Source organism: Mycobacterium sp. pV006 (genome assembly GCF_041287115.1).
Classification (GTDB): Bacteria; Actinomycetota; Actinomycetes; order Mycobacteriales; family Mycobacteriaceae; genus Mycobacterium.
This window is the reverse complement of the sequence record NZ_JBGGKT010000016.1, coordinates 55,983-108,626: the sequence shown is the minus strand read 5'-3', so window position 1 is coordinate 108,626 and position 52,644 is coordinate 55,983. Positions and strand designations below refer to the sequence as shown.

The window sequence follows — 52,644 nt, the reverse complement described above, 5'->3', positions numbered from 1 at the left end:
CCGCCTTCAAACGGTGACGAGCGCACCGGAACGGAGGTCGCCTGAAACACCCCAATCCACAGGTCTTGACAATTTCTCCACCGGTTCCCAGGGCCAGCTCCTGACCGCGGACAACGACGATGCCGTCTCGGCTGGCGGTGCGCTCGAGTTCGACGGGCGTCGTTCCTCTGCTGGAGCGGGTACCGGGTGGCGCGGGCTCGGCGGGGTCGGGTCGCCCGGCTCGAACTCCGCGCAGTGACAGGCGTTTGAGGTCGGCGGTGGTCACTCGTGAGGAGACGGTCTTGATCACCTCGTCGGCGAGCAGGATGTGGATGCTGGTCAGGTGAATCCACAGCGTCACCGTCAGCCCTGCGTAGTTCTTGCCGACCCAGAGCTGCTGCAGACCCGCGATCACCACAACGCCCGACGGCGGCACACGGGCCTCCATTTCGATCGGCAGCGGCCCACTGCGGACGTTCGGCGGTGTTATCAGCGGAATGGGGCTGGCCGGCTCGTCGGGGCGGCTGACGTCAGCGGCCGGGTGCAGTTCCGGATCGGTCACTCGGCTGCGGAACAAGCTCGCTGGCGTAGCCATGTCCAGCGATTGGTGGGGCCGCACAGTGTTGTAGGCGTGAACCCATTCGTCGATGGCTGCCTGCGCGGCCTCGATCGAATCGAATGCGCCTGTCTCGTCGAGGAGTTCGCGTCGCAACGTCTTGTGAAAGCGTTCGACCTTGCCGGTGGTCGTTGGTGAGCGTCGTTTGGTCAATCGGGCGGTGATGCCGTTGTCGCGGCAGATCCGTTCGAAGAGGACCTCGGCCGGTAATGGCCTGGTGAACTTGCCGGTGAACTGTTTGCCGTTGTCGGTGAGCACTTCGAATGGTGCACCCCAGCGGGCGATTGCGGCCAGGAACGCATCACACACAGCAGGACCGGACGGCACAGGTAGGACGGTTGCGGCGACGACGAACCGAGAATGGTCGTCGATGGCGGTGAGCATCTTGTGCTCGCGGCCGTTGACCAGGAACACCCCGCCGACGATGTCGAGTTGCCACAGATGCATCGGCGCTTCGCGTGCCCACCGCTTGTAGACTCGTTTGTGTTGCTGCTCCTGGCTATTCACCAGACCATTGCGCACCAGAACGCGGTGGGTCGTCGATCGCGACGGGGCTTGTCTGCCGATTTCGAGCTTCAGTTCGTACGCGATGCGTCGGGCACCCCAGCGTCGATGGTGGCGGCGCATTTCGCAGATCAACGCTTCGACATCGGGAGAGATCCGGCCCGGGCTGGAATGTGGGCGACGCGACTGATCGGCCAAAGCCTCCAGACCACCGGCCTCGTAGCGCTTGCGCCACGCCGTGACCGTCTGCCGCGTGACGCCGTACCGTTCGGCTACCTCACCAACGGGTGCGCCGTCGTTGACTTCAGTGACGGCACGCAGACGGATCTCAACGGTGACACGTGCCGCAACATCGGAATCAGATTCGGGAACCTCTGGATTGACCACCACCAGACCGTGGCAGGCACGGGTTGCCTGTAAACGATGTCCCGATGACAAACGGTCAAAGATGTCCTGAACCCATACAGATCAAAGGATCCGGCTGTCGGTCATCTCGAATGCGAGGACGACATCGCGCGACTTCACCCCGAGCGGCCACCTGCGGCGAGCTCCGAGAGCATCCGAAGATGCAACAGCGGAGGCACTGTCCGCATGGGCCCCCGACACGAAGCCATTAGTTCCGCAGCTTCGGGTTCTACCGGATGCCCTGCGGCTGTCCCTACAGAATGTGGTCCCGCAAGCGGCAAAGCATGCCCTCGACATCGGTGCGTCGGTAATGCAAATGGTCACCGTCGACCACGGCCGAGAGTGGCGCTACGACGTGGCGCTTGCCCCCGGTGAGACAGACGCCCGAAGGGTCGACCAAAGCACACGCCAACTCTTGGACTCGGGCTTCATCGACCGCGAGGGTCATTTCGGCGCTACATACGCCGAATGCAGGTACTGCCACAAAGTGTTGCGCTCTCTGCGTTGGCGGGATGGTTGCCTGCGACTGCTGCGGGGCCTCGATCTGCAAACGATGCGTCCGCGAACCGTCCATCGGCACATTGCTCTGTCACGCCTGCACCTCAATGCGGCCGCCCACGCGCCAAGAGGCACGACAGCACGGACGTCTGTTGTTCACACGCGGCATGCTCATTGGTGTCGACGCCATGCACACCGTCGTAGTCGAGCATTCGAAGTCCCGCTGGGAGCTTCATGGTGCAGATGACGAGAGTTGAGTCCCGCATAGTGGTGTAGCGCGGTTGCTGGGTTCGTCATCGTGTTGGTGATGGACGTAAAGCGGCCACCGCGTGATCTGTGAGTGTGTGCTGTAGCGATTCGGCTGTTGAGTCGCTGTCAGGATCGGTGTCGATGCCAGGGACTGACTCACGCGTGATTTGGCCACCGCTTTGGTGTGCCATGCGAAGGACCCGTCGTTGCTGGCGTCGGCACCGGCCCGCTCCACCTGCTGGCCTGATCAGAAGCCTGTCCGTGCTGTCGTGGCACGTGACCCGTCACAGATATGCCGCCGAGTGGTTGCTCCAGGCCGGTGCCGTCCTGACCCGTACGCAGAGAGGAGCACAAGGGCCGTGGCAATGGTGGCAGAAACGGTGGACGCTGTCATCGGTGGCGACACCCACCGAGACACTCATGCATTGGAAATGACCGCGCCCAACGGCACGACTATCGCAACCCTGACCATCGACAACAACGCTTCGGGATTCGCCGAAGCCTTGGTCTGGATCACCGATCATGCGCCAGGTCCTCGCCTCGTCGCCGGACTTGAGGGAACACGCAGCTACGGAGTCGGGCTTGCTCGTGTTCTCGCCAACGCCGGACTGGTCGTAGTCGAGGTCGAGTGCCCCCGTCGGCGTCATCGCCGCCGCGGCAAGTCCGATCCGATCGATGCCCGGCTTGCCGCGCTGGAGGTGTTGCGGATGGACGATGCCCGAAAGCCGCTGCCGCGCAGCGACGGTGACCGCGAAGCCATCCGCATTCTTCTTGGTGCACGCTGTGACCTGACTGTCTCGCGTACCGCACAGATCAATCGGCTCCGGGCGCTGCTGCTCACCGGCGACGATAACGATCGGCTGCTCGCCCGTCTGACGATGTCTGAACACAACCTCGGCGTCATCGTGCGCCGGCGCGGCCACCGCGGCGAGTCGACCGAGGCGCGGGTCCGTCGACAGGAAGCGCGACGTTTGGCTTCGGCGATCCGTGACAGTGCCCGCGCTCTGGCAGACAACAAGCGCCAGCTCACTGAGTTGGTCGAGGTGTTCGCTCCAGGATTGCAGGACAGACTCGGCGTCGGCCCGGTCAGCGGCGGCCAGTTGATCGTGTCCTGGTCGCATCAGCGCCGCTGCCGCAATGAAGCCGCGTTCGCGGCCCTAGCAGGAGTCAGTCCGGTCCCAGCCAGCAGCGGCCGCACCCACCGGCACCGACTCAACCGTGGCGGCGACCGGCAGCTCAATCGCGCGCTGCACGACATTGTGTTGACACGGTGGCGAATGTGCCCCCGCACTCACGCCTACATTGCTGCCAGCCGAGCACGCGGCAAGTCCGACAACGAGATCCGCCGCGCACTCAAGCGTTACACCGCCCGCGAACTCTATCGCGCGCTCAACGCCTCAACCACCCATTGACAAACATAGAAGCGTCCTTCGAGTCAACCTTCCACAGAATCCTCGAGGAGCATCACGATGACCGCACCCCACATTGTCGACCCTGCAGGCCTTCTTGGCGAGGCCCTGTCCGAAGCTTCTCCCGATCTGATGCGCTCACTGCTGCAGACGGTCATCAACGCCTTGCTCTCCGCGGACGCTGATGCCGTCGTCGGCGCCGAATGGGGCCAACCCACACCGGGGCGCCGCGCCCAGCGCAACGGGTACCGTCACCGCGGCCTGGACACCCGGGTGGGCACCATCGACGTCGCGGTTCCCAAGCTGCGCAAGGGAACCTACTTTCCCGAATGGCTCCTCGAACGCCGTAAGCGGGCCGAATCGGCGTTAATCACCGTGGTCGCCGATTGCTACCTGGCCGGCGTGTCCACGCGGCGGATGGACAAGCTGGTCAAGACCCTGGGCATCGATTCGCTCAGCAAATCGCAGGTCAGCCGCATGGCCACCGACCTCGACGAGCACGTCGAACAGTTCCGCCACCGCCCGCTCGATGCGGCTGGTCCGTTCACCTTCGTCGCCGCGGATGCGTTGACGATGAAGGTCCGCGAAGGCGGCCGGGTGGTCAACGGGGTGGTGCTGTTGGCCACCGGCCTCAACGGCGACGGACACCGCGAGGTCCTGGGCATGCGGGTGGTCACCAGCGAGACCGGCCCGGCCTGGAACGAGTTCTTCGCCGACCTGGTCGCCCGCGGGCTGGCCGGGGTCCGGCTGGTCACCAGCGACGCCCACGCAGGCCTGCGCGAGGCGATCGCGGCGAACCTGCCCGGAGCGGCCTGGCAGCGTTGTCGCACCCATTACGCGGCCAACCTGATGAGTATCTGCCCCAAGAGCATGTGGCCGGCGGTCAAAGCCATGCTGCACAGCGTCTATGACCAACCCGACGCCCCAGCGGTGGCCGCGCAGTTCGACCGGCTCATCGACTACGTCACCGACAAACTGCCCGCGGTGGCCGAACACCTCAGTGCTGCACGCGAAGACATTCTGGCCTTCACCGCATTCCCCAAAGACGTCTGGACCCAGATCTGGTCTAACAACCCCGCCGAACGACTCAACAAAGAGATCCGCCGCCGCACCGACGCCGTCGGCATCTTTCCCAACCGCGACGCCATCGTCCGTCTCGTCGGCGCCGTGCTGGCCGAACAGAACGACGAATGGGCCGAAGGCCGCCGCTACCTCGGCCTCGACATCCTCGCCCGCTGCCGCCTGACCACCATTACCAACGACAACCCCGAAATAGGAGCCGACGACATGCCCGCCCTGACCGCCTAACCCACCGGATCACGCAGCACTACACCACTTCCGGGGACTTGACCATGACGAGAAGCACACCATCGCCAATCCATCAGTGATGCGACACCTCGAACAGCGTCTCCAAGACGGTGAATCTTGATGCGTTGTTGCCTATTGGCTCACGAGCTCGAGGACCGTCGGTTGGGTTGAGATGACCGCGACGTCGCGGAACTGCGACAGCAAGGCACACACAAAGGCTGACCGCTTCACGTTGAGGTCATCGAGCAATTCCTTCTGACTCAGCCGGCCATGGCGACGGAGATGCATCCACGCTTCGTTGATCATCCATGCCGGTACGAGCTGTGGTCCCGAATCACGGCCTTCTGATCGCAGTGTCTCAACGCCGATTCCTGAGCGATCGATCGAAACGATGCGATTGGGACGCTTCGACGTCAGCGTGTAGATCTCGTCTCCTGGAGCGACGACCGCAAGGATTCGTTCGAACAGAACGTCATCCAAAGCGCGAAACCGATCACCTGAACTCACTGCCGCCCCCAGTCGACAGAGGGATGTACTGAAATCGGCGGGACCGCGAACCTCTTCTCATGCCGCCACCTCCACCACCTCAGCCCCCGCCAACGTCGGCAACTCCAGCGACATCCCCTCCACCTGGATCGCCCCCCACGAGTAGAAGTTCACGAACTGGAACGCCGAGGTCACCAGCTGCAGCGTCAGCGACTCCCCCGGCCGCAGCGTGTGCGCGATCTGTTCCATCGAGAACGTCACAGTGCGTGACTCACCGTCCAGCACAACGGGAATCGGCGTCACCTGGTTGCCCAGCACCAGCTTGGTCCGGTTGTCGACCAGCTGCGCATAGACGTGCTTGGCGTTGCCGGTGCCCGAGTAGGTCAGCGTCAGCTCCGGGGCGCCGATCAGGTGGGTGAACTCGGTGGCCTTCGGCACCCGCAGATTCACCGCGTTGAGCGCCGGCGCCGCCGACGGCAGCCCCATGATCGCCGGCACCAGACCCCGGGTGATCACCCACGGATTGGGTCCCGACGCACCGATCAGCGGGAGGTAACCGATGCGCTTGCTGCGCCCCAGGACGGCGGTGACCGGCTCACCCGTCGTCACCGGATACGTATCGGAGGAGTACCAGTCACCGCGCTGGTCGACCCACTCGAATTGCGGTCCGGTGTCGATGGTTTCGTCTCCCTTGACGTAGCGGTTCAGCCACTCCATCGTCTCGCGCCACACCACCTGGCCGTCGTTGCGGCTACTCAGACACGCACCATGGCCACCGCAGAACCACACCACCTTCGTCGTGGTACCCGCCTTGATCAGCGCCCGCGCGTTGAGGTCCGCCTGCGCCAGGGGAACCAGGGTGTCCACCGTGCCCTGCATGAACAACGTCGGTGCGGTGATCTCACCCAGCCGGTCGGCGTGATTGCGGCTGTTGAACAAGTCGATGTCGGACTGCTTGGCCTTGCCGGTGAGTACCGCCCCGATGACCGCCGGCAGCACCCGTTCGTTGGGCCGCGCCCCGGTGATCGTCAGCAGCGCGCTCAGGAATGTCCCCCACACACTGCTGACCGCCTGCCGCGGAAAGATCGCGTCCACCAGGCTGTTCCACGCGACAGTGGGCACGATCGCATCGATACGACGGTCGACGATCGCGGCCGAGAACTGCACCCCACCGCCGTAGGAGACCCCGACCATCCCGATCCTCGGATCACCGTCGACCTTCGCCACCGAGTCGAGCGTCGACAGCCAACTGATGATGTGCGAGATGTCGCGGCCCTCGAAATCTGGCGACTGCAACTCCATCCGCCCCCCGGAGTTCCACTCCCCCCGCGGATCCCAGCTGACCACGTTGTAGCCCTCGCTGCGCAACTTCCCGACCCCGACCACGTCGTAAGGCAGGAAACTGTCGAGCCGATTGTTCAACGTGGTCGCACCCGGCAGCCCGACGCCGGGACCGTTGAGCACCGTCGGCGCCGACTTCCCGGCCGCCAACCCCTTGGCCGGCATGAAGTGCACATAGATTTCGGTGCCGTCGAACGACGTCACCTTCACGCTGCGCGCCCGTGGCGTGCTGGGCGCCGCCGTGTGGTCGATGGGGAAGCCGATCAGCGGATGCACGATCTCGGAGACGAACGGGATCGCGTGCAGCAGATGCACGATCGGCGTCACCACGAACCGCCCGACTACCGGGACCTCCTGCAGCCATTCCAGCGGTGCCCTCACCTCACGAACCGAGACGTCGGTCGGAAGCTCGTACTCGTCGGCGGCCACACTGGTTGTCGCCTGCGCGGCGACCTCCGCCGGGACATCCTCGTCTGCTCTGCTTCGCGCCTTGGCCAACGTTGTGAGCGCGAGAGCCGACTGCGCCGGTTCGGAGGGCTCCTCGCCGTCCCCGACATCCGCGGGCACGACCGAGGAGATCTCTGTGGTGACGACATCGGACTCCGGTGCCGAGGCGGCGACGGTCTCGGCGTCCACCGACTCGCTGAGCTGCGCCTCGATCGAGTCACCGTCGTCCAACTCATCGGTATCCACCGAGCGGCTCGTCCCGCGCTCGCCCGACGACGCCTGGTCGGCAGCAGCGCCCGCAATAGCTGACCTATTCTTCGCGCGCGGCTCGGACGATGCTTGCCGCGCGGAGGTCGTGTCAGACGACCGCGGCCCGGCATCCGAGGTCTGCGACGTTCCGCTCGACGTGTCCGACGCACCGCCGCCGTCGTCGGCGAGCGCGGCGCCCGTCCCCGCCAGGACCGCCGCCCCGATACCCAGAGCCACCGCCAACCCACCGACCCGACCCACGAACATTCCCGCAGCCACGGCTTCCTGCTTACCGCGCGCAGCGGGGCGTCGCGGGCGGTTCGCTCATCTCGGCGGCCATGTAAGGACCGCTCAGCACGGGATGATGTAGCTCGGCGGGGTGGTGTAATCGAGCCATTTCCCATAAGCGCCGCCACCCGCCGCGCGCACACCTCGACAAACTTCCGCCGCCGAGAATCCGGCCGTGCGATAGACGGCGTAGATCGGATCCCCTTCGTCATCTGCTTGACGCAGGGACGGACAGGATTGGTCTGTGCGCAGGTACGACGCCCCTGGGTATCTATTCAGAAGATCCTGGATGCCCTGCGCGTACTGACCAGGGGTCGTGACGTTACCCAGCACCACGATCCCTTGGCCGTTGCACAGCGGTCGGCTCATGGGGGTACGCAACCCCAGATCACCTGCCGGGGCGGAAGGTGCTGCGGTCCGTGACGGGGGTGGCAGGGGCCGCGGAGGCGGTGCCGCCGGCGGTGGGTTTACGGTCGCGGTCTCCGTCACCGTCTCCGTACGAGGCGGCGGTATCACTGACGGCTCCCGCTCATCCCAGGCGGGGCCTGGCGATTCCGTCGGACCGGCTGATTGTTGGGGTGAGGTCTGCTGAGCCAGTTTAGCGCCGACGAACGCGATGACGCCGACGGCCAGGAGCGCGGTAACGGCAAGCACGACTACGGCGGCGCTGTTCATCGATCTGCTGGACGTCGTCGACGAGGCAACGGGAAGCTGTGGCTCGGTACCACGGGGTGCAGGCGGGTAAGTGCTGAGCGCCATCTGCGTGCCCGCGGTGGAGACGGCCCATGCCGCATCCCCGTGGCCCAGCGCCAACGCGAACTCCCGGCAAGTATCGAAACGGTCCAAAGGACTCTTGGCCAGCCCCCTATTCATCGCTCCGTCCATGGAGGCCAGGTCTGAGCGGACGCTGCTCAATGACGGCGGAGTGGCAGAAATATGGCTGCCGATCACCGCGGCAGGATTCGAGTTGACAAAGGGCTGGCGTCCAGTAAGGAGGTGGAATGCGGTACAGGCCAACGCATACTGGTCTGCACGGCCGTCGATGCGGTCGCCCCGCAACTGCTCCGGCGCCGCGTAGGCCACAGAGCCAACGGTCATGTTGGTGGCGGTCAACCCGTGGTTCTCATTGACTGCCTTGGCAATTCCGAAATCTGCCAGCAGGATTCTTCTGTCACCCGCCCGACCTTGGGCGATGAGAATGTTCGCGGGCTTGACGTCCCGGTGCATCAAATAACGCTCGTGGGCATAATCGAGTGCGTCGCCAATCGCCGAAACGATTTCGAGCGCGTCCTTCGCCGGCATTCCGTAGGGGTAGCGGTCGCGAATCAATCGCGCTGCATCCGCTCCCTCCACGTAGTCCATCGCTATCCACAGTTGGCCGTCGCACTCACCGCGGTCGTGGACAGCGACGATGTGGGGGTGCCACAGGGCAGCAGCCATGTCCGCCTCGCGTGCAAACCGCTCGCGAAACTCCGCGTTTGCGCTCACCGATTGCGGGAGGATCTTCAACGCTTCCAGTCGGGGCAGCCGAGGGTGTTGCGCTAGATAGACCTCGCCCATCCCCCCGCTGCCCAGGAGGCGGATGATGCTGTAACCAGCAAATTCCGCACCTTCTCTCAAGGGCATGCCCAATCGTACAAAACTAATTTCTGATCAACACAGGCAAAGGGCCCACGGCTTGATCGGAACTACTGCATCCACCGCCGAAATGTGCGTATGGTTGCCGCTATGGAAGCGCCACCGCCGGTACCTGACGACGGTGGTATCAGTTTCGACCGGCGTCGCCTACTCCGGCTGGCGGGAACCGTTGGCCTGACGGTAGCCACACTGGGCGCCTGTGCGCGTTCCACTACGGCCGCCCAGCCGACTTCGCCCACCAGCTCGCCTCAGCCACCGCCACCGTCGGCAGCACCGATGCCAGCGCCACCACCACCTGACGTTCCGGCCAGCACACCAATGGTGGAGCCAATGTCTCGCCTCATCCTCTGCCGCGACGCCTGGGGCGCGCGGCCGGCGCGACCCGGCGGGATCCCGCACACGCCGAACCGGTTGACCATCCACCACACAGCCGTAACCCTCGGCGCCAACAGCAACGCACCTAGCCGCCTCCGTCAGCACCAGCAGTACCACCAGGACACGCACGGCTGGATCGACATCGCGTACCACTACAGCGTGGACCGGAACGGAAATATCTACGAGTTGCGGAACCCCGAATTGGTCGGGGACACCGCCACGAATTATGACCCGACCGGACACTTCCTCGTGTTGTGCGAAGGAAACTTCGACGAGGAACAAGTCACCGAGGAACAACTCAACGGTGCGGCGCTCGTTTGCGCGTGGGCGGCTCAGCGGTACAGCATCTCCACCAGCACGCTCGCGGGTCATCGGGATGCGACCGCCGACACCGCATGCCCCGGTTCAACTCTGTACTCCCACGTGACATCAGGCGATCTACAAAGCAGAGTGGACGGGCTGCTGGCCGCCGGGCCTGTCGAACTTTTCACAGCCTGTGGCGCCGAGGCTTTGCAGGCTGTCGCCGATATCGAGGCTGGACTCCTCTAGTCAACCGCGCATAACGTCGATCAAGCCTGGACGAACCTGCTCCCAGACAGACACCGGGTCCGAGCCTTTGAGGACTTCGATGGTCAATATCGGTATCCCCCGGTCTCGTCCGAAGTAGGAACCGAGGGATCCCGGAGTCGGAGCGAACGCGTTCGATTCTTCTATTTGCATTCCGCTTGCCGCTGCGAAGCGCTCGGCCATCTCGCGTGCCGGTCCGTCAAAGTTGATGAACTGCCGCCCGGACCAAGAGTGCGCGACGATGACGAGCTCGGGGGCGATCGCGTTGATCGTCTCTGCCACGACGCGTGCTTCTGGCTCACTAAGCGGCTCTGGGCCGTTGGAGGGGTCTGCACCGTTGAAGTTGGACGCCGGGAAGTTGCGGTTCACGTCCACCCCACGCGCATTTTCCCGCGTACCTGCTGCGCGGCCGTCGGGGTTCGCGTCCTCGATGATCGTCAGCGTGACGGAATCGGACAGTCCCGATGCCTGAAATTCGGCGGGCAACTCCGCAGTTGTGACCGTCCCTTCGCTCTCGTCACCGTGGATGCCTCCGATGAACAGCACTTTGCGCGGCCCTTGTCCGAGTGTCATCGCCCGGATCGGCCTGCCTTCGACAGACTGACCCAGAACCTGCCACCCGGCCGGCACGGCAGTCGGCACTGGCTCACCCTTTGCCGGTGAGCTCACGGTGCTGCTGGGTGTCGGCGTGGAGGATGCCACCGCAGTCTCCGGGGATGACATCCCGCATCCTGCGGCACCGCCCAGAACGAGGGGCATGACTGAAAGGATGGCCCCGCACCTCAGCCTCGTGCTCAACACTCCGGCATTCCGATCGGTCTCTTTAGTGTGGTGTACACGAGATTCACTTAGGCACCGTTGAGGAGTCGATACCAGATGCTGCTCGAACCATGCCCGCTGCTGGCGCGGGAATCTCCCAGGGTGTAGCAGCCTACCTGTACGCTCATGCCGTCTTGTAAGTCGTTGCGATACAGTCGGTCTGCCTCCACATAAGGCGCAGCTCGTTGCTTGACGCCACACGAGCCGCCCTCATCGCAGGTGCCGACGATCGTCGCTTCCCAGTAGAGGACTCTTGTGGGAGAGGTAGGGACTGGCGGTGCTGGCGTCACAAGTGTGGGCCGTGGCGTCTGAGTCATGGTCGGAGAGGTTGTTGTCGGCGACGTCGGTGGTGGCATCGATGGTTCAACATATGACGGCGCGGGTGTCGCGTTCGGTGTCGGTTCACTCGATCGCTCTCGAACAACCAGGTAGATGGCCAAGCTCACGGCGACCAGCGCGAGCACCAACACGGAAGCTGTCAGGACAGGCAATGCCATCGTCCGGCCTGTGCTACGTGAAGCTACGTCCTCGTCTTCTGCCCCAGCAGTTTTCGGGATACTTGCGGAATGCCATTCGCGGCCGTTCCAATACAGGGAACGCGTGGCTTCATTCGGATCTGGATACCACCCCGGAGCCAGCATTCGTGTACCTGTCGCGGGATGTCCCGGACCGATCGGCGCGATCCCCGTTGCAGCTGATGCCGCTGATAGTTCGGATTCGTCGGTGGCTCGATCCCGCAACGCCAAAGCGAAATCGGTACAAGTCGGGTAGCGATGGTCGGGGTCTTTCGCGAGTCCCGCCGCAATGATGTCCTCAAGAGGGGCCAGCTCGGATCGGGTGGCCGAGAGTGCAGGCGGCGACGCTTTGATGTGCCGTCCGATCACAACCGCTGGATTTGAGTCGCGAAACGGCGGCGACCCCGTCAGGAGGTGGTACGCCGTCGCGGCCAATGAGTACTGATCAGCTCTGCCATCCAGTTCTTGCCCCATCAGTTGTTCGGGAGACGCGTAATCGACAGTCCCAACCGTCATGTTGGTGTCTGTGAGGCCGCTGTTGTCGTCCACTGACCGCGCAATACCGAAGTCGGTCAAGAGAACCCGCTGAGGTCCGTTATCCTCCCGGCGGGCAAGCAGGATGTTGGAGGGCTTCACATCGCGGTGCAGCAGACCCTTGGTGTGGGCATAGTCCAGGGCCGATGCGACAGCCTCCACTATCGTCACCACTTCCTCAACCGGCATGCCGACTGGGTACTTGCGGGCAATCAAGCTCCCCGCATCCTCGCCGTCGACGAAGTCCATCGAGATCCACAACTGGCCGTCACACTCGCCGCGATCGTGCACACCAACGATGTGCGGATGCCACAACGTCGATGCCAGGTCGGCTTCGCGCAAGAAGCGCTCCCGGAAACTCGGGTTTTCGGCAACGTCTGCTGTCAGGAGCTTCAACGCGTCGCGCCTGGGCAGTCGAGGATGCTCGACCTGGTACACCTCGCCCATTCCGCCGCTGCCGAGCCGGCGCACGACGGTGTAGCCGGCAAACACCTGCCCCTCCCCCAGCGACATGACGCGATGTTACCCGCCGGCCGAACCGCCTGCGCAACCGATGACTCACGGAGCGGGGTCATCGGATCGCACGCTGCGGTGTAATTGCCGGCCTCAATCATCCCGCCCGATCCACCCCGCCGACACCCGTCATCGCTTTAGGCTGGCGTCATGCGCGACAGCCGTCGCACACCGGGGGTGGTGGTCGCCCAGCTGGCAGGGTGTTGCCTGTTGGCCGGGCTGCTCGTCGCGGCGCTGATGTTCCCGCTCGTCGGCGGTGCGGGGACGGCGATCATGCGCGTATCCGCCTCTGCCAGTGAGGAATCCACACAGCTGATCGAGGGTGAGGTGCCCGCGGTGTCCACCATGGTGGACGTCGAGGGCACCCCGATCGCGTGGCTCTACGAGCAGCGCCGCTGGGAGGTGCCCAGCGACCGGATCGCGAACACGATGAAGCTGGCTATCGTCGCGATCGAGGACAAACGTTTCGCCGAACACAACGGCGTCGACTGGCAGGGCACCCTGACCGGGCTGGCCGGCTACCTGCGGGGCGACCTGTCCACCCGGGGCGGGTCCACGCTCGAGCAGCAGTACGTCAAGAACTTCAACCTGCTGGTGACGGCGAAGACCAACGCCGAGCGTCGCGCCGCCGTCGAGATCACTCCGGCACGCAAGTTGCGCGAGATCCGCGCGGCCCTGGCGATGAATGTGGCGATGCCCAAGTCGGAGATCCTCGCGCGCTATCTGAACCTGGTGTCGTTCGGCAACGGCGCGTTCGGGGTGCAGGACGCCGCGAAGACCTACTTCGGCATCAACGCCGCCGACCTGAACTGGCAGCAGGCAGCGCTGCTGGCCGGCATGGTGCGCTCGACCAGTTCCCTGGACCCGTACACCAACCCCGACGCCGCGCTGCAGCGGCGCAACCTGGTGCTCGACACCATGATCGAGAACCTGCCCGCCCAGGCCGACGAGCTGCGCGCCGCCAAAGCGCAGCCGTTGGGGGTGCTGCGGCAGCCCAGCCGGCTGCCGCAGGGCTGCATCGCCGCCGGGGACCGCGCGTTCTTCTGCGAGTACGCAATGGCCTTCCTGGCCCGGGCCGGGCTGAGCAAGGAGGACGTGGCACGCAACGGCTACCTGATCCGCACCACCCTGGACCCGACGGTGCAGCGCAGCGTCAAGACCGCCGTCGATGACGTCGCCGCCCCCACTACCGCCGGTGTGGCCAGCGTGATGAGCGTGATCCGGCCCGGCAAGGACAGCCACGACGTCGTCGCGATGGCCGACAACCGGACCTACGGCCTGAACCTCAACGAGGGTGAGACGGTCCAGCCGCAGCCGTTTTCCCTCGTCGGGGACGGCGCCGGCTCGATCTTCAAGATCTTCACCACGGCCGCGGCGCTGGACATGGGGCTGGGCATCAGCGCCACACTGGACGTACCGCAGGCGTTCCGCGGCACCGGGCTGGGCGACAGCAGCGACCCGGGCTGCCCGCCCAAGACGTGGTGTGTGCGCAACGTCGCCGGGTTCGCCGGCCAGATGAACGTCACCGATGCGCTCGCGAAGTCACCGAACACCGCGTTCGCGAAGCTGATCGCTCAGATCGGCGTCCCCCGCGCGGTGGACATGGCGGTAAGACTCGGCTTGCGGTCCTACGCCGAACCGGGCACCGCGCGCGCCTACGACCCCGACACCCACGAATCCCTCGCCGATTTCGTCAAGCGGCAGAACCTCGGATCGTTCACCCTCGGCCCGCTGGAACTCAATGCGCTCGAGCTGTCCAACGTGGGAGCGACGCTGGCCTCCGGCGGCATGTGGTGCCCACCGAACCCGATCGACGCGGTCTTCGACCGGCACGGCCGCGAGGTGGAACTGGCGACCGCTCCCTGCGAGCAGGCGGTGCCCGAGGGGCTGGCCAACACGTTGACCAACGCGCTGGGCAAGGACCACATCAGCGGCACCGCCACCGGCGCGGCCGGATCCGTCGGCTGGGATCTGCCGATGGCCGGCAAGACCGGCACCACCGAGTCACACCGGTCCTCGGCCTTCCTCGGCTTCACCAACCGCTACGCCGCCGCGAACTACATCTTCGACGACTCCCCCACCCCGTCCGGTCTGTGCTCCTACCCGCTGCGGAAGTGCGGCAGCGGAGACCTCTACGGCGGAACCGAACCGGCCCGCACCTGGTATGAGGCGATGCAGCCGATCGCGGAGCACTACGGCCCGATAGCCATGCCGCCCACCGATCCGCGCTACGTCGACGGCGGCCCGGGTAGTGAGGTGCCCAGCGTGAGCGGCCTGAAACTGGATGCCGCACGGAAGAAGTTGTCCGACGCCGGTTTTCAGGTGGCGCCCGAGCCGACCGCGGTGAACAGCAGCGCTGCTCGGGGCTCCGTCGTCGGGACGACGCCGCGTGGCAAGACGATCCCCGGCTCGATCGTCACGATCAACACCAGCACCGGCTTCGTCCCGGCGCCGGTCTACCGGCCGCCGCCTCCGAGCGCGGCGCCGCCTCCACCTCCGCCCGGTGCGCCGCCGCCTCCGCCGGCGAACGTCATCGAGATCCCCGGTCTGCCGCCGATCGTTCTGCCGTGGGCGCCACCGCCTCCGCCGCCTCCGCCTCCGCCGGCGCCACTACCGCCTCCGCCGCCGCCCCCGCCTCCGCCGCCTCCGCTGGCGTAAGCGGTCCACGGAATGTCATAGGGCGGATCTACCGTCGGAATCGCTATGACAAGTCTGCAAGTCCGGGTCGCGGAGATCGCCGCGGCGACGCTGGCCGACCAGCACTTCGTCGCGCCCGTCGACGTGCTGGTGGGTTTGGGGTGGCTTCTGCCGTCGCGGCTCAATGCTTGGATGCGAGGCGTGGTGACCTCGCTGGACCGCTGCCTGCGTGTCGACGACCACGATGTCGCTGACGCGTTGGATGCCCTGCGGATATGGGCTCAGGCACAGAATCTCCTGGAGTGGGAGACCAACTATGGCGGTCTGGCCTTTACCGCTGATCGCAGCCCGGAGGCTGAGCGTATCTTCGGAATCCGCTGGGCCCGCGCGGAAGAGCCGGCACCGCGGTTGCCGATCCGGTCGGCGGAGCCGGGGATCCTGGCAGTTGACCACGCGTGGGAATGCGGTCGCTGCGGAGAGTCGGGTGACCTGTTGCTCAGGGATAAGAACGGTGGCATCTGCACCGCGTGCGCCGGACTCGGCCACCTGGCGTTTCTACCGCCCGGTGACGCCGCCCTGACCCGCCGCACCAAGAAGGCCAGCCGACTCACCGCCCAGGTGTTCCGCTGGAACGCGCGGCGCTTTCGCCATGAACACCAAGGAATTCTGACCGAACCCGTCGCGATCGAAACGGCCGCTCGCGAATGCCTGGCCGACCCTCACCGACTACGTCGTAAGGCGATCGTCGACGAACGCCTACGCATCGAGATCGCCGACATCATCCGTGCAGAGTTTCCGGGCTGCCCGTCCGTCCGTGTCGAGGCGATCGCCTACTACATCGCGGTCCGCAGCCGTGGGCGTCTTGCCCGTTGCGATTCAACCGATCTCGACTCAGTGCGGCTGGCCCTCACCGACTTCGTCCGCCATACCGACACCTGCTACGACGACATGCTGCTGCGCGGCTTCGACCGCAACGAGTCGCGGCAGAAGGTGCAGCCACGCCTCAATCGCATCCTCGACGCGTGGCGCGACGGGGTTACCGTCCTCGACGCGTGAGCCGTCGAATGGTCATTCGTCCTGTCGTCGATGCCGCGGGTGGGCGCGATACTCCATGGACTGCTCGCGCCGGACGGGCCATCGCTTCGCGGCCTGGAAGGCGATCAAGTACAGGAACGCAAATAATCCGGCCGTCATTACGGTGACAATCGCGAACTGTAGATACTGCCCACGCGCGATCTTGTAATCCCAACTGGCATCACCGAGTCCGCCGATGACAGACAGAAAGATCAAGAAAGCCAACCCTATTGCTGCGACCCACCATTCACCGTCGCTGAAGACAAACGCGAAGATGTTGCCCGCAGAGATCGCCATCGTGAAGACGACGAGCCACCACATCTTAGGTGCGGTGAGGTAGCCACCATAGGAGTCGGGCGCCTGGTCGTAATCGGGATCAATGGCGCTGCCCTCATCGGTACCGGCAGGCCGCGGTCGGTTGTCTTCCAGACCAAACGTCCGAACCTTGCCCCCGATCTTCACAAACCTGGTTCGGGTGTACGCGTGCAGCACCATCACGGCCAGTAGTGAGAATGCCACCACGAGACCACCGCGCCAGTCGTCCTCGGCCAGCAGGAAACCGGCTCCTACGAGGATTGCGGTGCAGGTCCAGAAGATTCGACGCTGCCGAGATTCGTCACCAACGACAAATGACTGGCCGAAGGCTATGACAACGCAAACACCCATGATGATGAGCAGCAATTTGCCGTCGTTAGACACCTCTTTTTACCTGCCCATCATCCATTCGACGACTTCCTCGCCGCCAATACCGCCCGCTAGGGCACCCAAAAATCCGACGGCCAGGGTCCCTTGTGGTCCTACGAACGAACCCCAAAGTGCCCCGGCGGTCCAGCCTCCTACCCAAGCACCGGCCGTGCGGCCACCAAACCTGGCGAATTCTTCGTCTGGCGGTGCGCCGTTGTAGACGTCGTAACCTGTGGCAAAAGCGTCTACGACGGTTCCGGCCAGCCCCAGCCTTGACCCGAACGCCTTCAGCGCCTCCGCATCTGCGTGCGACCAGACGGGCGCTGTCCCCCAGTGACTGCCGGTCGGTAGACCGCGCGCGTCGGCTTTCGTCCCCTCCCCCATCGCGCTGGCGTACGTCGCCAATGTTCCTGCGGCGTCGCGCAACACCTGCGCGGGTGACTTCCCGTTCTGAATCTCCCGGACCGCGCGTTCGGCACCGTCCTGGGAGACGCCGGCCTGGGTGAGCTGGGTGGCCAGTTTGTCGAGGACCATCGCGCGGCCGTCGACCTCCCACGCATTGAGCATCCGCGTCGCCTGGTCCGGTGTGAGCGTGCGTCCCGGAATAGCGTTGGGAGACTCAAGGACCTGCTGCATCTGCAGCCTCGCTTGGGCACGGGTGCGGGCGTCGCCACCAAGCACGGTGTCGGCGGGCAGCGGACCGGCGAACTGAGCCATCCGATGATCGTTGAGTCGCTCGCCGGCCAGGTGCACCTCGTCGACTCCGGCTGCCGGATCGTCGATTGTCGCGTGGTCGCGCAGCCGCCCCGCAGCGGATTGCTTCTCCGGTGTCCAGGGACCGGGTGAGTTCACCAGCGCCTCGTCTGCGCCGCGTTGGCTCCGTTCGTAGTGGCGGGCCTCGGCGTGCGCGTGCGGATTCGTCGCAACGTCGCCGACACCGTCCACCGCCGATGCACCGTCGGGTCGGTATCCCTCGGCGGCCATTTCGACCTGTGCGGCGTCGAGTCGCTCGGCGTACGCGTCGCGCACGGCATGCATCTCGCGGAGGCCCTGCTCGGTCGCGTCGATCGCGGCCTGCAACAGGTCAGACCACTTCGGGGTGCGGCCCTCCACCATGGCGATCGCGATTTCCCGGTCGATCTGGTCATCGATCATGCGCAACCTCACCTCGAGGTTGCTGATCGCGATGTCGGCGCTGCGCTGCGCCTCGGCCAACGACGCCGACACCTCTTGCAGGTCGACAGCGATCCGGCTGAGCTGTTCGCGACTCAGCTGTAGGGACTCGGTAGCCCGACGCACCTCAGCGGAATCGTTGATCGGGTGGTCACCGCCGTCCTGGCGATCCCAGGCCTCGGCGAAGCGCTGCCTGGCGGCCCAGAACTCGTCGCTGGTCTCCTGACTGCACAGACCCGCATCATAGAAGGCCGACGCCAGTCCGCTGATCTCCCCGGGTGAACCGCACTGCAGGGTCTTGTTCACCTGCCACGGATCGCCGCCGGCGGCACCGGTGAGCTCACCGACGTCGAGGTGTCTCAGCAGCAGCGTCATCAGGCCGAACGGAGACCCGCTGACCGCACACCCGCACCGTTGACCTCGTCCTGCCGCACGAAGACGGCCGCGGCCGAGGTGGCCTTGTCCGCAAGGACCGCGAGCCCGGCGCCCTGGTCCTGCATCACCGCGACGTGCGTCTGGCGTGCCCGTCGCAGGGTGCGGTCCAGTCCGTGCGCCGCGTCGAAGTCGCCGAAGATGCCCGACGTCAACTCGACCGCGGCGAATCGCTCCGCCCCTCGTTGAGCGATCTCGCCGGCACTTCCGGAGAACTGGGCCCCGCAGCGCAGCAGATCGGTGTCGACAAACATCAGAACCCCCTCCTCACCGCTGATCAGGAACCTTACCGAGGGTCGACCGGGGGTCGACGCATCAATTTCCAGTTAAAGCATCGACGGATGCGCCCGGCGCGTCCTACATTCACCGGGTGCCTTCCATGAAACTCCCCACCGCATCGAGGTCACCGCTCCGTCGACGACTGCTCCCGGTCGTCGCTGCCGCCGCGCTGACCGCCGGGTGTGGACTGACCGGAACGGCCTCGACGGAAGCGTCGGCCGAGAGCGGTCGGATGACCGTCGACGGGCACACCCAGATGACACGCACGGTCAAGTGCACGCAGAGCGAATGGCTGCTACAGATCGACGCGACCGGAAACCAGGGCGCCCGTGCACGGGCGCTGGTGGAGCTGGGCGGCCCGAAGCCGTTGGTGACGAGCGTCAACATTGAAGGCGTCGACGACCACCACGGGGTGGCCGGAGCGGACCTCGGCGAGGCGAAGGCCTCCGTCGTCGACGGCGACGTCTACACGATCTCGGGAACCCTGGTCGGCAGCGACGGCACCCCGGGCCAGTCCCGCGATCTGCCGTTCGAGTTCAAAGCGCCCTGCTGAGCTACATCCGCGAGTAACGAGGCAGCGCGACGGACCCTTCAGCTCGTCGTGAGGCAGCTTGGGTAACGGGGTGGCGAAATCCGCAGCCAAAATCGCCAAGCGGTTACGCAACTTCTCGCGCATACGGCCGAGGCGAACCAGCTACATCCGCGAGTAGCGGGTCAGCGCAAAGCTGTACAGGCCGTAGGCCGCGAAACCGACGGCTGCGGCAACCAACATCACCTGTCCGAACTGCACGTCGCCGATGGCCTCGACCGCGGCGTCCAGCCCGGTGGCCCGCGTGGGGTCGTGCAGAAACGTCGCGCCGATCACCGAGGTTCCAGCGGCGAACAACACCAATCCTTCGGCCACGTGTCCGGCCATCCCCAGCACGATGATCAGCCGCCCACCCGGAACCGTCAGATCATCGAGGAACTTCTTCGACGCCCCCTTGTAGACGAAGTAGCCGCCGAACCCGGCGATCGCCAGACCCACGGCCACCAGGACAACCTGTCCGCCGTCGGTCTGCATCAGCCGCGCACTCAGGCCCTCGGCCCGCTCGGTACCCTGCCGTCCCACCCCCAGCGCGAACTGCACCGCCGCGAACGCCAGCGCGATGTAGAGCAGCGCCAGCCCGAACGCCTTGAGGCGGTTGACAAGTGGGGATTCACGCATGTGGGCGAAGCTGTGCTCCCCGGGGTGTAAGCCCAGCACCGTCTCGGCCAACCGCCACAACGCCAGCGCCAGAAGGCCGAACGCGACGATCCACAGGGAGGCCTCTCCGCCGGGCTGCTCGGCCAGCGTGGCCAGTGCCCCGGTCTGGTCGGCGTCACCGGAGGACCCGAACGCGATCTGCACGATGATGTAGGCGATGAGGACGTGCAGGAGTCCGTTGACGGGATAGCCGGCGCGGGCGATCCACTCCACGGTGCGGCTGTCGGTGGCCCGATTCACCGCGCCCTTGAAGCTCATGAACCGCCCTGCCCTGACACCGGAGTCAGTTACCCGGCGCTCCGGCGGACGAAACTGGACCGCTACTCCAGGTCGAACCGGCCCTCGCGCAGCCGCTGCGCGACACGGCCGTCGGCCAACTCGGCGCGGTCCTCGGGATGTCGCCAGTAGTGACGGACGAGCCAGTACAGCGCAGCTCCGCCCGGGAGATACACGTCGGCCATGGAGATGATCTCTTCGCGGCCGTCACGCAGTCGAAGGACCACCGCGCGATGAGCTTTTCGTGTCGTCGCGTGGTCCGCAACATCGTCGATGTCGTCCCACTCGAACAACCTCGTCGAGAGGATGTCAGTATTCTCCACCATGGCCGGGGTCAGTTTGACGTGACCCGCCTCTCCACGGCGCCCCGCGACGATCAACCCAGCGATGCCGATGAAGGTAACCATTCCAAAAGCGATCGATCCGAAGATTCGCATCCCCGCGTTGAGCGGCAAGTCGATCCAGCCCAGCGGGACGAGAAACGTGAACAACACCCCGCTTGGGATGAACGCGACGATGCCGATGAATACCGTGATGGTGAATCGCCGGTCCGGCGCCACCCAGAAGCCCGTCGCATCCGCGGTTGTCCGAGGAGGCATGCGACCCGCCCGTACCATCGCCACCGCCACCCCCATCGACACGATGAAGACGACCGGCCCGATCGCCACCGCGGCTGTCAGATAGCCCCCGCGGATTGCGGCCGTCACGGCCCAGTACAGGTACGCCGCCGCGGCGCCGAGTCCGACAATCGCGGCAAGTGTGAAGAACCCACGCGACCGGTTCCAGCCGGGCGGCTCCGGCAGATCTACTAGGGACACTCCACATCTCCGACGACCAACACTCGTGCGATTCTGCCGCACGTCCGACCGACCCCAGAGCGCTGATTTCGGCCCCCTCAGCGCTGCGTGTCGAAGTTGATGACCTTGCCACGGTTGATCGAGACCCAGTCCCTGGCCTCCAGATACGGCCGGAGCGTCTCGGTGATCGCCTGCTGGTCGGCGGGCGTCTTCGGCCGCTGCAGCTCGTAGAGATGCGGGAATTCCGTCCACGCGACGACGGCGTCCCACAGCCGCACCGCCGCCTCGTCCAGCGGCGGATCGATCAGCACCGGGCCGAACAAGCACTGCCCGTCGGGGAAGAACAGCGTCGGCACCCCGTAGCCGCCGGCGTCGACGACGCGCTGATGGTCGGCCATCACCTCGTCGCTGGTCGTCGGATCGGCGATGGCCTGGTCGACCAGTCCGGGATCAAGGCCGATCTCATCCAGAAGGACTCGGGCGACGGCCTTTTCGTGCGGCTTGTGTCCTTCGACGTGCAGGGCTCGGGCCGCGCGCTCGTACCATGCGTCGACATCGGCCATCGAGTGTCGGCGCAGCAGCGCCCCGATGCGCATCATCGACCAGCCGTAGGACCACTCCCGTTCCCACGGGTGCTTCTTGCCCTCCTGACGGTTGATCTCCTCGAGGCTGAAGAACCGCCAGTTCACTTCGAGACCGGTGCGATCACGCACGGCGCGGATCCACCGCGACGTCTGATACGCGAACGGGCACATGACGTCGAAGTGGAAGTCGACGGAGACAGGTCGCGCAGTCACATCGTGAACCTCAGGTTGCGGGCGGCGCGGTCACCAAGAGCGTCGTCGCCCTCCCACCGGACTGCTCCGGAGTCGATCTGAGCCTGCGGATCAATTCGGCCGCAGGCGAGCTGGATGAACGTCGTGGAGTCGGTCGTCACGGTCACGTCGGGGTGGTCCAGGTGGTCGACGCGTGCGGCTCGGCCGTCGACAGCGACGTGCAGCTGGCGGACGATCGGTCCGGTGAGGTTGTACGTGAGGCTTTTGCCCTCGGGCAGACCGACCTTCTTGCCGACGATGTAGCCGATCGAGTTCTCCACCTGGGCCAGCGCGATCTCCGCCGCGACGCCGGTGTCGTCGGTGGCCCGGCCAAGCGGGGTGGTGATGTCGCGTTCATGCACCCAGATGTCGAAGACGCGGATCTGGAGAAAGCGACCGTAGGTGCCCGGTCCGACGGGGGTCCAGGAGGGGCGGTCGAGGTCGGCGCTGGTCAGTGCGGCCAGATCGCGCCGGCGCAGGTCGAAGACCGCGCGCATCTTCTCCAGGTACGGGGTGGTGTCGGCGAGGAACTCCGTGGCCCGGTCGAACGGCGGCAGCGACGTGTCGTCCTGCGGCAACCAGCCGGCCAGAACCGCCTCGATGCTGACGACGTGGTCGAAGACGCCGCGGACCGTCCAGTCCGGGCACAGTGACTGCGTCTGCCACTCGTCGTCGTCGAGGTCGGCGCACAATGCTTCCAGCGCGGCGTAACAGTGCTCGAGGGCGCCGCGGATCTCATCCAGGCTTCGGGTGCTCGGGGTCGTCACGTCTCCTCTCTAGCGCTGAGACGGCCTTACCGCGGCAAAACGCCCGAAATGACAGCCGACTGTGCGCTAGCGTCGTGGACAACGGCCGACGCAGGGGCACACATGGCTGATTCCTGGGAACTGATCCTCCACCACACCTACCAGGGCACGCCCGGGGTGATCTTCGATCACTCGCCGCGGCGCGGAAGCCACGGCACCGCAGTCAACCTCGTCGACGCCGACTTCCACACCGATGGGGCAACGCTCGGATCCGGCGCAGTCTTCTTCCACAGCGGGGCGAAGATCGTCGTGCCCCCGACGGCGGGCTGGAACCCGCTGACCGGTGTCCGCGGGGAGGTCGTCTGCCGGTTCGACACCGCCGCGGGCATCGACGTCCTCATCGATGCCCGCTCGTTCTACTTCTACCGGCGCAGCGGCGCCCTCGGCTGCTGGTTCGACGAATCCCCGCACCAATACACGGACATCACAACGGATCTCAACGGCATCGGCCCACCGGTTTCCCTGCCGGTCGGCCAGTGGGTGCGTCTCGGCTTCTTCCACGACGGGGTCTCGACGGTCGAACTGTCTGTCGACGGCACCCCGGTCGCACGCATCGTGCGGCCGCTGTGGCCCGTGAAACCAGCCGACGTCGTCGCCATCGGCGACTTCGTCACCACCCCCTCGCCGTCTGCGTCCGGCATGTCGGGGCGCATCGACGAGGTGCGGGTCTGGCGGCTCGACCCGGACCGCGTCGGCCGTGCCTTCATCGACCGGCCGATGGACCCGGTCACTGCCGATTGCTGGGCCACGTGGTTCGAACAGCTCGCCGCCGCGTTCGATGCGCTGGGACAGAACAACAGCGACTGCCCGGGCCGGATCGCCGCCCTGATCGCCGCCGCGGTCCACCACGGCGGGGCCGACGCATTGACCCGCTCCCCGCAGAGCCGCGCGACCTGGCTGCAGGCCGCCGCGGACTATCAACAACACTGGGCGGCAGGTGATCTCGCGGCCATCGCACCGATCATCATGTCGCTGACCGCATCACTGCAGTCCGAGGGCGTGGACCCAACCCAGGAACCGGCGATACAGGAACTGCTCGGCGACCCCTGTTGGAAGCAGCTGCTCTCGTTGGTGCCGCCGCTGACATGCGACCCCGCGTTCACAGATCTACTCAGTGACGGAGCCGGCGCATGGTGACCCGCAACGCCCTCACCTCCGGCAGCAGCGTGACGAACGCGCTGTCCTACAACAGCGACATCGTCACACCCGCCGGCCAGGCGCTGGTGCTGGCTTTCGTCGTGAGTTTCCGTCCCGCCCTCGGTGGTACGCCGTCACTGCCGACGCTGTCCGGTAACGGTCTGCCGTGGCGGCAGGTGCAGACCGTGCTCGGCGGCGCACAGGTCAACCGGCGACTGAGCTGTTTCCGCGCCATGGGACCGGCCCCGACCACAGGTCCGGTCACCATCGACTTCGGCGACCAGACCCAGGATCTCTGTGCCTGGTCGATCGTGGAGTTCACCGGGGTTGACACCGACGGGGCGGCGGGCGCGGGCGCGATTACGCAGAGCCAGATCGGGACAACGTCCGGTTCACCGGTGACGTTGACGTTGACGACATCCGCGGACCCGCTGCGCAACGCGACGGTCGGCGCCGTCGTGGTCGAGCTCGTCAACAACGTGGCCCGTCCGGTCACCCCGGACCCGGGCTTCACCGAGATCCACGAAGTCATGCCGCGCCAGAACCTGGGGCAGGGCGCGACGCTGCAAACCCAGGCAGCCGATGTCGGCGCCTCCACCTGCGAATGGTCCTGGGCCGGAACAGAAGACGCCGCAGCGATCGTCATGGAAATCAAGGCGGCACCGGTCGTCACACCGCCGCCACCCCAGGGCGATCCCAGAGAAATTCTCGCCCGCCGCTTCGAACCGGTGCTGTTCTTCCATCCCGACGAGGTGTTCTTCCCGTCCGATACCAAAAGGTTCGTCGAGGCCGCCCAATTGTGGAGCGCCACTGCACCGTTCGACAGCCCGGGCCGGTGGGGCGGGCCACCGGGCACACCGTTCCCGCGCCAACCCGAGGTCCCGGCCGGCCAACTCCGAGGACTCCCCACCGAAGGTGGGACCTACCTGGGTGGACCCGGGCTACTCACCGCCGGACCCAACGACGAGCGTTTCCTCGACGTGGGCGGCTGGAAGGACAAGGACCAGGTTCACCACACCGGCGTGTTCCCCGGCAAGGTCAATGTCTACGCCGACCGTGGCGAGATCGCCGACCGGTACGCCACGGACCTCGAACCCAGCCGCTTCTGGTATCACGCCGAGGTGTTCGACACCGACCGCCTCAGCAGACTGGCCGCGACAGTCACCACCCCCAACCTCAGCAGAATTGTTGCACGCCTGGATAATCCGGCCCTGCTCTGCTACTACCTGTTCTTCCCTGCGCACGTGGAAACTGTCGGTGCCGGCGCCTGCCCGAACGTCGAGGCACAGGAAGTCGGGTGTCACGCCGGTGACTGGCAGTGCATGGCGCTGCTCCTCGAAGGCGACGAAACGGGTTCGCCGCAGAGCTTCACGCCCAGGTTCTTCGGGCACACGGGGTTGCGGCCGGCACCCATCGGTGCACAAGGCTTTCGGCCGCATGCGTTCGACGACGATCGCCGCACGGTAATCAGCGTCGAGGCGTGGCGGGCCGGTTCGGCGACGGCACCGATTCAACCGGAGGTCATCGACGACCATCCACGCCTGTATGTCGCGCGCGGTTCACACAGCCTCTACACCACACCCGGCCAGCACGACGTCCGGCCCTACCCGTCCCCACCCGCGCACTGCGCCCTATTCGATGAGCCCCCGGTGATTCCCGGCGGGGACACGTCCCCGGAGCCCTCCGACGCGGTCCTCGTGGCGAAGTTGGTCGCCGGCGCTCTCCTCGGCGCGCTGGGACCGGCGCTCTTCGCGGCATACCTCGAATTGGTCGCCTCCGCCGGTGGGGGGTACCTCGAGAGCGCGACTCCTGGAGATCCCCCGACCCCAGACCAGGCGCCCGCCGCACCAGGCGAGGGCCGCACCGTCAAGCCGGCGAATCTTCCCGTGCCGGATGCGGGATCGGACGTGCAGGACTGGCGCACCCAGGAAGGGTTCTCGGCGAACGGCAGGACCTACGGCTTCGTCGTCGACCGGGCCACCCAGGTGTGGTGGCCGTCGGACGACCTGCAGAACGGTTTCCGCGGCCGGTGGGGGCAACGGGTGATCGACGATCTGGTGCAACGGCGCTGCGGCCCGAAGTTCCCGGAGTACTGGAAGATGTTTCTCACCGCCGTGGCCGAGGGCGACGCCAGAGGCCTGCTAACGCTCTAGAGTTCGGCGTAAACCGCCGCCTCGAAGGTCAGGATCGTCTCGACCATCTTGTCGTCGAAGAAGGGCAGCAGCTGCGTCGCGATGACCGCGCCGATGCCTGCCTTTCGGTCGATCCAGTAGAAGCTGTTGAACAGACCCGACCAGTCGGCCGAACCAGCGCTGCGCATGCCGGGCAGGTCGGTCAGGTACAGATGAAAACCCAGACCCCAGCCCTGCGGCACATCGAGCAGAGGTGCCGGTTTGGCCAGCTCCGGGATGGTCGGCTCCAGCAGCTTGGGCAGCGGCGCACCGTCGAGGTGGTCGCGCAGCGCGAGTTCCACCGTCTCCTCCTTGAGGATGCGTGCGCCGTCGAGCTCTCCACCGTTGAGCCAGGCCCGCACGAAGCGCCCGTAGTCGCTGACGGTGCCGTACGACCCGTGGCCGGCGGCGTCCCACTCCGGCTGGGCCGGCAGGTCCAGATCGGTGGCGAGGAGGCCGCCGTCCGGCGCCCGAAAACGGATGGGCAACAACCGGCCCCGCTGCTCATCGGTCGGATCGAACGTCGAATCCGTCATGCCGAGCGGACCGTAGACGTGTTCGGCGAGGTAGTCGGCCAGCGACCGGCCGCTGACCGCCTCGACGACCATGCCCACCCAGTCGGTGCTCACGCCGTACTCCCACACCGTGCCCGGGTCGTGCACCAGCGGTGCGCTGATGCTCTGCTTGATGCCCTCCAGCGGATTAGGGAAGCCGTGCTCGGTGCAGTACGTGAAGAGCTTCTCGTTGAGGAAGTGGTAGCCGCAGCCGGCCGTGTGGGTCATCAGCTGACGGACCGTCGCCTGCGTCTTCGGCGCACGCAGGACCGGCTCGCCGGCCTCGAAACCCTCGAGCACCTGGAGCTCGCCGAACTCGGGAACGATCGACGCGACGGGCGCGTCCAACTCGACGCGGCCCTGCTCGACGAGTTGCAGCGCCGCGGTAGTCGCGACGGCCTTCGTCATCGATGCATTGCGAAACATCGTGTCGGGCCGCGCATCTCCGGCCGCACCCTGGTACAGGACACCGTCACGACCCACCACGGTGGCGGCCACGCCGTGCAGCGCGCCTTCGGCGGTCACGCCTTCGAGAAGCTCGTCGATCCGTTCGAAACCCAATGCGATCTCCTTTTCTCACGCCCGGAACGCGGACCCGCGCTCCCGGTCCAGGTAGGTGTCGGACTTGTTGCGCAGGAAGAAGATGTACACCACCAACGACACCGCGACGCACACCGTCACGTAGCCGATGAACAGCGGCACCCGGTCCTGCTCCTTGAGCGCCTGGTAGATCAGCGGCGCGGTGCCGCCGAACGCCGAGTTGGCCAGCGCATAGCCGAGCCCCACACCGAGCGCGCGCACATGCGCGGGGAACAACTCGGATTTCACCAACGCGTTGATCGACGTGTATCCGGTCAGGATGATGTAGCCGCCCGCGACGATCGCGAAAGACACCAGCGGGGACTGGGTCTGGGGCAGGAATGTGATCAGCACGTAGGTGTAGAACAGGGCGCAGGTCCCGAAGAACACCAGCAGCGGCTTGCGGCCCACCTTGTCGCTGATCATGCCGCCCACCGGCTGCAACAGCATGAGGAAGATCAGGCCGATCAGGTTGATCCAGGTGGCGGTCATCGCGGCGTCGGTATAGGTGCTCTTGACGATCGCCGGCGCGTTCACGCTGTAGGTGTAGAACGCAACCGTGCCGCCCATGGTGATCAGGAAGCACAGCAACAACCCGCGCCAGTGCTGCGTCACCAGCTCACGCATCGACCCGGCGGCCCGTTCCTCACCGGCTGTCGCCACCTCGATGACGTCCTCAGACAGCGTCTCGTCCATCGTGCGGCGCAGCCAGAACACCACCACCGCGGCCACGCCACCGATGGCAAACGCGATGCGCCAACCGAACTCCCGCAGCTGGTCGTCGGTCAGGAACGACTGCAGGACCAGCAACGTGAACTGCGCCAGTACGTGGCCGCCGACGAGCGTCACGTACTGGAACGACGAGAAGAATCCGCGCCGCTCCCGCGTCGCCGCCTCCGACATGTACGTCGCCGACGTGCCGTACTCGCCGCCGGTGGCGAAGCCTTGTAGCAGCCGGGCCAGCACCAGGATGATCGGCGCCGCGATGCCGATCGATGCCTGCGACGGCACCAGCGCGATGATCAGCGAGCACAACGCCATCAGCGACACGCTGACCGTCAGCGCTGCGCGCCGGCCGCGACGGTCGGCGAAGCGGCCGAAGAACCACGACCCGATCGGTCTCATCACGAACGTGATCGCGAAGATCGCGTACACGTACACCGTGGAGTTCTTCTCCGATGCGGCGAAGAACTGGCCTTCGAAATACGTTGCGAAGACCGTGTATACGTAGACGTCGTACCACTCGACGAGGTTGCCCGACGACCCGCGGATGGTGTTCCAGATCGCGCGGCGGGTCTGCGCCGCGGTGGACCGGGGCAGCGGGGTCGTGGTGGTCGAGGTCATCGCCGTCCTCTCATCAGTTCCGACGCCACCCTGCCGCAACGCTGACCCCGAGGGTGAGGAATTCGCGAAAGTGTTCCCAGCGTCGTGATCCGTGCTCGGCAACTACCGTGAGTGCACTTTTGCGCCGCCGAGCATCGCTCACCGGAAGCCGGACTCCAGCGCGGGTTCCGCCGAGTCCACGCTGCCGTTGCTGGAGATGGTGAGCTGATCGGGCTGCACGTCGTAGCGCGCCCCGTCGGCCGGGTTGACCGCGACGTACCCGTCCCCGGAGCGACGCACGTTGTCGATGCGGATGTTCGCGCCGTCGCGCAGGCGCTCACCGCGGTAGTAGAGGTCGCCGTCGGAGGTCTCGCAGATGATCGCCAGCGACAACGACGTCCGGATCATCGCCGTCGGGCTGCTGCCCGACGCGCACCGCGCGGTGTGGCCCACGAAGCCTTGCGCATCGGTGCCCGAGACCCCCGACACCGGCGCGGCGCTGGTGCCGGGTGCCGACGACGACGTCTGCGGCGGCGCGGACAACCGCGGCGACGTCGGCGCGGTGTCCCCACCGAACACCAGCACCACGGCCAGCACCAGGGCCGCGACGAACAGCACGGCCGTCGCGGCCATCAACGCCACCTGTCCGCGGCCGAAGCGCCGCCCCGACACCGGCGCGGGCGAAGCAGGAGGAGGCGGTGGGGGCGGCGGGTACGGCGCGTACCCAGTGGCCTCGGGGTTCGGATACACCGTGGAGAACTGGCGCGTCGACCCCGGACCCTCCGGTGGTGACGGCGCCGACAGCGCCGCCGACGCGGCCTGGGCCAGCTCACCGGCCGACGCGTAGCGGTCGCGCGGCGTCTTGGCCATGCCGCGGGCGATCACGTCGTCGAACGCGCGGTTGACGCCGCGGCGCATGATGCTGGGCCGCGGCGGCGGGGTGAACATGTGGGCACCCATCACCTGCCGCAGGTCCCCGGCCGAGAACGGGGCGCGTCCGGTCAGCGTCTCGTAGAGCAAGCAGGACAGCGAGTACACGTCGGACGCCGGGCCGCCGCGGTCACCGCTGAACCGTTCCGGCGCCATATACGCACTCGAGCCGACCACCAGGCCGGTCGAGGTGACCGACGCCTCGCCGCCGCCGTGCGCGATGCCGAAGTCGACCAGGTAGGCAAAGTCGTCGGCGGTCAGCAGCACGTTCTCCGGTTTGATGTCGCGGTGCACCAGCCCGTTGGCGTGCGCGGCGTCCAGCGCCGAGGCGACCTGCCGGACGATCGCCACCGCTCGTTCCGGCGGCAGCGCGCCCTCGGCACGCAGCACCTCTTTGAGGCTCGCGCCGTCGACCAGGCGCATGTCGATGTAGAGCACCCCGTCGATCTCACCGAAGTTGTGCACCGGGATGACGTGGGGCTCCTGCAGCCGCGCAGCCACCCGGGACTCGCGGCGGAACCGCTGCTGAAAGCTGGGGTCGGCCGCCATCTCCGGCCGCAGCAGCTTGATCGCGACCATCCGCTCGCGCGCGGTGTCATAGGCGCGGTACACCTCGCCCATCCCGCCGACGCCGATCAGCGACTGCAGCTCGTAGGGCCCGAACCGGGTGCCCAACCGGAAGCCGCCTTTCATGCTGTCCTTTCGTCTCGACCGCCTCGTAGGCTTCCCGGATCGCGCACCCGCCTAACGCCGGCCTAACGCAAGGTCAGCAGCACCTCACCAACGCCTCCAACTCGTCGGCGAACCGGTCGGCCAGATCCCACAGGTCGTCGACGAGCGTAGGACACGAGATGATCCCGACGTTGAGCGTGTCCGCCAGCGACATCACGGTGATGTTGAGGCCCGAGCCGTGGAAGATCGGACCCAGCGGATACAGCGCCTTGACCTCGGCGCCGCAGCTGTACAGCGTCGTGGGCGGGCCCGCGACGTTGGAGATCACCGCGTTGTGGATCGCGGTGTTGCTCAACGGCGCACGCGACAGCACGCCCAGCAGCCACGTGTAGCCAGTGCGCGAGATGCTCTGCGCCAGGTCGATCAGCAACGTCGGCCCCAGTGACCCGCTGTGATCCTTTGCCCGCGTATTGGATTCGGCGATGGTCCGCAGCCGCTCGGCCGGGTCGTCGATGTCGGTGTGCAGGTTGCAGAACATCCCCGACAGCTGATTGCGCCCCGGCCGGTCGGTCATGCCGTGCACCGACGCCGGGACCACCGCGATCAGCGGCTTGTCGGGAAGCTCGTCGCGGTCGGCCAGGAAGCCGCGCAGCGCCCCCGAGCACAGCTCCATCACCACGTCATTGACCTTGACACCGAAGGTGTTCTTGACCTTCTTGACGTCGTTGAGGTTCAGCTGCGCCAGCGCGATGCTGCGGTCCCCGGTCAGGTGCGCGTTGAAGCGGGTGTGCGGCGCGGAGAACGGCGCGGCCATCGCCGAGCCGGTGACCGCCCGGTTGACGGTCTTGGCCACCATGGCCGCGGTGGTCGGAATCGCCCGGGTCAGCTGCAGCGGCCGGGTCAGGAACCGGACCAGTCCGTCCACCGCGATCTCCAGCCGCGACGCGTCACCGGGCCCGTCCACCGGGTCCGGCGGCGCCGCGTCGGGTTCGACGTCGAGCAGCTGGTTGAGCAGGTTGGCCGCCGACACCCCGTCGACCGCCGCGTGATGCACCTTGATCATCAAGGCCAGCGAGTTCTCGCCGGTGCCTTCGATCACCCACAACTCCCAGAGGGGTTTGGTGCGGTCCAGTCGTGTCGAGGCGATCTGACCGCACACCTCGGCGAGCTCCTCGCGCCCACCGGGCGCCGGAACCGCGACGCGGTGCACGTGGCGGGACAGGTCGAAGTCCTTGTCCTCCACCCACACCGGATGATCGAGATTCAAGCTGCTGTCGCCGAGCTTGGTGCGAAACTCCGGCACCGCGGGGATCCGTTTGGCCAGTTCGGTGCGGAACTTCTCGTAGCTGTATCCGCCCGGAACCGTCGAGGTGTCCAGCTCGAGCACCGAGCACACGTGCAGCGGTACCGCCGCCGATTCGCTGTACAACAAACCCGCATCCAGACCACTGAGCCGTTCCACCCACCCGACGTACCCCCATTGACAAGTTCGTCAAACGGGCACGGGTTTCACCGGGTGGGCCGCGGGTAGCCCGCGTCGAATGACCTCCGCCACGAACGTCGCCGACGCCCTGATCAACCGCCTGCGCGACTGGGATGTCACCCGGGTGTTCGGATACGCCGGCGACGGCGTCAACACCCTGCTGGGGGCGCTGCACCGGGCCGGCGGACCCGAGTACGTCGCCACCCGGCACGAGGAGCTGGCCGCATTCGCCGCATGCGGGCACGCGAAGTACACCGGCGAGGTCGGGGTGTGTCTGGCCACCCAGGGACCCGGTGCCATCCACCTGCTGGCCGGGCTCTACGACGCGAAGCTGGACCGTCGCCCGGTGGTGGCGATCGTCGGGCAGGTGGTGACCACCGCGCTCGGCAGTGGCTACCTGCAGGAGGTGGACCTGCACGCGCTGTTCAAGGACGTGTGCGCGCAGTACGTGCAGACCGTGTTCGCGCCCGAGCAGGTGCTGCCCGCGCTGGACAACGCGATGCGCACCGCCATCGCCACCTCCACCCCGACGTGTCTGATCGTGCCGCACGACGTGCAGAAGGCCGAGATGCCCGACGAGGTGGCCCACAGCCACGGCGTGATCGCCTCGGCGGCGAAGTCGGCCCGCCCCCACACCCACGCCCCGGCCGAGCAGATCCGCGCCGCGGCCGACGTGATCAACGCCGGCGAGAAGGTGGCGCTGCTGGTGGGTCGCGGCGCGGCCGGCGCGGACGAGGAGATCGCGGCGGTGGTCGACCGCATCGGCGCCGGGGTGACGACGTCGCTGCTGGGCAAGCCGGTGCTCGACGAATCGCCGCCGTGGCACACCGGCGTGATGGGCCACCTCGGCACCACCGCCTCAGCCGAGTTGATGCGGCACTGCGACACCCTGCTCATCGTCGGGTCCAACGATCCGTGGACGGAGTTCTACCCGGCCCCCGGGCAGGCGCGGGCCGTGCAGATCGACATCGAGCCGCGGGTGCTGGGTGCGAAGTATCCCGTCGACGTGGCGGTCAGCGGCGATGCGCGTCAAGCGCTTTCCGATCTGCTGCCGCTGCTGGTTCCGGCGACCGACCGTTCGTGGGAGCGGCAGGTGCACCACTGGACCGGCCGGTGGCTCGCGCTGCGCGAACAGCGCTGCCGCGAGAAGACCGTCCACGCCAACCCGGAATTCGTCGTCCACGAACTCTCGGAGTTCCTGCCCGGCAACGCGCAGGTCGCCGTCGACGTCGGATCGGTGACGTACTGGTACGCCCGGCATCTGCGGCTGCCGCCCGGGGTGCCGGCACATGTGTCGGGATATTTGGCGTCGATGGGATGTGCGCTGCCCTACGGGCTGGCCGCCAAACTCGACGCACCGGACCGGCCGGTGGTCGCGCTCGTCGGCGACGGTGCCATGCAGATGTCGGGCCTGCTGGAGCTCATCACCCTCGCCGACCGCTGGCCGCAGTGGACGGACCCCCGCTTCGTGGTGCTGGTTCTGCACAACGGCGACCTCGCCGAAGTGTCCTGGGAGCAACGGGAAATGGAAGGCGACCCACGCTTCCCCGCATCGCAGCGCGTGCCGGAGTTCCCGTACGCCGACTACGCCACGATGCTGGGGCTGACCGGCATCCGCATCACCGAGTCGGCCCAGGCGACGGTGGCGTGGCAACGCGCGTTCGAAGCCGACCGGCCCGTCGTCATCGAAGCGGTCGTCGACGCGGCGACGCCCCTGCTTCCGCCGCTGCTACCCGACGGCAAGGCCGAGACCGTGCTCGGTGCGCTCGCCGAGGAGGACGACGGGAAAGCCGCACGGGACCGGGTGCTGCGCCAGCGCGCCGCCGAGCAGGACCGCTAGACGCGTTCTGCGGCGTTGAGCCGTTCCCGTTGCGGCACCACAACGTATTTCGGGTCCTTCGTCGAAGCAACCCCGGCCTCGAACACCCCGAAACGCTGCAGCGCACTGCCGGCCAGCAGCGCCGCACCCGACGCCGCGATCGACCACCGGCGCCGGCCTACCACGGCGCCCACCGCGCCCGCCACCGTCAGCACTTCCGAGAGTTGCCGATACCGGTGCGGCGGGCCGGTGGTGTAGGCCTCGCCCTCGATTCCCAGCTTCCGTTCCATCGTCCGCGACGCCGCGACCTCCAGCGCCGCGCCCGCTACGGCCATCCGCCGCGCGGGTCCGGTCTCCGCGACCGGGGCCAGCAGCATGCCCAGCCCCGCACCGCTCGCCGCCGCCGATCCGACGAAGATGAACGGCAGGTACGGGTGCGCCTCGCGCCACGCCGGAACAGCCGTGTGCGACAACAGAACCGCGGTGTAGGACGCCACCCCCGGCGCCACGGCTGCGGCCTCCAGCCCGGCCGGGCGGGCCAGCTTGTCGACCAGCCGGCCGACCCACGTGCGTCGCAGCCGCGCCGGCATCAGCTCGGCGACCGCCGCCACACCCGCGCCCGGCCCGTAGGCCCCGAGCATCCAGGTACCCATGCTCATCGGCGAGCTGGGCTTGGCGACCCGCAGCATGTGGTGGAACCGCTCCGGCCGGCCGAGGTCGCCGATCAAGAAGTACATACTGGCCAACAGGCTGGCCAGCGCGCCGACCCGCGACACCCGCCGCAGGCCCGGCCGGCCGGTCAGATCCGCACCCGCGGCCAGCAGCGCCGACCCCGCCGACAGGCCACCGCTGAACAGGTATGCCGCGATCATCCAGTTCCACACCGGCGTCTTGAGGATCTGCCGCCCGTAGTAGGACCGGAACTCGGCCTTGGGGACCGCGAGATGTTCTTTCACGACTTCCCCAGGAACGCCGACACCGCCATACCGACCAAGGCCGACGCGGCGATCCCGGCATAGCGCCACATCGCGCCCGCGTCGCGGGTGGGCACCACCGGATCAGGCGGCAGCCCATAGACTTCCGGCTCGTCGAGCAGCAGGAAGAACGCGCCGTCGCCGCCCACGCCGTCATCGGGGTCGTGACCGTAGAGCCGCGCCTCCGGGAAGCCGCGCTCGTGCAGTTCCTCCACGCGCAGCGCGGCGCGCTCGCGCAGCTCGTCGAGCACCCCGAACTGGATCGAGTCGGTCGGGCACGCCTTCGCACACGCGGGCTCGAGACCGTCGCGCAGCCGGTCGTAGCACAGCGTGCACTTCCACGCCCGGCCGTCGCCTTCGCGCCGCTCGATCACGCCATACGGGCATCCGGACACGCAGTAACCGCACCCATTGCAGATGTCCTGCTGCACAACCACCGTCGAGAACTCCGTGCGGAACAACGCCCCCGTCGGGCAGACGTCCAGACATCCGGCGTGGGTGCAGTGCTTGCACACATCCGAGGCCATCAACCAGCGGAAGTCCTGCCGGGTCTCCGCGCCGGTGACGTCACCGGGCCGGTGGAACGCAGGCATGCCGAGGTCCTCGACCTGCCGGGCGGGTTGCTCGATGAACGCCACGTGCCGCCACGAGTTCGCGCCGAGCTCACCGGTGTTGTCGAACGACATGCCCAGCAGATCGAAGCCGTTCCCCTCCCCGGAGACGGGCACCGCGTTCCATTCCTTGCACGCGACCTCGCAGGCTTTGCAACCGATGCACACCGACGTGTCGGTGAAGAACCCGACCCGTGGCGGATGCCCGTCATAACCCGCGTCGGCGGCGGGATCGTCCAGCGGACCGTAGAAACTGGTCGGGCCGATGCGCGATCCGCTGCGCTTCTCGCTGGCGCCCATCAGGTCTCCTCGGTGTGGTCCGGCGATATCTGCGTGGTGTCCAGGTCGGTGCCGGTTTCGACCGTGATGCCGGCGCGCTCGCGATACAGCGCGATGTACTGCAGCAGCGCCGGTCCGCGCGGCCGGCGGCCCGGCTGGACGTCGCAGGTGGCCACCTTGCTCTCCTGGATGAACACGTTCGGGTCGGCGACCACCCCGAGCAGGTCGTTGACCACGTCGCCGTCGATCAGACCGGAACCGCCCCAGTGGTAGGGCATCCATACCTGGTGCACCACTTCGTTTTCCACCCGCAGCGGCCGCATTCGGTCGGTGACGAACACCCGCGCGTCGACCGCGGCGCGGCTGGTGATCACGTGCGCCCACTCCATGTGCGTCAGCCCGCGGATGCGCGCCAGCTCCGGGGACACCTCGACGAACAAGGCCGGCTGCAACTCCGACAGGTACGGCAGCTGACGGCTCATCCCGCCGGCGGTGTGGTGCTCGGTGAGGCGGGCCGCGGTGAACACGAACGGGAACACCTCGCCGTGCGCGTCAGGCCAGGACGGGTTCGACGGATTGTCCGCTCGCCCATACACTTTGCGCGCGGGGTTGCCCTGCTGCTGGTAAAGCGGGTTGCGTACCGGCGACTCGTGCGGCTCGTAGTGCGTCGGCAACGGTCCGTCGGCGACACCGTCGGGCGCGAACAGCCAGGCCTTGCCGTCGGCCTGCATGATGAACGCGTCATCACCGCGCAGCGCCTCGACCCCTTCGGCACCCTCGGGCGGCACATAGTCGGGCGGCTTGGTCTTCTCGAAATCCGGGGTGTCGTAGCCGGTCCACTCCCCCTTCTCCGGGTCCCACCAGACCAGCTTCTTGCGTTCACTCCACGGCCGGCCCTGCGGATCGGCCGAGGCCCGGTTGTAGAGCACGCGGCGATTCAGCGGCCAGGTCCAGCCCCACTCGTTGTCGTACGGGCCCTGTTCAGTGTGCGGTTTACGCCGGCGGGCCTGGTTGACCTCCTCGGCGTACACCCCGCTGTAGATCCAGCAGCCACACGCGGTGGACCCGTCGGCCTTGAGATCCATGTAACCGTCGATGGCGCGACCGGTGGTCAGGTCGACGCCGTTGATGCGGCGCAGCACATCCTCGGCCGACGGTTCGTCGCCGTCCAATTCGTAGTCCCACCACAGATCCAGCAGCGGACGGTCTCGCGGATCGGTTGACCCCGCAAGCTTTTCGCGCAGCTTGCGGCCCAGGTGGTAGAAGAACCACAGCTCCGAACGGGCGTCGCCGGGCGGTTCGACGGCCTGGTCGCGCCACTGCAGCATCCGCTGGGTCTGGGTGAACGTGCCGGACTTCTCGACGTGCGAGGCGGCCGGGAAGAAGAACACCTCGGTGCGGCAGGTCTCGGGACTGATCTCGCCGGTCTCGATCTCCGGGCTGTCCTTCCAGAACGTCGCGCTCTCGATCATCACCAGGTCGCGCACCACCAGCCAGTCCAGGTTGGCCATGCCGAGGCGCTGCAACCGACCGTGGGCCGACCCGACCGCCGGATTCTGGCCGAGCAGGAAGTAGCCGAACACCTTTCCGTCGACCATGTCCATCACGGTGCGGTAGGTGCCGTGGTCGCCGTTGATGCGGGGCAGATAGTCGAAACAGAAGTCGTTGTCGGCCGTGGCGTGGTCGCCCCAGTACTCCTTGAGCAGCGACACCATATAGGTGTCGGCGTTGCGCCAGAAGCCTTTCTGCTTCTTGCCCATGATGTCGTCGAGGTAGTCGCTCAGCGCCTCGTGACCGGCTCGGGGCATCTCGAGGTAACCGGGCAGCAGGTTGAACAACGTGGGCACATCGGTGGAGCCCTGGATGCTGGCGTGCCCGCGCAGCGCGAACACTCCACCTCCGGGACGGCCGATGTTGCCGAGCAGCAGCTGGATGATCGACCCGGCACGGATGAACTGCGCGCCGAGGGTGTGCTGCGTCCAGCCCACGCTGTACACCAGCGCCGCGGTGCGGTCCCGCCCGGAGTTCTCAGCCCACTTGCGGGCCACCGCAAGGAAATCCGCTGCCGGGACGCCGCACACCCGCTCGACCATCTCCGGGGTGTAGCGGGCGTAGTGCCGTTTGAGGATCTGGTAGACGCACCTTGGGTGCTGCAACGTCGGGTCGTTCGGGATGTCGGTGGAGGCCCCCTCGACCGGCGGCCCACCCGAACCGGCCTGATCGGCTGCGCCGCGTTCCTTGGCGCCGGCGCCGCCGCCCTCGGCGTCGGTGCTCTCGTACTGCCAGCTCGACGGGTCGTAGGACGCCGTCTCCCCGTCGTACCCGGAGAACAGGCCGCCGAGATCCTCGGTGTCCTGGAAGTCCTCGTCGACGATGAACGATGCGTTGGTGTAGGCGGTGACGTACTCCCGGAAGTCGAGTTCGTTGGACAGGATGTAGTTGATCACCCCGCCGAGGAACGCGATGTCGCTGCCCGCGCGCAGCGGCACATGCCGGTCGGCGAGCGCGCTGGTGCGCGTGAATCGCGGATCGATGTGCACTACCTGCGTGCCCCGGGCCTTGGCCTCCATCACCCACTGGAACCCGACCGGGTGCGCCTCGGCCATGTTCGAGCCCATGATGACGATGAAGTCAGAGTTGACGAGATCCTGCTGATAGTCCGTCGCCCCGCCGCGACCGAAGGAGGCTCCCAGACCGGGAACCGTGGCGCTGTGTCATATGCGCGCCTGATTCTCGATCTGCAACGCTCCCAGCGCGGTGAACAACTTCTTGATCAGGTAGTTCTCTTCGTTGTCCAGCGTGGCGCCGCCCAGGCTGGCAAGACCCAGCGTGCGACGCAGCGTGTGGCGGTCGGCGTCGAACTGCTGCCAACCCCGGTCGCGAGCGTTGAGCACGCGATCGGCGACCATGTCCATGGCGGTCTCGAGGTCGAGGTCCTGCCATTCGGTGGCATACGGCGCGCGGTAGCGGACGGTGGTCTCACGCTGCGGACCCGTGACGAGCTGCTTGCTGGCAGAGCCTTTCGGACACAGCCGACCCCGGGAGATGGGGCTGTCCGGGTTGCCTTCGATCTGGACGACCTTCTCGTCCGTGACGTACACGTTCTGCGCGCAGCCGACCGCGCAGAACGGGCACACCGACTTCACGACGCGGTCGGCCTCGACGGTCCGGGGCGTGAGCGAGAGGCTGCGCGGGCTTTGGGCGGCCTTGCCGCGGCCGAGCTTGTCGGAGCCGGTCAGCTGCCGGTACACCGGCCATGACTGGAACAAGCCCTTGATGTCCACGCCGTACCTCCTACCCAGTCGCCACCAATCAAACCACTTGAGTGTTCTAGACGAAGCCGAACATCGGCGGGATGACGACGGCCACCAGGGCTGCCCACATCCCGAACACCGGCAGATACCGGGTCTGCCATCGCTCCATCGCGGCGAAGTCGCGACGGCCACGCAGAAAGCCCGCCAGCAGATACGCCGACCATGTGAGGTTGACCAGCAGCACCAGATTGAGGCCGAGGGCGGTGACCTTGTTGGCACTCGAACCGAACTCCGCGATGCGAGTCAGCATGGCGACGAGCATCAGGACGTCGACGGCCAACGCGCTGAGGACGAGCAGCAGCTGCAGCCGGTCGAAGAAGTCCGGCCGCAGCTGTGGGTCGCGGGCCGAGATCGCGTAGAGGAGCAGTCCGAGGACGAGCACGAGGATGACGTCCATCAGGATCAGCAAGGTGCGGTCGACATCCACGACGCTGCCCGACGCCGCGAACGCGCCCAGCAACGCCACCAGCATCAGCGTCGTCAGCGGCGTGAACACCCGGGTCAGCACCGGAGCGATGTTCTCCACCACGCTCTGCTTCGCCTCGACCAGCCACGCCGCGACCAGTACACCCGTCGGCGCCGCGAAAGCCACGACCCAGTTCTCCACCACCCGCTCGATGTCACTGCCCAGCGCCTCGAACGCGCCGACGGTCAGCGCGGTCAGGACGCCGCCACCCAGGCCGAGCAGGGTCAGGTACACCACCCACTCTCCGGTGAACCGGATGAAATCCATTCGACGCCGGCTGTCACGCCACTGGCCGCCGGTATAGGCGACACCAACGGCGAACCACAACGCGATCGGGATGTGGATGGTCGCGATCACTTCGGTGACGCCGCCGACCTCGAACGGATACACCGACAGCACAACGGCCGCTACGGCGAACGCCGCACCCAGCACCGCGACGGTCCGACCCGGCACCCGTCGCTTCCAGCAGAAGTACGCGACCAGGAACGGCAACACGAAAAGTGCGGCGTAGCGGCCAAATCCGTACCCGCCGCCCATGACCGTGGACCCGATCTTGGTGGCCACGGCCGAAGCGACGGCCAGGCCGATCACGACGAACAGTTCACGGCGGGATCGCGTCGTGCTCCCGTTACCGTCGGCAGGCAGCAGCACCAGTTGTTTCCACAACCGCTCGGAATGCTCACGCGCGAATTCCCGCGAGATGCTGTCGACGTCACCCATCCGTTTGACCGCCACGAGAAACGCTTCGTCGGCGGCAAGCCCCACCGTCGACAAATCCGAAATCTGGTTACGGAGATGATCTTCCATCTCGTCGACGTCAGAGGTGGAGATCGCCGCGTGTCGTTCGACATAGCCGCGCCAGTGACCGATCTGCGATTCCACCACCGGGTCGCCGGTCATCACGCCCATCCCTGCACAGAGGATCCGGGCACCTGCACGTTGCGCCACACCTGGTTCAGCATGTCGGCCATCGCCTCCCACTGCGTTCGGCGTTCGGCCAGCATCTCGCGACCCGCGTCGGTGATCGCGTAGTGCTTGCGTCGACGCCCGCTGTCGGAGCGGCCCCACGACGACGTGACGTACCCCAACCTCTCCAGGCGATGCAACAACGGGTACAGCATGCCGTCGCTCCACTGGATTTGCCCGCCCGACAGGTCATTCACCCGCTGGAGAATCGCGTAGCCGTACGACTCACCCTCGGCGAGAATGCCCAGCACGAGCGGAGTCGCCGAAGCCGCCACGAGATCCTTGTCGATATACATAGCAGCGCTACCCTAGCACTACTAGGTATTGATGGTGCGCGTTCCGTCAGATGCCCGGCGGGTGAGGCGTTGCTTGTCGAGCAGTTCCAACAGCGGCACCGCGACCCGGCGTGTGGTGCCCAAGGCACGCTTGGCTTCTGCGACGGTGAACGGCTGGGCCAGGGTCTGCAGGACTGCCGCGGCGCGTTCGATCGCATCGGGTCCCAGGACCACACCGTCGGCGATCCGGGTCAGTCGGCCGGCGCGCACCGCGGCCGCCAGTTCTCTTGTGCCCAACTCCATTTCCACCAGGGCGTCGGCATCCGGTGCGCTGAACGGTCCGCCGGACCATCGTTCCTCCAGGACGCGTAGCGCCTTCTCGACGCGCTCGGGCAGACCTGCACCGGGACGTCGCACCCGGCCGTCGACCACCTGTAATCCGGAACCGTCGAGCGCCGGTGCGACCAACTCGATGGCCGGTAAAGTCAGCGTCTGCCGCAGCGCTTCCAGCGGCATCCCTGCCGCGATGTCATGGTCGGCGGCCCACCGGTCCACCGCGTCCACTGCCGCGGCCCGTTGCTGCGCCCACCAGCGGGGGTCGACCACCCACTCCCCGATCCGCCGGCCCTCGACACGAAAACCAATGGCGCGCAGCTCGTCTGCGCGGGCACACACCGGCGGCGTCACACGGCCCGTCGCCAGCTCGGCCGCTCGGAGCCGGGCGTCGCCGCGTCGCCGCAGCGGTGCCGGACGCACGTCGAGCACCTCGAATCCGACGGCGGTGCGCTGCCCGCCCGGGTCGCGCAGCACCCCGGCGTCGCCGATTCGTAGCGGTAGCGGACGCGACAACCGCAGTCGCGCCGCGGCCGCGCCGAGGGGGCGCACCTGCACCGGCACCGCGGCGGCACCGATGTGCAGCGTCACCTGGCGGGGCAGCAGATCTTTCGCGCGCAACGCCACGTCGACCTCGGAGGTGTCGAGCCACGCGTCCGGGGTGCGCAGCGCGTCACCGCGAGCGATGTCGCGACGGTCGGCGCCGCGCACGTTTACCGCGACGCGCGCGACGGCGGCGACCTCGGCGCGGTCCTGTCCCAACGACTGCAGGGCGCGGACCGTGACGCGCCGACCGCCGCATTCGAGTTCGTCGCCGACCCGGATCGTGCCTGCGGCAAGGGTTCCCGTCACCACGGTGCCAGCGCCGCGCACGGTGAACGACCGGTCCACCCACAGCCGGACGTCGGCGTCCCGGTCCGGGACGGGCAGACCGTCGACCAACGCGACCAGCTCGGCGCGCACCCGTTCGATATCGGTGGCCACCACCACGGGCGCATCCGGAAACCGTTCGCGCACTTGCGCTACCGCATCCTGCGGGTCGGCCACATCGGCCTTGGTGATCACCACCAGCGTGTGCGCCACACCCAGGGCTTGCAGCGCCTCGAAGTGCTCCTCGGACTGCGGCATCCAGCCTTCGTCGGCGGCGACGACGAACATCACCGCCGCGACCGGGCCGACACCGGCGAGCATGTTGCCGACGAAGCGCTCGTGGCCCGGCACATCGACGAACGCGATCGTCCGCCCATCGATGGTGGTCCACGCGAAGCCCAAGTCGATGGTCAGCCCGCGGCGTTGCTCCTCGGCCAGCCGGTCGGGCCACATGCCGGTGAGCCGTTGCACCAGTGTGGACTTGCCGTGGTCGACGTGTCCGGCCGTGGCGACTACATGCATGCCCGGATCGCCTCGACCAGCGCGTCGTCGTCGTCCGGTGCCACGGTCCGCAGATCGAGCAGGCAGCGGCCGTCCTCCAGGCGTCCCACGACCGGGGTCGCACCGGTCCGTAGCGTCGCTGCGTAGCGCTCCGGGAGACTTACTGCGGCGCTGGGCAATTCGACACCGGGTGCGCCGCCTCCCCCGACGGCGGCGTGACAGTCCACCGCTTCGGCGTCGGGCAGTTGCGCCGCCAGCCGTTCGGCGCGCGCCCGCAACACCGCGACGTCGGCACTCAGCGCCTGCGCAACCGGCGACGGTGGTCCGGTCAGCGTGGCCTCCAGCGCGGCCAGCGTCAGCTTGTCCACCCGCAGCGCGCGGGCGGCCGGGTGGCGGCGCAGGCGTTCGATCAGCTCGGCCGTCCCGAACAGCAGACCGGCCTGCGGGCCGCCGAGCAGCTTGTCGCCGCTGGCGGTGACCAGATCGGCGCCGTCCCGCAGCACGGTGGTGGCGTCGGGTTCGTCGGGCAGCAGTGGGTGCGGGCGCAGCAGACCGGAGCCGATGTCCACGACCAGCGGCGCATCCAACCCGGCCAGCTCGGCCACCGGCACTGCGGAAGTGAAGCCGCTGACCGCGTAGTTCGACGGGTGCACCTTGAGGATGAACCCGGTGTCGGGGCCGATCGCGTCGGCGTAGTCCTGCAGGTGGGTGCGGTTGGTGGTCCCGACCTCGCGAATGCGGGAGCCGGTGGACTCCATCAGGGCGGGCAGCCGGAAGCCGTCGCCGATCTCGATGAGCTCGCCGCGGCTGACGATCATCTCCTTGCCCGGCGCCACCGTCATCGCCGTCAGCAGCAGCGCGGCGGCGTTGTTGTTGACGACGTGCACACCGCCCGCGGTGGGGACCGCCGCGGCCAATGCGGCCAATGCACCCCGGCCGCGCCGGGCCCGCCGGCCGGTGGCGAGATCGAACTCGACGTCGGTGGCGCCGCTGGCGGTCACAATCGCGTCGACGGCCGCCTGCGACAGCGGTGCGCGGCCGAGGTTGGTGTGCACGACCACGCCCGTCGCGTTGATCACCGGCCGCAGGCTCGACGCACCCGACGGCAACGCGGCCACGGCTGCGTCGGCGACCTGCTCCGGGCTGATCTCGCCGCGGCGGGCCCGGTTCTGTGCGTCGGTGATCGCGGCCTTGACCAGTTCACGCCCCAGCACGCGCTGCGCCTCGGCCAGGCGGGGCTCGGCGAGCAGCGCGTCGGTGCGCGGGACCCGCCGGCGCGGGTCATCCATGGCGGAGGCGGACGGGAATCGAACCCGCCAGCGACAGCGACTGCCGCTCGACGATTTTGAAGATCGCGCCGGTCACCAGACCGAAAACGCCTCCCTGAGCCATGACTCCCATCATGGCAGGGCAGCATGGGTCGCATGGACGAGCGTCTGACCCAGTACGCCCACGGCGGCGGCTGCGCCTGCAAGATCCCGCCCGGTGAGCTCGAGGACGTGGTGCGGGGCCTGACGGCGGCGCAGGTGGTGAACCCGATCGGCGAGCTGCTGGTCGGTCTGGATGACGGCGACGACGCCGCGGCAGTGCGGATCGCCGGCGACACCGCGCTGATCGCGACGACGGACTTCTTCACCCCCGTCGTCGACGATCCCTACGACTGGGGCCGCATCGCCGCGGCCAACGCGCTGTCCGACGTCTACGCGATGGGCGGGCGACCCGTCGTGGCCGTCAACCTGCTGGGCTGGCCGCGCGATGTACTGCCTTTCGAGTTGGCCGCCGAGACGCTGCGCGGCGGACTCGACGTCTGCGGCAAGGCCGGCTGCCACCTGGCCGGTGGACACAGCGTCGACGATCCCGAACCCAAGTACGGGCTCGCGGTCACCGGCATCGCCGACCCGAATCGCTTGTTGCGCAACGACGCCGGCAAGCCCGGCATACCGCTGTCGCTGACAAAGCCGCTGGGCATCGGGGTGCTCAACAGCCGCCACAAGAACACCGGCGAACGCTTCGAGCACGCCATCGAGGTGATGACGACGCTGAACGCCGACGCGTCCGCCGCGGCGCTGGCGGCCGGCGTCGAGTGCGCCACCGACGTCACCGGATTCGGGCTGCTGGGACATCTGCACAAGCTGGCGCGCGCCAGCGGCGTCACCGCCGTCGTCGACGCGGCCTCCGTGCCATACATCGACGGGGCGCGGGAGGCGTTGCGCGACGGCTTCGTCAGCGGCGGTACCCGGCGCAACCTGGAGTGGGTGGCGCCGCACATCGATATCTCGGCGATCAGCGAGGACGAGGCATTGCTGCTGGCCGACGCCCAGACCTCCGGTGGGCTGCTGATCGCCGGCGAGATCCCCGGCGCCCCGGTGATCGGTGAGCTGGTGCCGCGGGGTGAGCACACGATCGTCGTGCGCTAGCCCCTCGCCGTGTGCCAGCCCCGCGCCGAGCGCCAGCCCCTCGCCGAGATTGCATCCAGCGCGCGAATTTCGCGACTTGACGCGCGTGGAATGCAATTTCGGCGGGTTAACGGAGCTTCTTCTCCGACGCGGTCTCCGGGGCGTCGTCGCTGGTGGCGGTCAGGAACCGGTCCGGCAGGGCGAGCTTGAAGATGGTCCGCAGGGTCAACAAGTACTGCTTGGGCAGCGATCCCGTGGTGTAGGGCACGTCGTATTTCTCGCAGACCGCGCGGACGGGTTCGGCGATCTGCGCGTAGCGGTTGCTCGGCAGATCGGGGAAGCAGTGGTGCTCGATCTGGTAGCACAGGTTGCCGCTGAGGAAGGCCAGCGTGCGACCGGCGCGGAAGTTGGCGGTGCCCAGGATCTGGCGCAGATACCACTGGCCCCGGGACTCGTCGCGCAACACCTCGGAGGTGAACTTCTCGGCACCATCGGGGAAATGACCGCAGAAGATCACCACGTAGGCCCACAGGTTGCGCAGCAGGTTGGCCGCGGCGTTGCCGGCCAAGACCCGTCGCCACCGTCGCCCACCCAGCGCGGGCAGCACCACGTAGTCCTTGAGGACCTGCCGGAAGATCTTGGCGCCAAACGTTTTGCGTTCGCGGGTGATCCGCGCCCGGTCACCCTCGGATCGATCCCGCTCGGAGTGCACCCCGTGCAGGGCGATACCCCACTCGAAGATCACCGCGAGCAACACGTTCCGCAGCGGCTGGATGAGGTGCTCCGGTTTCCACCGTTCGTCACGGGTCACCCGCAACACCCCGAAGCCGAGGTCGTCGTCGACACCCACGATGTTGTTGAACACGTGGTGGCGGTAGTTGTGCGAGTAGCGCCACTGGGCCGACACCGCGACCATGTCCCACTCCCAGGTGCTGGAGTGGATCTCGGGATCGTTCATCCAATCCCATTGGCCGTGGCTGACGTTGTGGCCGATCTCCATGTTCTCGATGCTCTTGGCTGTCGCCAGCGCGGCCGTGCCGACCAGCCAACCGGTCCTCGAGCGGGTCACGGCGAGCACCAGCCGGGCCGCGACATCGAGACCGCGCTGGAACGCGATCACCCGGCGGATGTAGGCCGCGTCCTGCGCCCCCAGCGAATCCTCGACCTCACGCCGGATCGCGTCGAGCTCATAACCCAGGGCCGCGACGTCCTCGTCGGTCAGATGGGCGTAGGCAGCGGTGTCCGTGATGGCCAAGTGAAGTTCCTGTCGATATCCGGGGGACGGTCATTGACGCGGCCGGCTCTCGGCGAGTACCCGCTCCGCGAGCCCTATATAGGTCTCGGCGACGGTCGACCACGCCAGCGTCGGCGCGAGTTTTCGGGCTTCGGCGGCCATCGCGCCGGCCAACCGCGGTTGGGTCAGCACCCGTCGCAGTGCTGACGCCATCGCCGCGGGATCGTCATGGTCGACGAGGATCCCGGCGCCGCCGGAAAGCAACTCGACTGCGTGCGGGAAGGCGGTGGCCACCACGGGACGGCCCGCAGCGAGGGCGTCGACGAGAATGGCCGAGGACACCTGGTCACGCGAGTCGTAGGGCAGCACGACCGCTGAGACCGACTGGATCAACGTGGTCAGGGTCGCACGGTCGTAGCGGCGGTCGTCGAGGACCACCGAGTCGGCCACGCCGCACCGGGTGGCCTGCGCCGCGCGCGCCTCGCGGTACGCCTCGCCCTGCGCCGCGGCAACCTTGGGGTGGGTCTGACCCACCACCAGGTAACGGGGTCGGCCCGGCACGCTGTCCAACGATGCCATCGCGTCGATGACGCGCTCGACACCCTTGCCCGGGCCGAGTGAACCCCAGGTCAGCAGCACCGGCCTGCTGGCGCGTTTCAGACGTGGGCTGGTCGGGATGGTCCCGCCGTGCGGGATGGCCAGGACCCGGTCGCGTTCGACGGCGTAGTCCTGGCACAGGCGCTCCCGCGCCGCCTTGGACAGCACCACCAGTCGATCCGCGGTCGCTGCGATACGTTCCAACACCCAGCGCTTGTGCGGCTCGGGGTTCTTGGGCACCGTGTGCACCACGACCACCGAGGGCACCCGCAACGCGCCCAGAATCTCCAGCAGCGCTTCCCCGTGCACACCGCCGTACAAGTCGTCCTGGTGCTGCATCAAGGCCACATCGCCCCTGTTGAGCAGGCCGAGGCAGGTGTTCAACGATGCCGCCGATCCGGCGACCAACTCACCGACCACCCGCGGGTCCGGGGAGGCGGCTCCGTCATCGAGGCGCACGGTGTCGACCTCGACACCGCGGTCGGACAGGGCTTGCGCCAGGCGGTCACCGAACCTTGCCGTGCCACTCACCGATGGCGCGAAGGCGCCGAGCATTACGAGACGCAGGTTCTTCATCCTCTCCGAAGTTGCATACACCGCGGGAAAATCGCGAAATCCAGTGCGTGGAATGCAATTTCGGCGGAAAAGAAGTGTGGGCTGGTGAGATTGACTCACCAGCCCACACTGAGGTCTTGGTCTGCCTAGATGGCAGTCACTCGGACGGCCTGCGGCCCCTTGTTGCCCTGCTCGATCTCGAACTCGACGCGCTGGTTCTCCTCGAGTGAGCGGTATCCGCTTCCGTTGATCTCGCTGTAGTGAACGAAAACGTCACCTGCGTCGCCATCGGGGGCGATGAAGCCGAAGCCCTTGTCGCCGTTGAACCACTTCACAGTTCCCTGTGCCATACTTTTTCAACTTCCTCATGTGAATAGATGCCGACAGGCATCCTCGCCGAGCCTAACACGCCTCCCGCACCGATGGGAACCACGGTTTTCAATTGCTCTGCGACACAAGGGTTCAGCCGGGCGAGGCAACTTTCCACTTCGCGCTTTCGGCTTCGGCCAGGCGCAGAACCGTCTGGGCGGTGTCGAAGAGCTTGGCATCACCGGTTCCCGCCGAGGTGGGCAACCCGGCGGCGACGCGCATCACGATCGAGCCGAGGGCCTGCGACGTCATGCTCGGCACCACAAGGAGTTTCGCGCTGCCGTCGGCACCCTTGACTGCCATCAGGCGGGGACGGCGGGACGTGTCGTTGCTGCGCATCAGACGTGCCCCGGTGACGATCGTCTCGAGGTCGAGTTGTCCCTCGGTGGCCGACCAGTTGATCCGGATGTCGACGATCTCACCGAGCGACGGATGCAGCGCGCCGATCAGGTCGGGCAGTTCCGCGGCGATCAGCGCCGTGTGCGGCCACCAGGCACCGTCGATGCTGCCGCCGAGCTGCTTGGACAGCGTCGCTCGGACCGGTCTGGACGCACGGCGGGACCGCGCGAGGCCGTTCATGCGCCTGAGGCGTCGGAAGATTGCTTGCGCGGCTGATCAGAGAAGACGGGGATCGACACCGGCTCCGAAGAGCTGTCATCGGTGCGGATGACCTGCGGCGCCTGACGGTGGGAGAACAGTTCAGACGAATCCATAAAAAGTGTCCTTGAGCGGTGCGGGAGTGACCCCGTACGTGGTCCGAGCGAAGAGAATCGCGTCGCAGGTCGCATCGATTGCCGGTGGGGACTGGTCCGAGAGATCGGACCGCGCAGTGACGCGGCCTACATCCGACAGTACACCTGCCTACGCTGCGAGCGCGGGCACCGCGGTCACGGCTGCCGATTCGATGGTCGGCATCCGCACGCTCATACCCTCGATGGTGATCCCGCCCCACGAATACAGGTTCCAGAACGGGAACGCCGACGTCATCACCTGCACCGTCACCGACTGCCCGGGGTTGAGCGTGTGGGCCACCTGCTCCAGCGACACGGTGACCGTCCGGGACTGTCCGTCCAGTTCCACCGGGATCGGCGTGACGTGGTTGCCCAGCACGAGTCCGGTGCGGTTGTCGATGATCTGGGCGTAGACGTGGCGCGCCGAGCCGGTACCGGAGTAGGTCAACGTCAGCGACGGAGCACCGAGGACGTGGGTGGTCTCGGCGACCTTCGGCATACGCAGGTTCGCGGCGTTCAAAGCGTAAGCGCCGGAAGGCAATCCGAGGATCGTCGCGATCAGTCCCCGGGTGATGATCAGCGGGTTGGGGCCCGAGCCGCCGACGAACGGCACGATCGGCAGGAACTTGGGTCGGGTGCGTTCGGCGACCAGCGGCGTGGTGTCCGGCGCCACCGGGTAGGTGTCGGAAGACAACCACCGGCCCCGTTGATCCACCCACTCGAACTGCGGACCCGTGGAGACGTCGGCGCCCTTGACGTAGCGGTCCAGCCAGTTCAGCGTCCGGTCCATCACGACCTTGCCGTCGTTGAAGCTGCTCAGGCAGGCGCCGTGGCCACCGCAGTACCACAGCACCTTGGTGGTGGTGCCGGCCTCGATCAGGGCTTTGGCGTTGGCGTCGGCCTGGGCGAGGGTGAACAGGGTGTCCACCGTGCCGTGCACCAGCAGCGTCGGGGCGGTGATCTCGTCGATGCGGTCGGCGTATCCACGGTCGTTGAGCAGGTCGATGTCGGACTGCGAGGCCCGTCCGGTCAGGATTCCCACGATCGCGGCGGGCAGGATGCGCTCGTGGGGGCGCGACAGTGTCAGCACCAGCACCGAGGTGAGCAGTGTGGCCCAGCCGCTGCGCACCGACTGCGTCGGGAACAGCACATCGGTCAAGCTGTTCCAGGCGATCGTCGGCACGATCGCGTCCACCCGCTTGTCGATCGCGGCGGTCGCCAACTGGATTCCGCCGCCGTAGGACGCGCCGACCATGCCGATCTTCGGGTCGTCGCCGTCCTTGGCAACCTCGGGCAGGGTGGCCAGCCAGCTGATGATGTGCGACATGTCGCGGCCCTCGAAGTCCGGTGACTGCAACTGCATTCGGCCCTGCGAACGCCACTCCCCGCGCGGATCCCAGGTGACGACGTTGTAGCCGGCCTGCCGGAGCGCGCCGACGCCGATGACGTCGTAGGGCAGGAAGCTGTCGACCTTCAGGTCCAGGGTCGTCGCACCGGGCAGACCCAACCCCGGACCGTTGAGCACCGTGGGCGCCGATTTCCCGGCCGCCAGCCCCTTGGCGGGCATGAAATGCACGTAGATCTTCGCGCCGTCGAACGATTCGACGAGTACGGTGCGCGGCTTCGGAGCGTCGGGGGCGGCGCGGTGATCGACCGGCCACCCGATCCACGGGTGCAGGAAATCCCCCACCAGCGGGATCGCGTGCAACAGCCGGATCACCGGGGTGACCAGCAGGGGGCCGAGGATCGGTACCCGCTGCACCCAGTCCAGCGGAGCCCTCACCTCGGTGACCTTCACATCGGTCGGGATCGGATAGGACGGCGGGTCGTCGGCCGCCGCCGTGGAGGTGGCCTGCGCCGGCGCCGTGTCGGCGGTTTCGGCGGTGAGCTCGCGGGTGGCGGCCACCAGCGACAGCACCATCGACGTGGCGCCGGGCACCGCCGGATTGGCCGGGTCCGCGACGGCCCGCCGGGGTGCGCTGCGGCCCAGCGCCGTCGTCACGGTCGTCGCGGTCTCTGCGGCGGCGGGCGGCTCGTCGGCTGTCTCGTCAGGTGCCGTTTCCGGCGTCTGAGGCGTCGTCTCGGGTGCCGGCTCGGGGGCGGCCGCCACGGGGGGCGTCTCGACCGGGTTCGGGGGCGTCTGCGCCGGTTCGCTCGCCGGTGTCTGCGTCGGCGCCGGCTCCGGGGTCGGTTCCGTCTCGTCCTGCACCGGTTCCGGGTCGGCGGTCTCCGTGAGCAGCCGCGACGACTTCCGGGAGGTCTCGGCGGTGACGGACTTCTCGGCGCGGCGCTCCCGCGTTTCGGCACGGCGAGTGGCGCGCTGGGCGCCGTCGCTCGAATCGGCCGACCGTGCCGAGGTGTCGGAGGCCGACGAGGTGCTCGCTGAGCGCGGCGACGATGTGTCGTCGTCGGCGACCGCGGTCCCCGCGCCGACCACCAGCGCTGCCCCGATCCCCAGAGCCACCGCCAACCCACCGACCCGACCCACGTACACCCCTGCGCCCATGGCTCGATCAAACTCCTCCGCAGGGAGGAGGTGGGCCGATTCGGCCATTTCTTACCGATGAGTCAGATCGCCGCGCGGCGGACGTGCGGAATTCGCACCGTGTCGCAGGATGACGCGCAGGATCCGCAGCCGCCGACGACCGAGCAGGTCTGGCTAGCCGCCGACGATCTGCGCGATCAGGACCACGGCGACCGCCGCGAAGACCACCACGAAAAGCACCACCGCCGCGATGCCGATGACGTTGCGCGGGTTGAGGTTCCGGCCTGCGGTCGGGTCCGGGTTGGCGGTGGCGCTGGTCTGAGCGGAGTCGGGCGGGGTCTCCCCAGGGGGAACACCCCCGGCAGGTTCCTGGCCGGGGGTGTTGCGGGGGTCGGGGTCCGGAGGCAGGGCCGTCATGTGCCGGCCTGCCGCTTCTCTTTCTCGACGTCGGACAGTTCGTCGAGTCGTTCGGCGCGCTGCTGTGACTTGACCGCGGAGCGCTGCTTGTCGGCCGCGTCGCCGAGTTCTTCCCGGGCCTCGGAGACCTTCGCGTCCTGCACGGCCCGACTGCGGTTCTCGGCGTTGCGGCGCGCCTTCTCGACCGCGGCGACCTTCTGTTCGGCGGCGTTGTCGACCTGCTTCTTGGCCTGCTCGGCACGGACGGCGGTCTCCTGAGCCGTGGCCTGCTTGCGCTGCTCAGCAGTCTGACGCGCGTCGGTGATGCGTTCCTGCGCCTCCTGCCGTGCTTCCTTGGGCGCGTTCGCGGCACGCTCGCGGCGCTCGGCGAGTTTGTTGTCGGCCTGCTGTTTCTGCTGCGCAGCCTGCTCGTCGAGCCGGGCCGCTTCGCCGAGCACCGCGGCCTTCTCGATCCGGCTGACCCCGCTGTCGACGAGCTTGGGGTCGCGCAGCGCACTGCCGGCGGCCGCGTCCACGGTTCCGAGGGCGCGCTCGAAATACAGCCGTGGCGGCGCCTCGGAGTCCAGCCGGGAAACCAGGCCTCGCTCGATCAGGTCCAGCGGCACCCGGGCCAACCGGTACTGCATCCGCAGCACCGCAAACGGTAGGTCGGTGATCTTCATCGTCAACTCCTGTGTCGTCGGTCAGCGGGACGTGTCGTCGATGCCCTCGGCGCGGGCACGTAGCCGGTCTGCTTGGGCCTGGGTGTGCACCGCTTCCCCGACCGTCTGGTTGTAGTCGTCCACCGCTTCGCCGTATTCGGCACTGGCCGAGCGGATTTCGGCACGCTCATCAGCTTTTGCGCGCTGCGCTTCCTGCTGCACCTCGGCCTCGATCTGCGCCTGCTTGCGCGCCGCCTGCTGTTGTTCGGCCGCCTGCGCGGCCTGCCGGTCGGCGATCTGCTGGTCGCGGACCTCGGTTTTGGCTTCGGCGGTCTGCATCTGCGTGCGGCGGCGCTCTGCTGCGCCTTCCAATTCGGCCTCACGGGCCTCGGCCCGAGCCGCAGCGGCCTCGGCGTCGGCCTCAGCGGCCGCGCGACTGGCCTCACGGCGTTCCTTGCCCTGTTCCTGCTCCAACTGACCTTCGGCGGTCAGCGAATCGTTGCCGGTGACGGCGCCCGCCCACTCCTTCGCCTTGCCTTTGACCGACTCGACGAAGCTCTTGCGGGTCTCGGCAGATTTGTCATTGCTGGTCATCTGCTTCTCCTTAGATCGGCCACAAGCACGATCTCTACCCGCTGAGGAAGCTGCTAAACGACTTCAGCGCGGGGCGCCGTTGAGCGTCGGACGGTCGATCATGCCGCGTTCGACGCCCCACATGGTGGCGATGGTGCGGTATTCGCCGCTGTCCATCAGGTGTTCCAGCGCCAGCAGCAGAGACTCGGCCAGCTCCGAACCTTTGCGCACGGGCCAGCCATAGGGTGCGGAGTCGAAAACGTCACCGGCAGGGACCAATTCGCCGCGACTGAGTTTGATCGCGAAGCCGGTGACCGGGGAATCCGCTGACATGGCGTCGATCTCACCGGCGATCAGCGCCGCGGTCACCTCGTCCTGGCTGGGATATACGACCATCTCGACGGGTGCCATGCCCGCTGCCGTGCACTGG

43 protein-coding genes and 1 tRNA gene (1 of these 44 cut by a window edge) are annotated in these 52,644 nt (G+C 67.3%); 10 read left to right on the top strand and 34 right to left on the bottom strand.

The genetic code is table 11. The features are described 5' to 3' along the window. Positions 1–1,486 (bottom strand): IS481 family transposase (locus ACAG25_RS21135; protein WP_370490435.1); only part of this gene is annotated, 1,486 nt, incomplete at its 3' end. A gap of 1,130 nt (positions 1,487–2,616) precedes the next feature. On the opposite strand from ACAG25_RS21135, the gene ACAG25_RS21130 reads away from it, so the two are divergent. Together ACAG25_RS21130 and ACAG25_RS21125 are read left to right on the top strand one after the other, a co-directional pair. After that, a complete protein-coding gene (locus ACAG25_RS21130; RefSeq protein WP_370490439.1) occupies positions 2,617–3,663 on the top strand; it encodes an IS110 family transposase in 1,047 nt (348 codons plus the stop codon). Between the two features lie 57 nt (positions 3,664–3,720). After that, positions 3,721–4,968, top strand: coding sequence for an IS256 family transposase (locus ACAG25_RS21125; RefSeq protein WP_370490434.1), 1,248 nt, complete (start codon positions 3,721–3,723; stop codon positions 4,966–4,968). Between the two features lie 132 nt (positions 4,969–5,100). On the opposite strand, the gene ACAG25_RS21120 is transcribed toward ACAG25_RS21125, so the two are convergent. The 3 genes from ACAG25_RS21120 to ACAG25_RS21110 form a co-directional block, all read right to left on the bottom strand. After that, entirely contained in the window at positions 5,101–5,448 is a 348-nt protein-coding gene (locus ACAG25_RS21120) for a hypothetical protein (RefSeq protein ID WP_370490433.1), read from the bottom strand. Positions 5,449–5,532: 84 nt separating this feature from the next. Further along, positions 5,533–7,770 (bottom strand): CocE/NonD family hydrolase, encoded by a 2,238-nt coding sequence (locus ACAG25_RS21115; RefSeq protein WP_370490432.1) that lies wholly within the window; start codon positions 7,768–7,770, stop codon positions 5,533–5,535. A 72-nt stretch (positions 7,771–7,842) separates the two neighbouring features. Continuing rightward, complete coding sequence (locus tag ACAG25_RS21110; protein ID WP_370490438.1) at positions 7,843–9,405, bottom strand: serine/threonine-protein kinase; 1,563 nt, start codon at positions 9,403–9,405, stop codon at positions 7,843–7,845. 342 nt (positions 9,406–9,747) lie between these two features. Between ACAG25_RS21110 and ACAG25_RS21105 the strand changes: the two genes are divergently transcribed. Then, positions 9,748–10,341 (top strand): peptidoglycan recognition family protein, encoded by a 594-nt coding sequence (locus tag ACAG25_RS21105; protein ID WP_370490431.1) that lies wholly within the window; start codon positions 9,748–9,750, stop codon positions 10,339–10,341. Here ACAG25_RS21105 and ACAG25_RS21100 read toward each other — a convergent pair whose 3' ends face one another. Further along, positions 10,342–11,001, bottom strand: coding sequence for a M14 family zinc carboxypeptidase (locus ACAG25_RS21100; RefSeq protein ID WP_370490430.1), 660 nt, complete (start codon positions 10,999–11,001; stop codon positions 10,342–10,344). Between the two features lie 206 nt (positions 11,002–11,207). Continuing rightward, positions 11,208–12,740, bottom strand: coding sequence for a protein kinase (locus ACAG25_RS21095; protein ID WP_370490429.1), 1,533 nt, complete (start codon positions 12,738–12,740; stop codon positions 11,208–11,210). Positions 12,741–12,890: 150 nt separating this feature from the next. Between ACAG25_RS21095 and ponA2 the strand changes: the two genes are divergently transcribed. Both ponA2 and ACAG25_RS21085 read left to right on the top strand, forming a co-directional pair. Further along, a complete protein-coding gene (gene ponA2, locus ACAG25_RS21090) occupies positions 12,891–15,398 on the top strand; it encodes a transglycosylase/D,D-transpeptidase PonA2 (protein WP_370490428.1) in 2,508 nt (835 codons plus the stop codon). Positions 15,399–15,581: 183 nt separating this feature from the next. Further along, positions 15,582–16,433 (top strand): DUF2293 domain-containing protein, encoded by an 852-nt coding sequence (locus tag ACAG25_RS21085; RefSeq protein WP_370490427.1) that lies wholly within the window; start codon positions 15,582–15,584, stop codon positions 16,431–16,433. A gap of 12 nt (positions 16,434–16,445) precedes the next feature. Here ACAG25_RS21085 and ACAG25_RS21080 read toward each other — a convergent pair whose 3' ends face one another. From ACAG25_RS21080 to ACAG25_RS21070, 3 genes are read right to left on the bottom strand one after another with little or no spacing between them, the layout of a single operon-like run. Continuing rightward, complete coding sequence (locus ACAG25_RS21080) at positions 16,446–17,150, bottom strand: hypothetical protein (protein ID WP_370490426.1); 705 nt, start codon at positions 17,148–17,150, stop codon at positions 16,446–16,448. Positions 17,151–17,156: 6 nt separating this feature from the next. Next, positions 17,157–18,683 carry a hypothetical protein gene (locus ACAG25_RS21075; RefSeq protein WP_370490425.1) on the bottom strand — a complete coding sequence of 509 codons (1,527 nt, stop codon included), beginning with the start codon at positions 18,681–18,683 and terminating at the stop codon, positions 17,157–17,159. Next, the gene (locus ACAG25_RS21070) at positions 18,683–18,994 is read right to left on the bottom strand and encodes a DUF2563 family protein (protein ID WP_370490424.1); all 312 of its coding nucleotides are present in this window, start codon (positions 18,992–18,994) and stop codon (positions 18,683–18,685) included. Before ACAG25_RS21070 ends, ACAG25_RS21075 begins: the two co-directional genes overlap by 1 nt. A gap of 125 nt (positions 18,995–19,119) precedes the next feature. Between ACAG25_RS21070 and ACAG25_RS21065 the strand changes: the two genes are divergently transcribed. Beyond that, entirely contained in the window at positions 19,120–19,572 is a 453-nt protein-coding gene (locus ACAG25_RS21065; RefSeq protein WP_370490423.1) for a lipoprotein LpqH, read from the top strand. A gap of 141 nt (positions 19,573–19,713) precedes the next feature. On the opposite strand, the gene ACAG25_RS21060 is transcribed toward ACAG25_RS21065, so the two are convergent. The 4 genes from ACAG25_RS21060 to ACAG25_RS21045 all read right to left on the bottom strand — a co-directional run bounded on the left by ACAG25_RS21060 (position 19,714) and on the right by ACAG25_RS21045 (position 22,920). Next, positions 19,714–20,523, bottom strand: a complete 810-nt coding sequence (locus tag ACAG25_RS21060; RefSeq protein WP_370490422.1) for a DUF1206 domain-containing protein — start codon at positions 20,521–20,523, stop codon at positions 19,714–19,716. A 62-nt stretch (positions 20,524–20,585) separates the two neighbouring features. Beyond that, the gene (locus ACAG25_RS21055) at positions 20,586–21,209 is read right to left on the bottom strand and encodes a hypothetical protein (RefSeq protein ID WP_370490421.1); all 624 of its coding nucleotides are present in this window, start codon (positions 21,207–21,209) and stop codon (positions 20,586–20,588) included. Positions 21,210–21,436: 227 nt separating this feature from the next. Next, complete coding sequence (locus ACAG25_RS21050) at positions 21,437–22,135, bottom strand: DsbA family protein (protein WP_370490420.1); 699 nt, start codon at positions 22,133–22,135, stop codon at positions 21,437–21,439. Then, positions 22,132–22,920, bottom strand: a complete 789-nt coding sequence (locus ACAG25_RS21045) for a maleylpyruvate isomerase N-terminal domain-containing protein (protein ID WP_370490419.1) — start codon at positions 22,918–22,920, stop codon at positions 22,132–22,134. Before ACAG25_RS21045 ends, ACAG25_RS21050 begins: the two co-directional genes overlap by 4 nt. Before the next feature lie 102 nt (positions 22,921–23,022). On the opposite strand from ACAG25_RS21045, the gene ACAG25_RS21040 reads away from it, so the two are divergent. Together ACAG25_RS21040 and ACAG25_RS21035 are read left to right on the top strand one after the other, a co-directional pair. Next, positions 23,023–24,096 carry a LamG-like jellyroll fold domain-containing protein gene (locus ACAG25_RS21040; protein WP_370490418.1) on the top strand — a complete coding sequence of 358 codons (1,074 nt, stop codon included), beginning with the start codon at positions 23,023–23,025 and terminating at the stop codon, positions 24,094–24,096. Further along, positions 24,090–26,249, top strand: a complete 2,160-nt coding sequence (locus ACAG25_RS21035; protein ID WP_370490417.1) for a hypothetical protein — start codon at positions 24,090–24,092, stop codon at positions 26,247–26,249. Before ACAG25_RS21040 ends, ACAG25_RS21035 begins: the two co-directional genes overlap by 7 nt. On the opposite strand, the gene ACAG25_RS21030 is transcribed toward ACAG25_RS21035, so the two are convergent. From ACAG25_RS21030 to ACAG25_RS21015, 4 genes are all read right to left on the bottom strand, one after another. Continuing rightward, on the bottom strand, positions 26,246–27,382 hold the full coding sequence (locus ACAG25_RS21030; RefSeq protein ID WP_370490416.1) for a serine hydrolase domain-containing protein: 1,137 nt from the start codon (positions 27,380–27,382) through the stop codon (positions 26,246–26,248). The two genes, ACAG25_RS21035 and ACAG25_RS21030, sit on opposite strands and share 4 nt — an antisense overlap. Positions 27,383–27,397: 15 nt before the next feature. Then, a complete protein-coding gene (locus ACAG25_RS21025; protein WP_370490415.1) occupies positions 27,398–28,744 on the bottom strand; it encodes an MFS transporter in 1,347 nt (448 codons plus the stop codon). A gap of 138 nt (positions 28,745–28,882) precedes the next feature. After that, positions 28,883–30,346 (bottom strand): serine/threonine-protein kinase, encoded by a 1,464-nt coding sequence (locus ACAG25_RS21020; RefSeq protein WP_370490414.1) that lies wholly within the window; start codon positions 30,344–30,346, stop codon positions 28,883–28,885. A 73-nt stretch (positions 30,347–30,419) separates the two neighbouring features. Continuing rightward, positions 30,420–31,787 carry a wax ester/triacylglycerol synthase family O-acyltransferase gene (locus ACAG25_RS21015; RefSeq protein ID WP_370490413.1) on the bottom strand — a complete coding sequence of 456 codons (1,368 nt, stop codon included), beginning with the start codon at positions 31,785–31,787 and terminating at the stop codon, positions 30,420–30,422. A gap of 79 nt (positions 31,788–31,866) precedes the next feature. On the opposite strand from ACAG25_RS21015, the gene ACAG25_RS21010 reads away from it, so the two are divergent. Continuing rightward, complete coding sequence (locus ACAG25_RS21010) at positions 31,867–33,648, top strand: thiamine pyrophosphate-requiring protein (RefSeq protein WP_370490412.1); 1,782 nt, start codon at positions 31,867–31,869, stop codon at positions 33,646–33,648. Here the strand turns inward: ACAG25_RS21010 and nrfD are convergent. The 8 genes from nrfD to ACAG25_RS20970 all read right to left on the bottom strand — a co-directional run bounded on the left by nrfD (position 33,645) and on the right by ACAG25_RS20970 (position 43,599). After that, on the bottom strand, positions 33,645–34,583 hold the full coding sequence (gene nrfD / locus ACAG25_RS21005) for an NrfD/PsrC family molybdoenzyme membrane anchor subunit (RefSeq protein ID WP_370490411.1): 939 nt from the start codon (positions 34,581–34,583) through the stop codon (positions 33,645–33,647). The genes ACAG25_RS21010 and nrfD overlap by 4 nt on opposite strands. Further along, positions 34,580–35,512 (bottom strand): 4Fe-4S dicluster domain-containing protein, encoded by a 933-nt coding sequence (locus ACAG25_RS21000; protein WP_370490410.1) that lies wholly within the window; start codon positions 35,510–35,512, stop codon positions 34,580–34,582. Before ACAG25_RS21000 ends, nrfD begins: the two co-directional genes overlap by 4 nt. Beyond that, positions 35,512–38,775, bottom strand: coding sequence for a formate dehydrogenase (gene fdh, locus ACAG25_RS20995; protein ID WP_370490409.1), 3,264 nt, complete (start codon positions 38,773–38,775; stop codon positions 35,512–35,514). The genes ACAG25_RS21000 and fdh overlap by 1 nt, the downstream gene beginning before the upstream one ends. Positions 38,776–38,821: 46 nt before the next feature. Further along, positions 38,822–40,171 (bottom strand): permease prefix domain 1-containing protein, encoded by a 1,350-nt coding sequence (locus ACAG25_RS20990; protein ID WP_370490408.1) that lies wholly within the window; start codon positions 40,169–40,171, stop codon positions 38,822–38,824. After that, the gene (locus ACAG25_RS20985) at positions 40,171–40,533 is read right to left on the bottom strand and encodes a PadR family transcriptional regulator (RefSeq protein WP_370490407.1); all 363 of its coding nucleotides are present in this window, start codon (positions 40,531–40,533) and stop codon (positions 40,171–40,173) included. Before ACAG25_RS20985 ends, ACAG25_RS20990 begins: the two co-directional genes overlap by 1 nt. A gap of 21 nt (positions 40,534–40,554) precedes the next feature. Next, positions 40,555–42,237 (bottom strand): selenocysteine-specific translation elongation factor, encoded by a 1,683-nt coding sequence (gene selB, locus ACAG25_RS20980; RefSeq protein WP_370490406.1) that lies wholly within the window; start codon positions 42,235–42,237, stop codon positions 40,555–40,557. Further along, positions 42,228–43,505 carry an L-seryl-tRNA(Sec) selenium transferase gene (gene selA, locus ACAG25_RS20975; protein WP_370490405.1) on the bottom strand — a complete coding sequence of 426 codons (1,278 nt, stop codon included), beginning with the start codon at positions 43,503–43,505 and terminating at the stop codon, positions 42,228–42,230. Before selA ends, selB begins: the two co-directional genes overlap by 10 nt. After that, positions 43,505–43,599: transfer RNA gene (locus ACAG25_RS20970), tRNA-Sec, on the bottom strand. The genes selA and ACAG25_RS20970 overlap by 1 nt, the downstream gene beginning before the upstream one ends. Before the next feature lie 41 nt (positions 43,600–43,640). On the opposite strand from ACAG25_RS20970, the gene selD reads away from it, so the two are divergent. Further along, positions 43,641–44,633 (top strand): selenide, water dikinase SelD, encoded by a 993-nt coding sequence (selD, locus tag ACAG25_RS20965; protein WP_370490404.1) that lies wholly within the window; start codon positions 43,641–43,643, stop codon positions 44,631–44,633. Between the two features lie 106 nt (positions 44,634–44,739). Here selD and ACAG25_RS20960 read toward each other — a convergent pair whose 3' ends face one another. The 9 genes from ACAG25_RS20960 to ACAG25_RS20920 all read right to left on the bottom strand — a co-directional run. Continuing rightward, positions 44,740–45,867, bottom strand: a complete 1,128-nt coding sequence (locus ACAG25_RS20960) for a fatty acid desaturase (protein WP_370490403.1) — start codon at positions 45,865–45,867, stop codon at positions 44,740–44,742. A gap of 30 nt (positions 45,868–45,897) precedes the next feature. After that, positions 45,898–47,019, bottom strand: a complete 1,122-nt coding sequence (locus ACAG25_RS20955; protein WP_370490402.1) for a glycosyltransferase — start codon at positions 47,017–47,019, stop codon at positions 45,898–45,900. 125 nt (positions 47,020–47,144) lie between these two features. Further along, a complete protein-coding gene (locus ACAG25_RS20950; RefSeq protein ID WP_370490401.1) occupies positions 47,145–47,348 on the bottom strand; it encodes a cold-shock protein in 204 nt (67 codons plus the stop codon). Between the two features lie 112 nt (positions 47,349–47,460). Then, complete coding sequence (locus ACAG25_RS20945; protein WP_370490400.1) at positions 47,461–47,946, bottom strand: DUF5994 family protein; 486 nt, start codon at positions 47,944–47,946, stop codon at positions 47,461–47,463. A gap of 282 nt (positions 47,947–48,228) precedes the next feature. After that, entirely contained in the window at positions 48,229–50,604 is a 2,376-nt protein-coding gene (locus ACAG25_RS20940; protein WP_370490399.1) for a CocE/NonD family hydrolase, read from the bottom strand. A gap of 153 nt (positions 50,605–50,757) precedes the next feature. Next, a complete protein-coding gene (locus ACAG25_RS20935; RefSeq protein WP_370490398.1) occupies positions 50,758–51,000 on the bottom strand; it encodes a DUF6480 family protein in 243 nt (80 codons plus the stop codon). Further along, entirely contained in the window at positions 50,997–51,662 is a 666-nt protein-coding gene (locus ACAG25_RS20930; RefSeq protein WP_370490397.1) for an IF2 family translation initiation factor, read from the bottom strand. Before ACAG25_RS20930 ends, ACAG25_RS20935 begins: the two co-directional genes overlap by 4 nt. 21 nt (positions 51,663–51,683) lie before the next feature. Next, positions 51,684–52,235, bottom strand: coding sequence for a CsbD family protein (locus ACAG25_RS20925; protein ID WP_370490396.1), 552 nt, complete (start codon positions 52,233–52,235; stop codon positions 51,684–51,686). A 63-nt stretch (positions 52,236–52,298) separates the two neighbouring features. Next, positions 52,299–52,644, bottom strand: partial view of a bifunctional serine/threonine-protein kinase/transporter substrate-binding domain-containing protein gene (locus ACAG25_RS20920; RefSeq protein WP_370490395.1) — the 3' portion only. 1,418 nt of this gene lie beyond the right edge of the window; 346 of the gene's 1,764 nt are visible here — the last part of the coding sequence; its start codon lies beyond the right edge, outside the window — the gene reads right to left on this strand; it ends in the stop codon at positions 52,299–52,301.

Bases quoted from the DNA above. Each gene is read 5' to 3' on its own strand.
- ACAG25_RS20945 (WP_370490400.1), bottom strand. From the start codon at position 47,946: ATGAACGGCCTCGCGCGGTCCCGCCGTGCGTCCAGACCGGTCCGAGCG.
- ACAG25_RS20990 (WP_370490408.1), bottom strand. From the start codon at position 40,171: ATGACCGGCGACCCGGTGGTGGAATCGCAGATCGGTCACTGGCGCGGC.
- ACAG25_RS20935 (WP_370490398.1), bottom strand. From the start codon at position 51,000: ATGACGGCCCTGCCTCCGGACCCCGACCCCCGCAACACCCCCGGCCAG.
- ACAG25_RS21065 (WP_370490423.1), top strand. From the start codon at position 19,120: ATGAAACTCCCCACCGCATCGAGGTCACCGCTCCGTCGACGACTGCTC.
- ponA2 (WP_370490428.1), top strand. From the start codon at position 12,891: ATGCGCGACAGCCGTCGCACACCGGGGGTGGTGGTCGCCCAGCTGGCA.
- ACAG25_RS21070 (WP_370490424.1), bottom strand. From the start codon at position 18,994: ATGTTTGTCGACACCGATCTGCTGCGCTGCGGGGCCCAGTTCTCCGGA.
- ACAG25_RS21040 (WP_370490418.1), top strand. From the start codon at position 23,023: ATGGCTGATTCCTGGGAACTGATCCTCCACCACACCTACCAGGGCACG.
- ACAG25_RS21000 (WP_370490410.1), bottom strand. From the start codon at position 35,512: ATGGGCGCCAGCGAGAAGCGCAGCGGATCGCGCATCGGCCCGACCAGT.
- ACAG25_RS21095 (WP_370490429.1), bottom strand. From the start codon at position 12,740: ATGTCGCTGGGGGAGGGGCAGGTGTTTGCCGGCTACACCGTCGTGCGC.
- ACAG25_RS20930 (WP_370490397.1), bottom strand. From the start codon at position 51,662: ATGAAGATCACCGACCTACCGTTTGCGGTGCTGCGGATGCAGTACCGG.
- ACAG25_RS21020 (WP_370490414.1), bottom strand. From the start codon at position 30,346: ATGAAAGGCGGCTTCCGGTTGGGCACCCGGTTCGGGCCCTACGAGCTG.
- ACAG25_RS21010 (WP_370490412.1), top strand. From the start codon at position 31,867: ATGACCTCCGCCACGAACGTCGCCGACGCCCTGATCAACCGCCTGCGC.
- ACAG25_RS21130 (WP_370490439.1), top strand. From the start codon at position 2,617: ATGGTGGCAGAAACGGTGGACGCTGTCATCGGTGGCGACACCCACCGA.
- ACAG25_RS21025 (WP_370490415.1), bottom strand. From the start codon at position 28,744: ATGACCTCGACCACCACGACCCCGCTGCCCCGGTCCACCGCGGCGCAG.
- ACAG25_RS21105 (WP_370490431.1), top strand. From the start codon at position 9,748: ATGTCTCGCCTCATCCTCTGCCGCGACGCCTGGGGCGCGCGGCCGGCG.
- ACAG25_RS20925 (WP_370490396.1), bottom strand. From the start codon at position 52,235: ATGACCAGCAATGACAAATCTGCCGAGACCCGCAAGAGCTTCGTCGAG.
- ACAG25_RS21125 (WP_370490434.1), top strand. From the start codon at position 3,721: ATGACCGCACCCCACATTGTCGACCCTGCAGGCCTTCTTGGCGAGGCC.
- selB (WP_370490406.1), bottom strand. From the start codon at position 42,237: ATGCATGTAGTCGCCACGGCCGGACACGTCGACCACGGCAAGTCCACA.
- selA (WP_370490405.1), bottom strand. From the start codon at position 43,505: ATGGATGACCCGCGCCGGCGGGTCCCGCGCACCGACGCGCTGCTCGCC.
- ACAG25_RS20940 (WP_370490399.1), bottom strand. From the start codon at position 50,604: ATGGGCGCAGGGGTGTACGTGGGTCGGGTCGGTGGGTTGGCGGTGGCT.
- ACAG25_RS21035 (WP_370490417.1), top strand. From the start codon at position 24,090: ATGGTGACCCGCAACGCCCTCACCTCCGGCAGCAGCGTGACGAACGCG.
- ACAG25_RS21075 (WP_370490425.1), bottom strand. From the start codon at position 18,683: ATGACGCTGCTGCTGAGACACCTCGACGTCGGTGAGCTCACCGGTGCC.
- ACAG25_RS20985 (WP_370490407.1), bottom strand. From the start codon at position 40,533: ATGTATATCGACAAGGATCTCGTGGCGGCTTCGGCGACTCCGCTCGTG.
- ACAG25_RS20955 (WP_370490402.1), bottom strand. From the start codon at position 47,019: ATGAAGAACCTGCGTCTCGTAATGCTCGGCGCCTTCGCGCCATCGGTG.
- ACAG25_RS20950 (WP_370490401.1), bottom strand. From the start codon at position 47,348: ATGGCACAGGGAACTGTGAAGTGGTTCAACGGCGACAAGGGCTTCGGC.
- ACAG25_RS21110 (WP_370490438.1), bottom strand. From the start codon at position 9,405: ATGCCCTTGAGAGAAGGTGCGGAATTTGCTGGTTACAGCATCATCCGC.
- selD (WP_370490404.1), top strand. From the start codon at position 43,641: ATGGACGAGCGTCTGACCCAGTACGCCCACGGCGGCGGCTGCGCCTGC.
- ACAG25_RS21060 (WP_370490422.1), bottom strand. From the start codon at position 20,523: ATGAGCTTCAAGGGCGCGGTGAATCGGGCCACCGACAGCCGCACCGTG.